Annotated in this window: 47 protein-coding genes and 1 pseudogene (1 of these 48 only partly in view); 23 read left to right on the plus strand and 25 right to left on the minus strand. The window is 71.1% G+C overall.

What is annotated here, in order from left to right; all coding sequences use genetic code 11:
* Positions 1-395 precede the first annotated feature (395 nt).
* The 8 genes from L1857_RS31560 to L1857_RS31595 all read right to left on the minus strand — a co-directional run bounded on the left by L1857_RS31560 (position 396) and on the right by L1857_RS31595 (position 9,261).
* Complete coding sequence (locus L1857_RS31560; RefSeq protein ID WP_094008611.1) at positions 396-1,436, minus strand: alpha/beta fold hydrolase; 1,041 nt, start codon at positions 1,434-1,436, stop codon at positions 396-398.
* Between the two features lie 53 nt (positions 1,437-1,489).
* Positions 1,490-2,323 (minus strand): SDR family oxidoreductase, encoded by an 834-nt coding sequence (locus L1857_RS31565; protein WP_116110724.1) that lies wholly within the window; start codon positions 2,321-2,323, stop codon positions 1,490-1,492.
* 33 nt (positions 2,324-2,356) lie between these two features.
* A complete protein-coding gene (locus L1857_RS31570) occupies positions 2,357-2,851 on the minus strand; it encodes a GNAT family N-acetyltransferase (RefSeq protein ID WP_116110742.1) in 495 nt (164 codons plus the stop codon).
* Between the two features lie 283 nt (positions 2,852-3,134).
* Entirely contained in the window at positions 3,135-3,956 is an 822-nt protein-coding gene (locus L1857_RS31575; RefSeq protein WP_240323195.1) for a hypothetical protein, read from the minus strand.
* Positions 3,953-4,444, minus strand: a complete 492-nt coding sequence (locus tag L1857_RS31580; protein ID WP_094008608.1) for a SigE family RNA polymerase sigma factor — start codon at positions 4,442-4,444, stop codon at positions 3,953-3,955. Before L1857_RS31580 ends, L1857_RS31575 begins: the two co-directional genes overlap by 4 nt.
* 85 nt (positions 4,445-4,529) lie before the next feature.
* Positions 4,530-5,684, minus strand: a complete 1,155-nt coding sequence (locus tag L1857_RS31585) for an acyl-CoA dehydrogenase family protein (RefSeq protein WP_116110726.1) — start codon at positions 5,682-5,684, stop codon at positions 4,530-4,532.
* Positions 5,681-7,642 carry an acetyl-CoA carboxylase biotin carboxylase subunit gene (locus L1857_RS31590; RefSeq protein WP_249467138.1) on the minus strand — a complete coding sequence of 654 codons (1,962 nt, stop codon included), beginning with the start codon at positions 7,640-7,642 and terminating at the stop codon, positions 5,681-5,683. Before L1857_RS31590 ends, L1857_RS31585 begins: the two co-directional genes overlap by 4 nt.
* A 5-nt stretch (positions 7,643-7,647) precedes the next feature.
* Positions 7,648-9,261: a carboxyl transferase domain-containing protein gene (locus L1857_RS31595; protein WP_116110728.1), complete on the minus strand. Its 1,614-nt coding sequence runs from the start codon at positions 9,259-9,261 to the stop codon at positions 7,648-7,650.
* Between the two features lie 155 nt (positions 9,262-9,416).
* On the opposite strand from L1857_RS31595, the gene L1857_RS31600 reads away from it, so the two are divergent.
* A complete protein-coding gene (locus tag L1857_RS31600) occupies positions 9,417-9,995 on the plus strand; it encodes a dihydrofolate reductase family protein (RefSeq protein ID WP_094008604.1) in 579 nt (192 codons plus the stop codon).
* Between the two features lie 37 nt (positions 9,996-10,032).
* Here L1857_RS31600 and L1857_RS31605 read toward each other — a convergent pair whose 3' ends face one another.
* Positions 10,033-10,812 (minus strand): SGNH/GDSL hydrolase family protein, encoded by a 780-nt coding sequence (locus L1857_RS31605; RefSeq protein ID WP_094008603.1) that lies wholly within the window; start codon positions 10,810-10,812, stop codon positions 10,033-10,035.
* Positions 10,813-10,965: 153 nt separating this feature from the next.
* Here L1857_RS31605 and L1857_RS31610 point away from each other — a divergent pair, with 153 nt between their 5' ends.
* Together L1857_RS31610 and L1857_RS31615 are read left to right on the plus strand one after the other, a co-directional pair.
* Positions 10,966-11,556 carry an SACE_7040 family transcriptional regulator gene (locus L1857_RS31610; RefSeq protein WP_094008602.1) on the plus strand — a complete coding sequence of 197 codons (591 nt, stop codon included), beginning with the start codon at positions 10,966-10,968 and terminating at the stop codon, positions 11,554-11,556.
* 116 nt (positions 11,557-11,672) lie between these two features.
* Positions 11,673-12,083 carry a hypothetical protein gene (locus tag L1857_RS31615; protein ID WP_369806848.1) on the plus strand — a complete coding sequence of 137 codons (411 nt, stop codon included), beginning with the start codon at positions 11,673-11,675 and terminating at the stop codon, positions 12,081-12,083.
* Between the two features lie 4 nt (positions 12,084-12,087).
* On the opposite strand, the gene L1857_RS31620 is transcribed toward L1857_RS31615, so the two are convergent.
* A complete protein-coding gene (locus L1857_RS31620; protein ID WP_094008600.1) occupies positions 12,088-12,510 on the minus strand; it encodes a pyridoxamine 5'-phosphate oxidase family protein in 423 nt (140 codons plus the stop codon).
* 82 nt (positions 12,511-12,592) lie between these two features.
* Between L1857_RS31620 and L1857_RS31625 the strand changes: the two genes are divergently transcribed.
* Positions 12,593-13,597 (plus strand): AraC family transcriptional regulator, encoded by a 1,005-nt coding sequence (locus tag L1857_RS31625; protein ID WP_094008599.1) that lies wholly within the window; start codon positions 12,593-12,595, stop codon positions 13,595-13,597.
* On the opposite strand, the gene metX is transcribed toward L1857_RS31625, so the two are convergent.
* Positions 13,518-14,639, minus strand: a complete 1,122-nt coding sequence (gene metX / locus L1857_RS31630; protein ID WP_429728450.1) for a homoserine O-acetyltransferase MetX — start codon at positions 14,637-14,639, stop codon at positions 13,518-13,520. The two genes, L1857_RS31625 and metX, sit on opposite strands and share 80 nt — an antisense overlap.
* 14 nt (positions 14,640-14,653) lie before the next feature.
* A complete protein-coding gene (locus L1857_RS31635; protein ID WP_094008597.1) occupies positions 14,654-15,958 on the minus strand; it encodes a bifunctional o-acetylhomoserine/o-acetylserine sulfhydrylase in 1,305 nt (434 codons plus the stop codon).
* A gap of 167 nt (positions 15,959-16,125) precedes the next feature.
* Between L1857_RS31635 and rdmE the strand changes: the two genes are divergently transcribed.
* From rdmE to L1857_RS31650, 3 genes are all read left to right on the plus strand, one after another.
* Positions 16,126-17,655, plus strand: a complete 1,530-nt coding sequence (gene rdmE, locus L1857_RS31640) for an aklavinone 12-hydroxylase RdmE (RefSeq protein WP_116110731.1) — start codon at positions 16,126-16,128, stop codon at positions 17,653-17,655.
* A gap of 99 nt (positions 17,656-17,754) precedes the next feature.
* On the plus strand, positions 17,755-19,272 hold the full coding sequence (locus L1857_RS31645) for a PucR family transcriptional regulator (RefSeq protein WP_094008595.1): 1,518 nt from the start codon (positions 17,755-17,757) through the stop codon (positions 19,270-19,272).
* A 9-nt stretch (positions 19,273-19,281) separates the two neighbouring features.
* Complete coding sequence (locus tag L1857_RS31650; RefSeq protein ID WP_116110733.1) at positions 19,282-20,007, plus strand: MOSC domain-containing protein; 726 nt, start codon at positions 19,282-19,284, stop codon at positions 20,005-20,007.
* A 222-nt stretch (positions 20,008-20,229) separates the two neighbouring features.
* Here the strand turns inward: L1857_RS31650 and L1857_RS31655 are convergent, their stop codons facing one another.
* The gene (locus L1857_RS31655) at positions 20,230-21,162 is read right to left on the minus strand and encodes a zinc-binding dehydrogenase (protein WP_249467144.1); all 933 of its coding nucleotides are present in this window, start codon (positions 21,160-21,162) and stop codon (positions 20,230-20,232) included.
* Positions 21,163-21,318: 156 nt separating this feature from the next.
* Here L1857_RS31655 and ald point away from each other — a divergent pair, with 156 nt between their 5' ends.
* The 4 genes from ald to L1857_RS31675 all read left to right on the plus strand — a co-directional run bounded on the left by ald (position 21,319) and on the right by L1857_RS31675 (position 28,409).
* Positions 21,319-22,434, plus strand: a complete 1,116-nt coding sequence (gene ald, locus L1857_RS31660) for an alanine dehydrogenase (RefSeq protein WP_094008592.1) — start codon at positions 21,319-21,321, stop codon at positions 22,432-22,434.
* A 274-nt stretch (positions 22,435-22,708) separates the two neighbouring features.
* On the plus strand, positions 22,709-23,764 hold the full coding sequence (locus L1857_RS31665; RefSeq protein ID WP_116110744.1) for an ABC transporter ATP-binding protein: 1,056 nt from the start codon (positions 22,709-22,711) through the stop codon (positions 23,762-23,764).
* Entirely contained in the window at positions 23,764-24,645 is an 882-nt protein-coding gene (locus L1857_RS31670) for an ABC-2 transporter permease (protein ID WP_094008591.1), read from the plus strand. The genes L1857_RS31665 and L1857_RS31670 overlap by 1 nt, the downstream gene beginning before the upstream one ends.
* Before the next feature lie 20 nt (positions 24,646-24,665).
* A complete protein-coding gene (locus tag L1857_RS31675; protein WP_162831682.1) occupies positions 24,666-28,409 on the plus strand; it encodes an ABC transporter ATP-binding protein in 3,744 nt (1,247 codons plus the stop codon).
* A 598-nt stretch (positions 28,410-29,007) separates the two neighbouring features.
* On the opposite strand, the gene L1857_RS31680 is transcribed toward L1857_RS31675, so the two are convergent.
* From L1857_RS31680 to L1857_RS31700, 5 genes are all read right to left on the minus strand, one after another.
* Entirely contained in the window at positions 29,008-30,387 is a 1,380-nt protein-coding gene (locus L1857_RS31680; RefSeq protein ID WP_116110735.1) for an FAD-binding oxidoreductase, read from the minus strand.
* 73 nt (positions 30,388-30,460) lie between these two features.
* A complete protein-coding gene (locus L1857_RS31685) occupies positions 30,461-30,937 on the minus strand; it encodes a hypothetical protein (protein ID WP_116110736.1) in 477 nt (158 codons plus the stop codon).
* 3 nt (positions 30,938-30,940) lie between these two features.
* Positions 30,941-35,398 (minus strand): DUF6531 domain-containing protein, encoded by a 4,458-nt coding sequence (locus tag L1857_RS31690; protein WP_249467148.1) that lies wholly within the window; start codon positions 35,396-35,398, stop codon positions 30,941-30,943.
* Positions 35,395-35,772, minus strand: coding sequence for a type VII secretion target (locus L1857_RS31695; protein ID WP_116115476.1), 378 nt, complete (start codon positions 35,770-35,772; stop codon positions 35,395-35,397). The genes L1857_RS31690 and L1857_RS31695 overlap by 4 nt, the downstream gene beginning before the upstream one ends.
* A gap of 8 nt (positions 35,773-35,780) precedes the next feature.
* Positions 35,781-36,311, minus strand: a complete 531-nt coding sequence (locus L1857_RS31700) for a YbaB/EbfC family nucleoid-associated protein (RefSeq protein WP_116115474.1) — start codon at positions 36,309-36,311, stop codon at positions 35,781-35,783.
* A gap of 250 nt (positions 36,312-36,561) precedes the next feature.
* Here L1857_RS31700 and L1857_RS31705 point away from each other — a divergent pair, with 250 nt between their 5' ends.
* The 4 genes from L1857_RS31705 (at position 36,562) to L1857_RS31720 (ending at position 41,655) form a co-directional block, all read left to right on the plus strand.
* Entirely contained in the window at positions 36,562-40,254 is a 3,693-nt protein-coding gene (locus L1857_RS31705) for a multifunctional oxoglutarate decarboxylase/oxoglutarate dehydrogenase thiamine pyrophosphate-binding subunit/dihydrolipoyllysine-residue succinyltransferase subunit (protein ID WP_116115472.1), read from the plus strand.
* 241 nt (positions 40,255-40,495) lie between these two features.
* On the plus strand, positions 40,496-40,777 hold the full coding sequence (locus L1857_RS31710) for a transposase (protein WP_249464266.1): 282 nt from the start codon (positions 40,496-40,498) through the stop codon (positions 40,775-40,777).
* A 65-nt stretch (positions 40,778-40,842) separates the two neighbouring features.
* Positions 40,843-41,052, plus strand: a complete 210-nt coding sequence (locus tag L1857_RS31715) for an IS3 family transposase (protein WP_249467151.1) — start codon at positions 40,843-40,845, stop codon at positions 41,050-41,052.
* A gap of 9 nt (positions 41,053-41,061) precedes the next feature.
* Complete coding sequence (locus tag L1857_RS31720) at positions 41,062-41,655, plus strand: IS3 family transposase (RefSeq protein WP_249467154.1); 594 nt, start codon at positions 41,062-41,064, stop codon at positions 41,653-41,655.
* Between the two features lie 496 nt (positions 41,656-42,151).
* Here L1857_RS31720 and L1857_RS31725 read toward each other — a convergent pair.
* Positions 42,152-43,336 (minus strand): annotated as a pseudogene (locus L1857_RS31725) (S8 family peptidase); the annotation flags it as partial.
* A 186-nt stretch (positions 43,337-43,522) separates the two neighbouring features.
* Between L1857_RS31725 and L1857_RS31730 the strand changes: the two are divergent.
* Positions 43,523-44,452 (plus strand): hypothetical protein, encoded by a 930-nt coding sequence (locus tag L1857_RS31730; protein WP_116113749.1) that lies wholly within the window; start codon positions 43,523-43,525, stop codon positions 44,450-44,452.
* Here the strand turns inward: L1857_RS31730 and L1857_RS31735 are convergent.
* Entirely contained in the window at positions 44,388-45,488 is a 1,101-nt protein-coding gene (locus L1857_RS31735) for an ABC transporter ATP-binding protein (RefSeq protein WP_116113752.1), read from the minus strand. The genes L1857_RS31730 and L1857_RS31735 overlap by 65 nt on opposite strands.
* 55 nt (positions 45,489-45,543) lie before the next feature.
* Positions 45,544-46,764 carry an NAD(P)-dependent malic enzyme gene (locus tag L1857_RS31740; RefSeq protein ID WP_240323383.1) on the minus strand — a complete coding sequence of 407 codons (1,221 nt, stop codon included), beginning with the start codon at positions 46,762-46,764 and terminating at the stop codon, positions 45,544-45,546.
* Positions 46,765-47,102: 338 nt separating this feature from the next.
* Here L1857_RS31740 and L1857_RS31745 point away from each other — a divergent pair, with 338 nt between their 5' ends.
* Positions 47,103-47,705: a dTDP-4-dehydrorhamnose 3,5-epimerase family protein gene (locus L1857_RS31745; protein WP_116113755.1), complete on the plus strand. Its 603-nt coding sequence runs from the start codon at positions 47,103-47,105 to the stop codon at positions 47,703-47,705.
* A gap of 158 nt (positions 47,706-47,863) precedes the next feature.
* On the opposite strand, the gene L1857_RS31750 is transcribed toward L1857_RS31745, so the two are convergent.
* Positions 47,864-49,462 carry a GMC oxidoreductase gene (locus L1857_RS31750; RefSeq protein ID WP_116113757.1) on the minus strand — a complete coding sequence of 533 codons (1,599 nt, stop codon included), beginning with the start codon at positions 49,460-49,462 and terminating at the stop codon, positions 47,864-47,866.
* A gap of 122 nt (positions 49,463-49,584) precedes the next feature.
* On the opposite strand from L1857_RS31750, the gene L1857_RS31755 reads away from it, so the two are divergent.
* Positions 49,585-50,229 (plus strand): hypothetical protein, encoded by a 645-nt coding sequence (locus L1857_RS31755; RefSeq protein WP_116113760.1) that lies wholly within the window; start codon positions 49,585-49,587, stop codon positions 50,227-50,229.
* Here the strand turns inward: L1857_RS31755 and L1857_RS31760 are convergent.
* Positions 50,223-50,690: a hotdog fold domain-containing protein gene (locus L1857_RS31760; RefSeq protein WP_094008961.1), complete on the minus strand. Its 468-nt coding sequence runs from the start codon at positions 50,688-50,690 to the stop codon at positions 50,223-50,225. The two genes, L1857_RS31755 and L1857_RS31760, sit on opposite strands and share 7 nt — an antisense overlap.
* Before the next feature lie 58 nt (positions 50,691-50,748).
* Between L1857_RS31760 and L1857_RS31765 the strand changes: the two genes are divergently transcribed.
* The 3 genes from L1857_RS31765 to L1857_RS31775 all read left to right on the plus strand — a co-directional run bounded on the left by L1857_RS31765 (position 50,749) and on the right by L1857_RS31775 (position 53,066).
* Positions 50,749-51,330, plus strand: a complete 582-nt coding sequence (locus L1857_RS31765; RefSeq protein WP_094008960.1) for an acid phosphatase — start codon at positions 50,749-50,751, stop codon at positions 51,328-51,330.
* 96 nt (positions 51,331-51,426) lie between these two features.
* Positions 51,427-52,533, plus strand: coding sequence for a cobalamin-independent methionine synthase II family protein (locus L1857_RS31770; RefSeq protein WP_116113762.1), 1,107 nt, complete (start codon positions 51,427-51,429; stop codon positions 52,531-52,533).
* Between the two features lie 50 nt (positions 52,534-52,583).
* The gene (locus L1857_RS31775) at positions 52,584-53,066 is read left to right on the plus strand and encodes a GNAT family N-acetyltransferase (RefSeq protein ID WP_094008958.1); all 483 of its coding nucleotides are present in this window, start codon (positions 52,584-52,586) and stop codon (positions 53,064-53,066) included.
* Here L1857_RS31775 and L1857_RS31780 read toward each other — a convergent pair.
* A complete protein-coding gene (locus tag L1857_RS31780; RefSeq protein WP_116113765.1) occupies positions 53,063-53,533 on the minus strand; it encodes a hypothetical protein in 471 nt (156 codons plus the stop codon). The genes L1857_RS31775 and L1857_RS31780 overlap by 4 nt on opposite strands.
* A 266-nt stretch (positions 53,534-53,799) precedes the next feature.
* On the opposite strand from L1857_RS31780, the gene L1857_RS31785 reads away from it, so the two are divergent.
* Both L1857_RS31785 and L1857_RS31790 read left to right on the plus strand, forming a co-directional pair.
* Positions 53,800-54,711 (plus strand): diacylglycerol/lipid kinase family protein, encoded by a 912-nt coding sequence (locus L1857_RS31785; RefSeq protein ID WP_116113767.1) that lies wholly within the window; start codon positions 53,800-53,802, stop codon positions 54,709-54,711.
* A gap of 264 nt (positions 54,712-54,975) precedes the next feature.
* Positions 54,976-55,227 (plus strand): WhiB family transcriptional regulator, encoded by a 252-nt coding sequence (locus L1857_RS31790; RefSeq protein WP_094008969.1) that lies wholly within the window; start codon positions 54,976-54,978, stop codon positions 55,225-55,227.
* A gap of 996 nt (positions 55,228-56,223) precedes the next feature.
* Here the strand turns inward: L1857_RS31790 and L1857_RS31795 are convergent.
* Positions 56,224-57,671: the 3' portion of a sensor histidine kinase gene (locus tag L1857_RS31795; protein WP_094008955.1), read on the minus strand. The gene runs 58 nt beyond the window's last position; 1,448 of the gene's 1,506 nt are visible here — the last part of the coding sequence; the start codon falls outside the window, past its right edge — the gene reads right to left on this strand; it ends in the stop codon at positions 56,224-56,226.

Consider the following 57,671-nt stretch of genomic DNA (forward strand, 5'->3'; position numbering starts at 1 on the left):
GGCAAAGCGCGCCCACAGAGGGCGACGGCAGGGCTGGCAAGCCGGCGGTTCCACGACAGCGCCAACGGGTAGGGAGCGCAGCCGCGCGGAGCGCGGCCGCGAGGCATGGCGGTCAACCGGCGAGTGGGCAGTTTCTCGCGAGGACGGCGCCCGCGCGGCCGGGGGCGCTGCTGCGGAGCACGGCCGTCAGAGGTGGCGGTCGGGCCGACGGGCGGGAGTTCCGGAGGAGCGATCGCACGGCGAGGAGCCACCGGAGTACGGCCCGCCTGGGCCGGCGAGGGGGCGGTTCCTCGCGAGGGCGGCGCCGACGTGGCCCTGCCGAGCGGAGCGCCTCGGTCAGGGGCAGCGTCGCGCCGCTGTCCGCACCACCACGTGAGCCACCTCTCGACGAAGTCCTAACCGGACAGTTGCGCGTCCAGGAAGTCGTCGATGTGGCGCCACGTCGTGGCCCGGGCGCGGCGGCCGGTCAGCACGCCGAGGTGCCCGCCCGGCGCCGTCTCGAACCGCACCTCCGGTGCGTTCTCCAGCAACGGCACCAGCCGCTCCACGGCGCGCCTCGGGGCGATCGTGTCGGCCTGCCCGGCGATCACCAGCGTCGGCACCTTCACCCCGGCCAGCGAGATGATCCGCCCGTTCAGGTCCAGCCCGCCCTCGACGAGGTCGTTGGCGCGGAAGAACCGGTGGTACATCTGCCCGAACGTGCGCCCGGGATAGGCGATCATGTTGTCCATGAAGTGGTCGACCGCCTCGATCTGGGCCAGGTAGTCCCGGTCGCCGAGGTTCTGCAGGATCGCCAGCGGCTTCGTCAGCTGCTTGTTGATGCCCGTCGCCCAGAACACCCGCTCGACCACATAGGACGGTGCGCCGCCGAGCATCCGGTACAGCGGGGTGAGCAGGTAGCCGCCGGTGAGGTCCACCAGCGGCCGGAACGGCGCGACCAGCGGGATGGCGGTGAAGTCGACCGGCGAAGCCACCGTGGTGATCGACCGCACCGGCAGGTCGGGCCGGTCCGCCGTGGTCAGCAGGGAGAACAGCCCGCCCAGGCACCACGCGACCAGGTGCACGCCGCGCCCGCCGGAGTCCTCGCTGACCTTGCGGATGGCACGCGGCAGCACCTCGTCGATCCAGTGCTCGATGCCCAGCCGCCGGTCGGAGAACGCGACCGTGCCGTAGTCCACGAGGTAGGTGCGGCGGCCCCGCTCGACGAGGTGCTCGGCGACGCTGCAGCCGCGCCGCAGGTCGAAGCACAGCGCCGGGGCGGCCAGCGGCGGCACGAGCAGCACCGGATCACCCTCCGGCGACGGCGTCATCCGGTACAGCGACCGGTTCGGGCCCTGGTCGACCAGCACGCGCGGCACCGGCCGCAGATCGGCGAGACCGCCGCGCAGGACGCCGAGCGCGTTGGCCGCCATCGCGGTCACTGCGGGTACCACCATCTACCTCGAAACTCCGTTCACGCCGCGGATCCTTCTCCCGGACCGACGGTACTTCACGGTCGCCGCACCCTCGCCTCGTACTCCGCCCGCGCGCCCGCGTGCGCCTGCGTGAAGACCTTGTCGGCGCCGATCGCGCGCATGAACCACTCCGCGACCGCGCGCGGCAGCAGCCGGCTCACCCGGCCGGTGACGTCCAGCGACTTCGGCACGAACACGTCGAACCGCGGCTTGTGCAGCGTCGTCACGATCGCCTTGGCGACGTCCTCCGGCCGCAGCGACGGGAAGAGCTTCGTCTCCGGCAACCCGTCGGCGAGGTGGGTGCGCACGACCGCGGGCATCACGCACGAAATGTCCACCCCGGACCCACGCAGCTCCTGCCGCACCGCCTCGGACAGCCCGACGACGGCGTGCTTGGTGGCGCAGTAGGTCGCCGCGCCCGGGAAGCCGGCCTTGCCCGCCATGGAGGCGACGTTGACGATGTGGCCGCGACCGCGCGGCCGCATGCGGCGGATCGCCTCGCGGGTGCCGTGGATGACCGCGTGCAGGTTGACGTCGAGCTGCTTCGCGGTCGCCACGTCGTCCTCGTCGGCCAGGGGCGACAGCAGCATGACGCCGGCATTGTTGATCAGCACGTCGATCGGCCCGAGACGGCGTTCGACCTCGTCCAGGAACTCGGTGAAGCCGCGGTGGTCGGTGACGTCCAGTGGCAGGGCGATCGTGTCGCCGCCCAGCTCACCGGCGGTCTTCTCGGCGAGGACCGGGTCGAGGTCGCCGATCGCGACCTTCGCGCCCAGCCGCACCAGGGCGGCGGCCGTGGTGGCGCCGATCCCCTGCGCGCCTCCGGTGATCACGATGACCTTGCCGTGCAACGTTGCCATGGCGGACATACTGCCCGGTAACTGACATTCGCACCAGAGGTGTCACACTCGCTGTTCGAAGATCTGCACCCACACGTCGTCGCGCACGCGCACCCGCTCCGTCGGGGTGAACCCCTGGCTCTCGTAGTAGCGGACGAGCTTGCCGTCACCGCCGGCCCAGCAGTCCACGCGCAGCAGGCCGATGCCGCGGGCACGGGCGTCCTGGCGGGCGAACTCCAGCAGCCGGGCGCCCACGCCGCGGTGCTCGCGGGAGGCCAGCAGCAGCGTCACGTACACCTCGGGCTCGTCGACCGGCGGCGTGTACGGCAGCGGGTGGTCGAGGATCAGGGCGCCGACCGGGGCACCGTCCGAAGTGGCCAGGAACGGGCGGCCCTCGCGCAACATGGTGCGGACCCGCTCGACCTTCGCCGGGTCCGCCGACCAGGGTTCGGTGCCCCACTGGTCAGCACTGCCCCGGGCGACGAGCCACGCGACGGCCGCGTCGAACAGCCCCAGGACGGCGGCCAGATCGTCCGGACCGGACTCGCGGATCTCCATCACGGCACCGTCCGGACGCACGGGCGGCTCGCTACGGCTGTTCAGTTCGACCACTTCCCACCTCGGTATAGTTATAACGGTCACGCGGCCAGCGCCAGGTGGTCGCCTTGGGTGCCGACCTCCCCCGCCCCCGATTCCGGATTGTGTTTCGGTCGCCGAGCAGGCGTGTCAAGGCGGGAAAGAGTACCTTGACACGCCTGGTCGGCGACCAAAGATCGGCTGTGGATCGGGGGCGGGGGAGGTCTGGGGCGTAGTCGGCCCGCTTCCGTGGCCGGGTTGCGGTTCAGCAGTGGTGGCTCGCCAGTTCCAGCCGCAGGCTGAAGATCTTCTGCGACGGGTCCGTGTTGAACAGGTACACCGCGTCCGGGTTGCCCGGCACCGGTGCCGTGATGAGGTAGTTGGCCGTCGTGGCGTTGGGGTACGCCGCCATCACCTCGGCGTCCGTCGAGCCGACTCCGACTCCCTCCGGGGTGGTCACCCCGGGCTTCGCCGAGATGCGGGCCACCCCGTAGGTGGGCGATATGTCGACCGGGGAGCCGCCGCCCTTCAGCCAGTACCGGTGGCACGGGCTGCCCGAGTAGCCCTCCGTCATGTCGAACTCGTCCGACGCCACCGCGTCCGCCTCGCTCATCCCCAGCGCCAGGCGGCCCCAGCCACTGGGGCCGATCGTCGGGTCGGTGGAGCCCGGGCGCTGCGCCGGGCCCGCCGGCACGCTCGAACTCCGGGGCGTGCTGCGAGAGGCGCTGTGCGAACCCGGCACGCTCGGCACGCTCGTCACCCCCGTCGACGACGATTGCGGCGGCGCGCTGGAACTGGTCGGCGGCAGCGGCGCGCCGGACTCCGGACCGGGCGTCGACGCGATGGTGGTCACCGGCAGGTTCGTCGCGGGCAGTGTGTCCGTCCGGCCCCCGCCGATGCCGGACAGCGTGATGCCCACCGCGATGAGCGCGACCATCGTCAGCGCGCCGCCGGTCGCCACCGCCGCGTTGCGCCGGTACCGCCGCCGCCGGGCGCCGGCCACCACCAGCAGCTCCGCGCCGGGCCGGACGGGCACGTCGAGGCGCTCGTCGGAGAACAGCCGGCTCAGTTCGTCCTCGAGGTTCACCACTCGTCACCCGCCCCCACCAGGGTCCCCAACTTTCCCCGCAGGCTGGCCAGCGCCTTGCTGGCCTGGCTCTTCACCGTCCCGGGGCTGATCCGCATCGCGGCCGCGATCTCGGCTTCGGACAACCCCTCGTAGTACCGGAGCACGACGACGGTCCGCTGCCGCGGCGGCAAGGCCGCGAGCGCCTGCCACAACGGCTCGTTCTCGAGCCGGTCGGGCGGGGTGCAGGGGGGCGGTTCCGGGATGTCGGCCACCAGGCTCTCCCGCCGCCTGCTGCGCCACCGGCTGACGTGCGTGTTCGCCATGGCGCGCTTCACGTAGGGCAGCGGGCTCTCCGCACCGCGCAACGTCCCCCAGCGGACGCCGATCTTCTCCAGGACGATCTGCACCAGGTCGGCGGCGTCGTGGGGGTTGCCGGTGAGCAGGTGCCCGTAGCGGAGCAGCCCGGGCAACGCCACCCGCACGAACTCCGCGAAATCCTCGTCCACCGCGCCCCCCTGAACCCCAGCCGTCCCGGCTCGTCCGGGGGGTACACGCGCGGGGGGCGCGGCAGGTTGCCTCAGTTCACCGGATTCAGCGAAGTCCCAGCTCACGGGCGATGAGCATGCGCTGCACCTCGCTGGTGCCCTCCCCCACCTCGAGGATCTTCGCGTCCCGGTAGAACCGGCCGACCGGGAACTCGTTCATGAACCCGTAGCCGCCGAAGATCTGCGTCGCGTCGCGGGCGTTGTCCATCGCCGCGTTCGAAGCGACCAGCTTCGCGATCGAGGCCTCCTTCTTGAACGGCTCGCCACGCAGCATCTTCGAGGCGGCCGCGTAGTAGGCCAGCCGGGCGGTGTGCGCGCGGACCTCCATGTCGGCGATCTTGAACTGGATCGCCTGGTACTCGCCGATGCGGTGGCCGAACGCCTCCCGCTCCCCGGCGTAACGCAGGCACTCGTCGACGCAGCCCTGCGCGAGCCCGACGCTCAGCGCGGCGATCGCCACCCGGCCCTCGTCCAGGATGGACAGGAACTGGGCGTACCCGCGGCCGCGCTCGCCGAGCAGGTTCTCGGCGGGCACCCGGCAGTCGGTGAAGGACAGCTCGTGGGTGTCCGAGGCGTTCCAGCCGACCTTCGAGTACTTCGGCGCCACCGTGAACCCGGGCATGCCGGACGGGACGATGATCGTCGAGATCTCCTTGCCACCACCCGGCTTTTCGCCGGTCACCGCGGTGACGGTGACGAGCCGGGTGATGTCGGTGCCGGAGTTGGTGATGAACGACTTGCTGCCGTTGATCACCCACTCGTCGCCGTCCAGCTTCGCGGTGGTGCGGGTCGCGCCGGCGTCGGAACCACCACCGGGCTCGGTCAGGCCGAACGCGCCCAGCGCCTCCCCCGAACACAGCGACGGCAGCCACTTCTCCTTCTGGTCCGCGGAGCCGAACCGGAACAGCGGCATCGCACCCAGCGACACGCCCGCCTCGAGCGTGATCGCCACCGACGAGTCCACCCGGGCCAGCTCCTCCAGCGCCAGGCACAGCGCGAAGTAGTCGCCGCCCATGCCGCCGTACTCCTCCGGGAACGGCAGCCCGAACAGGCCCATCCGCGCCATGCCCCGCACGATCTCGTACGGGAACTCCTCGCGCTCGTAGAAGCCGCCGATGACGGGCGCGACCTCCTTCTGCGCGAAGTCGTGCACGCTCTTGCGCAGCGCCTCGTACTCTTCACCGAGCCGGAAGTCGATCATTTCTGCTCCTTGACGACCGCGAGCGTCTCGTCGAGGGCCACCTGCTGGCCCACCTGGACGCGGAGTTCGGAGACCACGCCGTCCACGGGGGCGACCAGCGTGTGTTCCATCTTCATCGCCTCGACGACCAGCAGCGGCGCGCCCGCGCTCACCACGTCGCCCTGCGCGACCTTGACCACCAGCACCGTGCCGGGCATCGGGCTGACCACCGGGCCGGCCTCGCTCGCGTCGCCGTGCGTGGCGAGCAGGTTGGGCCGCTCACCGACGACCACACCGTGCCCGTCGCGGCCGAGCCACACGCGGTCCCGCGGCGCGTCGGCACGCAGGTACCGGCGGAACTCGCCGTCGTAGTGCACTTCGAGCCGGTTTCCGGTGCGCCGCGCGGAAACCGCGACCGGCACGCCGCCGTCCACAGTGACCCGTGCGGCGTCCGGTGCGCCCTCGATCGTGACGAGCGCTTCGGCGTCCCCGGCGCGCAGCCGGAACGTGACGCCGCCCGGGCCGCCCAGCCGCCAGCCGCTGGGCACCGACCAGGGGTCGGAGCTGTCCGCGGGCACCAGCCCGAGCAGCCGGTCCATCGCGGCGGCGACGAAGAACTCCTCCGGCACCACGGACTCGACCAGCTCGTCCAGCCGCCGCTCGACGAGACCGGTGTCCAGCCGCCCCGCCTGCACGTCGGGGTCGGCGAGCAGGGCCCGCAGGAACGTCACGTTGGTCGGCACCCCCAGCACGGACGTCCCGGCCAGCGCCCGGTCCAGCCGGTGCAGCGCCGACGCCCGGTCCGGGCCCCACGCGATCACCTTGGCGAGCATCGGGTCGTAGTTCGAGCCGACCACGGAGCCCTCGGTGAGCGAGGAGTCGACGCGGACACCCTGCCCACGCGGCTCGTCCAGCGCCAGCACCGTCCCGCCGGTCGGCACGAACCCGCGTGCCGGGTCCTCGGCGTAGACGCGGGCCTCGACGGCGTGCCCGTTCAGCCGGATGTCGTCCTGGGTCAGGGACAGCGGCTCGCCCGCGGCGACGCGCACCTGCCATTCGACCAGGTCGAGGCCGGTCACCATCTCCGTCACCGGGTGCTCGACCTGCAGGCGGGTGTTCATCTCCATGAAGAAGAACTCGTCCGGCTTGCGGGCGGAGACGATGAACTCGACGGTGCCCGCGCCCACGTAGCCGACCGAGCGGGCAGCTTCGACGGCGGCGGCGCCCATGCGGGCCCGGGTCTCCTCGTCGAGCAGCACCGACGGCGCCTCCTCGACGATCTTCTGGTGCCGCCGCTGCAGGCTGCACTCGCGCTCACCGAGGTGCAGGACCGTGCCGTGGGTGTCGGCCAGCACCTGGATCTCGATGTGCCGGGGCGTGGTGACGAACCGTTCCAGCAGCAGCCGGTCGTCCCCGAACGCGGCGCGGGCCTCGCGCTGGGCGGACTCGACCGCCGCTTCCAGCTCACCGGGCTCGGTGACCAGCCGCATGCCCTTGCCGCCACCGCCCGCGGACGGCTTGAGCAGCAACGGGTAGCCGACCTCGTCGGCGGCCTTCGCGAAGTCGTCCACATCGGACAGGCCGGGGACGACCGGGACGCCGGCGGCGGACACCGTGGCCTTGGCCCGGATCTTGTCGCCCATCGCGTCGATCGCGCCAGCCGGCGGTCCGATGAAGACCAGCCCGGCCTTCTCGCACGCGGCGGCGAACTCGGCGTTCTCCGACAGGAAGCCGTAACCCGGGTGGACGGCCTGCGCGCCGGAATCCACCGCGGCCCGGACGATGTCCGGAATGGACAGGTAGCTGCGGGCCGCCTCGGCCGGGCCGATGCGGATCGCGGTGTCGGCCTCGTGCACGTGCCGCGCGTCCGCGTCGGCGTCGCTGTAGACCGCGACCGAGCGGATGCCCAGGCGCCGCAGGGTGCTGATGACGCGAACCGCGATCTCGCCGCGGTTGGCGATGAGGACTGTGTCGAACATGCCCCTCACATCCGGAAGACGCCGTAGCTGACCGGTTCCAGCGGCGCGTTCGCCGCGACCGACAACGCGAGCCCGAGCACCATGCGGGTGTCCGCCGGGTCGATCACGCCGTCGTCCCACAGCCGCGCGGTCGAGTAGTAGGGGCTGCCCTGCTCCTCGTACTGGCGGCGGATGGGTTCCTTGAACGCCTCTTCCTCCTCGGCGGGCCACTCGCCGCCGCGGCCCTCGGTCGAGTCGCGGCGGACGGTCGCCAGCACCGACGCGGCCTGCTCGCCGCCCATCACGGAGATCCGCGCGTTCGGCCACATCCACAGGAAGCGGGGCGAGTACGCCCGCCCGCACATCGAGTAGTTGCCCGCCCCGAACGAGCCGCCGATGATCACGGTGAACTTGGGCACGCGGGCGCACGCCACGGCGGTGACCATCTTGGCGCCGTGCTTGGCGATGCCGCCCGCCTCGTAGTCGCGGCCGACCATGAAACCGCTGATGTTCTGCAGGAAGACCAGCGGGATCGAGCGCTTGTCGCACAGCTCGATGAAGTGCGCGCCCTTCATGGCCGACTCGGCGAACAGCACGCCGTTGTTGGCGATGATGCCGACCGGGTGGCCGTGGATGTGCGCGAAGCCGGTGACCAGGGTGGCGCCGTACTCCTTCTTGAACTCGGCGAAGCGGCTGCCGTCGACGACGCGCCCGATGACCTCACGCACGTCGTAGGGGGTGCGCGAGTCGGTGGGCACCACGCCGTAGAGCTGCAGCGGGTCGACCGCGGGGGCCTCGACCTGGCGGGTCTCCCACGGGCGCGGGCTGCGCGGGCCGAGCGTGGCCACGATGTTCCGGACGATCGACAGGGCGTGCGCGTCGTCGTTGGCGAGGTGGTCGGTGACGCCGGACTGGCGGGCGTGCACGTCGCCGCCGCCCAGTTCCTCGGCCGTGACGACCTCGCCGGTCGCGGCCTTCACCAGCGGCGGGCCGCCGAGGAAGATCGTGCCCTGGTTGCGGACGATGACGGCCTCGTCGCTCATCGCCGGGACGTACGCGCCACCGGCGGTGCAGGAACCGAGGACGGCCGCGATCTGCGGGATGCCGCGCGCGGACATGGTCGCCTGGTTGTAGAAGATGCGGCCGAAGTGCTCGCGGTCCGGGAACACGTCGTCCTGCTTGGGCAGGAAGGCGCCGCCGGAGTCGACCAGGTAGATGCACGGCAGGTTGTTGTGCAGGGCGACCTCCTGCGCGCGGAGGTGCTTCTTGACCGTCATCGGGTAGTACGTGCCGCCCTTGACGGTCGCGTCGTTGGCGACGATGACGCACTCGCGGCCGGAGACCCGCCCGATGCCGGTGATGATGCCGGCGGCGGGGGCCTCGTCGTCGTAGAGCCCGTTCGCGGCCAGCGGCGACAGCTCGAGGAACGGCGAGCCCGGGTCGAGGAGGGCGTCCACGCGGTCCCGCGGCAGGAGCTTGCCGCGTTCCACATGCCGGGCACGCGCCTTCTCGGGGCCACCCGTCCGAGCGGTCGCCAAGCGCTTGCGCAGATCCTCGACGAGCTCCGCGTGGGCGGTCGCGTTACGGGCGTACTGCTCACTTCGCGGGTCCGCCGAGGTGCCGAGCACCGGGAAGTCCATGACCCTCCTCATCCGACGCCGAACCTGGTTAGTAGTCGTTAACGTTCGGGTCGATGTTAACCACTACTAACGTGCGATGTCCAGGTTCGGGAACACGAGGGTGTCGAATCGTGGTGAGCTCGTCCGACGTGGCAGTGAGAGACGAGGAGGACACCATGACCGCGACCTACACATTCGACGTCTTCACCAGCCTCGACGGCTTCGGCGCGGCCGGTGGCGACTGGACCGGCTACTGGGGCAAACAGGGTCCCGAGCTGCTGGAACGCCGTCTCGCCCTGTACGAGGAGGAACCGCGGATCGTCTTCGGCGCGAACACGTACCGGGTGTTCACGCAGATGCTGGCCGAGAGCACCGAGGATTCCGACGTCCGCGACCCGTGGGTGACCCGGATGCGGAACCTGCCGGCGACCATCGTGTCGTCCACGCTGCGGGAACCGCTCGACTGGCCGGACGCGAGCGTGGTGAGCGGCGACGCCGTCGACGTCATCAGGCGGCTCAAGGAGGAGTCGGAGGTGCCGTTGCGCTCGCACGGCAGCCTCTCGCTGAACCGCGCGCTGATGGCCGCCGGCCTGGTCGACCGCGTCCACGTGACGCTCTTCCCGGTGATCACCGCGAAGACCGGGCTGGACCCGATCTTCGCGGGCGGGGCCGACTTCGACCTGGAGCTGCTCGAGAGCCGGACGCTCGACGGCCACATCCAGGAGCTGATCTACCGGCCCGCGCTGCACGCCTGAGCGCGCGGCAGGGGCGGCCGCGCCACCCCTGCCCAGCTCAGCCCAGCGCCGCCACCAGCGAGGGGTAGTAGCCCTGCGCCTGCCCGGTCGCCGTCGGGTGGTAGGACTCGTCGATCGGGTAGGTCAGGCTGTGCAGCCAGGCGGCTCCGGAGCAGATCTCGTGCCCGGTGAACGCCGGGCGCACGTCCGCGAAGGTGAAACCGGCCTCCGACGCCTCCTTCTGGATCACCGAATCCAGCGCGTCGGCCCCGCTGTTGATGTACCCGCGGGAAGTGTCGGACAGCCCGACCGAGCAGGACCCGCCGATCTGGTAGAAGTGCGGGTACCCGAGCACGACCACCGTCGCCTCGGGGGCGCGGGACCGGATCTCCCCGTAGGTCTTCTCCAGCAGCCCGGGCAGGGTGCCGTTGACGAACGCCTTCGCGTTGTCGATCGCCGTCTTGCAGCCGGAATCGCCGCCGAGGATGCAGTCCTGCATGACACCCGCGAAGCCGGCGTCGTTGCCGCCGACGCTGATCGTCACCAGGTCGGTCGACTCCGACAGCGCGCTGACCTGGTTGTTCAGCACGTCCGAGGTCTTCGCGCCGGAACAGGCCCGGAAGTCCAGCGACGCCGAGGTCTGCCCGGCGTACAGCGCGGGGTAGGCGTTCGAGCTGCGCTTGCAGCTGGACGAGTCCAGGTAGTTCCCGGCGCCCACCCCGGAGGAGTAGGAGTCGCCGAGCGCGACGTAGTCGAGAGTGGCCGCGCCGGCCACCCCTGAGGTCAGGCCGATCGCGGCGAGGGCCGCGACGACGGTGGTTGCAAGCGATCTCAGCACAGCGGGGACCACCTTCCGTGAGCAATCAACTCAATGAACGATTACCAGGTGCATTGCTCACAAGGGAGCCCCTTTTAGTAGGCATTTCGGCTACCAACAGGTGACGACGGGCGGACGTTAGCGCTCGCTAACCTGACTCGATAAGATGTTCACGTGTCGACGAGTCCCACGCCGCTGGTCACCGGCGAGAAGGCCACCCGCCGCGAGGAGATCCTGAGCGCGGCCGCGGAGCTGTTCGCCCGGCACGGTTTCCACGGCGTCGGCATCGACGACATCGGCGCGGCCGTCGGCATCTCCGGCCCCGCCCTGTACCGGCACTTCCGCAGCAAGGACGCGATGCTCGGGGAGATGCTGAACTCGATCAGCCACTACCTGCTGGACGGCGGCACCGCGCGCGTGGACGCGACCGCCGATCCGGAGCAGGCGCTGGCGGAGCTGGTCGAGTTCCACGTCGACTTCGCGCTCACGCACCCGTCGCTGATCACGGTCCAGGAACGCAACCTCGCCAACCTCACCGACGCCGACCGCAAACAGGTGCGGGCCCTGCAGCGTCGTTACGTAGAGATATGGGTGAAGGTCATTCGCGACGCCGTCCCCGGAGTGGGGGAACGCCAGGCGCGCTCGGCAGCACACGCCGTGTTCGGGTTGATCAACTCGACGCCGTACAACCGCCATCTGGACGACGACGAACTGGCCGTCCTGCTGCGGCGCCTCGCCCTCGGCGCGCTGCAGGCCGCGGCGTGATCACCACGTCACTCGTTTTTCCCACTACCGTTGAACGCCTTTCCCCGGCTTTGATAGATCCCGTGACCTCCGACCGGCAGCAGCTGATCTCGCGGGCGCAGCGCGCCCTCGTCGCGATGCAGCTCGGCCGCGACGACGACGCGCTCGACGAGGTGGCCCCGTCGAGCCGGGACGAGACGCGCGAGCTGATGCTGCTCCTGTTCGAGGAGTGCAGCACGATGGTGAGCACGCTCGGTGACGGCGGCAGCGCCCCGGTGAAGGTCCAGGTGTTCGACGAGTCCGGCGAAGAGGTCTCGATCGACCAGGCCGACCCGCCGGTGCGCACCGCGGTCCGCACGCTGCTGGCGGAGGTGCACGGCAACGCCGAAGCGGCCGCGGAACAGGTGGAGATCGCGCTGGCCAGCGCCAACCGCGCGGAGGTGGACAGCCTGACGCTGCAGGCGCTGCGCTGGACGGTGCGGCTGTCGGCGGAATGCCTGGACCGGGACCTCCCGGTCACCGAGTGGATCTCCGAGGCGCTGACCTGATCCGTCAGTAGTGGTAGCGGCGCACGGTCTCCGGGTGGATGACGAGGCGGACCATGTCCTCGGCCGTGATCCCGGCGAGGTCCGCGGCGCGGGCCGGGTCGCCGAGGTCCCAGTAGCGGGCGGCCAGGCGGGCGCTCAGCTCCCCCGCGCCGTCCGGTTCCACCGTGACCCGGCCGGCGACCGACACCCAGCGCTCGCGTTCACCGACCGGCGCGGCGACCACGATCGAGGCGCGCGGATCGCGGCGCAGCTGCCGCATCTTGGGTGAGTCCGGGGTGGTGAACAGCTGGATCGTGCCGTCCTCGGTGGCCTCGAACCACACGGGCCGCGGCTGCGGCGGGACCGGGCCCGCGGCCACGGTCAGGAACCCGTGCAGGGGACGGCGGAGGAACTCGAGGTCGTCGGGGGTCAGCGAAGCGTCGCTCATGATCTCGAGTGAACACCGCGGGACCGGACGAGCACATGGCTGAGAGGCCGGATCACCTGTGTGATCGTCTAACCTCGTCGGCGTGGACGTGTTCAGCGATCTGATCCGCGGGGTGCGCGCCCACGGCTCGCTGTTCGGCAGCACGACCCTGTCCCCGCCCTGGAACCTGCACTTCGTGGACGGCGCGCCGCTCACCCTGTGCACCGTGCTCACCGGGGAGGGCTGGATCGTGCCGGAACACCACCGGCCCGAGCGCCTGCGCGCCCGCGAGACGATCATCGTGCGCGGGCCCGGGACCTTCACCTTCGTCGACGAGCCGGGCACCCGGGCCGAACCGGTCGCGTGCGGCGAGTTCTGCGCGACGCCCGAGCAGGGCGGGACCCGGTACCGGCGCGGCTGGCACGACCACGGCGACGGCGCGACGACGCTGATCGTCGGCGCCTACCCGGTCCGCGGCGAGATCAGCCGCCGGTTGCTGGACGCGCTGCCCGTCGTGCTGCGCGTGGGCGATGCCGGGGACACCGCCGACCCCGTGCTGGACCACCTCGCCGCCGAGGTCGCCGTCGACGCGCCGGGCCAGCAGGCCGTGCTCGACCGGCTGCTGGACTGGCTGCTGGTCTGCACGCTGCGCGAGTGGTTCGACCGGCCCGGCGGCGAGCCCCCGGCGTGGTGGGCCGCCCAGCGCGATCCGGTGGTCGGCCGCGCGCTGCGCCTGCTGCACGCCCAGCCCGCGGCGCCGTGGACGGTCGCCGCGCTGGCGGAGCGCACCGGCGTGTCGCGGTCGACCCTGGCCAAGCGGTTCGCCGGCCTGGTGGGCGAACCGCCGCTGACCTACCTGACCCGCTGGCGCATGACACTCGCGGCGGACCGGCTGGTGGCGCGGGAGGCGGCGACCATCGGCGAGATCGCCCGCTCCGTCGGCTACGCCGACCCCTTCGGGTTCAGCGCGGCGTTCAAACGGGTCCGGGGCGTCAATCCGAGCGAGTTCCGGCGCAGCCGGACCGCAGTCAGTGCAGCAGCGCCTTCACCAGCGCCGCCACCTGGGCCGTCTCGATCAGGAACGAGTCGTGCCCGTACGGCGAGGTGATCTCGGCCGCTTCCCCCGCGCCCGGGATGCCCGCCGCCAGCTCGTGCGCCTGCCGCATCGGGTAGAGGCGGTCGGAATCGACGCCCGCGATCACGCTGCGCGCGGTCACCCGGGACAGCGCGGCGCCGATCCCACCGCGGTCGCGGCCCACGTCGTGCGTGTTCATCGACCGGGTGAGCAGCACGTAGGACGCGGCGTCGAAGCGGCGCACCAGCTTGTCCGCGTGGTGGTCCAGGTAGGACTCGACCGCGTACCGGCCGTCGCCCAGCGGGTCCTCGGCGCCCTGCGGCAGCCGGCCGAACCGCTGGTCCAGTTCGAGCGAGCTGCGGTAGGTCACGTGCGCGATCCGCCGCGCCACGCCCAGCCCGCGGTGCGGCCCCTCGCCCGGTGGCGCGTCGTGGTAGTCGCCGCCGCGCCAGCCCGGGTCCGCCGTGATCGCGTGCAGCTGCGGCGCGGCCCAGGCGATCTGCTCGGCCGAGGACGCGGCCGGCGCCGCCAGCACCAGCAGCGCCGCGACCCGCGCCGGGAACGTCGCCGCCCACTCCAGCGCCCGCATCCCGCCCATCGACCCGCCGAGCACCGCCGCCCACCGCTCCACGCCGAGCTGATCGGCCACCACGGCCTCGGCCCGGACCTGGTCGCGGATCGTGATCCGCGGGAACCGGCTGCCCCACGTCCGCCCGTCCGGATCGGGCGACGACGGTCCGGTCGAGCCCTGGCAGCCGCCGAGCACGTTGGGCACGACGACGAACAGCTCGTCGGTGTCCAGCGCGCGGCCCGGCCCGATCAGGCCGTCCCACCAGCCGGGCGTGGGGTGGCCCGGCTCCGCCGCACCGGCGGCGTGACTGTCCCCGGTGAGGGCGTGCGCGATCAGGACCGCGTTGGAGCCGTCGGAGTTCAGCCGTCCCCACGTCTCGTACGCGATCCGGTACTCCGGCAGCGTGCCGCCGGCGTCCAGCCGCAGCTGTCGACCGGCGGCCCACTGCCGCCGTCCCGGTGGATCCCCCTCCCGCCACGCACCGGTCGCCGGCGGGAGATCCACAGTGGACGGATCCGTCACAGGGCCGCCTTGGCCGCCCGGAACCCGGCCTCCAGGTCGGCCTTGAGGTCCTCCACGCCCTCCAGCCCGACGGCCAGCCGCACCAGGCCCGGCGTGACGCCGCTGGCGAGCTGCTCCTCGGGGGTGAGCTGGCTGTGGGTGGTGCTGGCGGGGTGGACGATGAGGCTGCGCACGTCACCGATGTTAACCAGCTGGCTGTGCAGCTCGGTGCCGTCGACGAACTTCCGGCCCGCCTCGACACCGCCGCGCAGCTCGAACGACAGCACCGCCCCGGCGCCCCGCGGCAGGTACTTCTGCGCCAGGCGGTAGTGCGGGCTGGACGGCAGGCTCGCGTAGTAGACGCGCTCGACCTCGTCGCGCTGCTCCAGCCACTCGGCCAGGGCCTTGGCGTTGCCGACGTGCCGCTCCACGCGCAGCGACAGCGTTTCGATGCCCTGCAGGATCAGGAAGCTGTTGAGCGGCGCGATGGCCGCGCCGGTGTCGCGCAGGAGCTGGACGCGGGCCTTCGCCGCGTACGCGCCGGGCCCGAGGGCCTCCCAGTACTTGAGGCCGTGGTAGCTGGGGTCCGGCTCGGTGAAGCCGGGGAAGCGCTCGGGGTGCGCGCCGAAGTCGAAGGTGCCGCCGTCGACGAGCACGCCGGCGACGGTGGTGCCGTGGCCGCCGAGGTACTTGGTCGCGGAGTGCACGACGACGTCGGCGCCGTGCTCGATCGGGCGCAGCAGGTACGGCGTCGGGATGGTGTTGTCGACGATCAGCGGCACGCCCACCTCGTGCGCCAGGTCCGCGATCGTCCGGATGTCCAGGACGTCGCTGCCCGGGTTGGCGAGCGTCTCGCCGAAGAAGGCCTTGGTGTTCGGGCGGACGGCGGCCCGCCACTGCTCCGGGTCGTCCTGCTGCTCGACGAACGAAACCTCGACGCCCAGCTTCGGCAGCGTGTAGCGGAAGAGGTTGTAGGTGCCGCCGTAGAGCTTCGCTCCGGACACGATGTGGTCGCCCGCGTTGGCGACGTTCAGGATCGCCGCCGTGGTGGCCGCGGAACCCGACGCGAACGCCAGCGCCGCCACGCCGCCCTCGAGCGCCGCGACGCGCTGCTCCAGCACGTCCTGGGTCGGGTTCATGATGCGCGTGTAGATGTTGCCGGGCTCGGCGAGGCTGAACAGGTCGGCGCCGTGCTGGCTGTCCCGGAAGACGTACGACGTGGTCTGGTAGATCGGGGTCGCTCGCGCGCCGGTGGCCGGATCGGGGCTCGCGCCGGCGTGGATCTGCTTGGTCTCGAAGGACCAGGCCTGCGACTCGGTCATCGTCGTTCTCCTTGGTGCGTGGGCTGATCAGGGGCGCCGCGATCGAAGCTAGCCAGACCCGGCCAGGGCGCCCAACGGGTTCCACGGTGTGGATTCCTCTCGTTTGACAAATCTCTTAGTTGCTGAGATACTTTTTCCACGGGGATATTCACAGTGAAGGAGGAACCATGGAACGAGTCGACGTCCTGGTCGTGGGGGCCGGGCTGGGTGGCCTGTCCGCGAGCATGTTCCTGGCGCTCGAAGGCGTGAACGTGCTGACGGTGGAGCGACACCCGGGCACGTCGCTGCACCCGCGGGCGTCCGGGCAGACGCCACGGACGATGGAGCTGTACCGGTTCGCCGGGATCGACCAGAAGGTGCTCGGCGTCAGCGAGCGGGCTTCGCGGGGGTTGCGGATCACGGTGGCGTCCAGCCTGAACGGAACGGTGTTCCACCGGATCGTCGATGATCTCGACGAGTTCGACCTGAGCGCGGCGACCGCGGCGCCGTGGGGCATGGCGGGACAGGACGTGGTCGAGCCGATCCTGCTGGAGCGGGCGCGCGAGGCGGGCGCGCAGGTGCGGTTCTCCACCGAGCTGGTGTCGTTCTCGCAGGACGACGACGGGGTGACCGCGGTGCTGCGCTCGCGGGACAGCGGCGAGGAGACCAGCGTGCGGGCGTCGTACCTGGTGGCCGCGGACGGCGGGCGGGGGCGGATCCGGGAGGCGCTCGGGATCGGGACTTCCGGCGTCGGCACGATCTCGCGGTCGATCGGGATCGTGTTCGACGCCGATCTGGGTGACCGGCTGCTGCCCGGGGTGACGGACCTGTTCTACCTGCAGGGGCCGGAGTTCACCGGGGCGCTGGTCAACACCGACATCCCGGGGCGGTACGTGTGCTCGGTGGACGTGCCGGAGGGCGTGGACGCTCTCCCGGAGGAGCGGCTGGTCCAGTTGATCCGGGCGGCGACCGATCTGCCGGATCTGGAGCCGAAGATCCAGTGGACGGGCATGTGGGAGATGGCGGCGCGGATCGCCGACCGGTTCGCCGCCGGACGCGTGTTCCTGGTGGGTGACGCCGCGAAGGTCACCCCGCCGACCGGCGGGATGGGCGGGAACACCGCCGTGGGCGACGGGCACGACATCGCGTGGAAGCTGGCAGCCGTGCTCCGCGGCGACGCCGGGCCCGGCCTGCTGGACAGCTACGAGGCCGAACGCAAGCCGATCGCGGAGATGGTGGTGAACACGTCACTGCACAACGCCAAGGAGCGGTTGGTGCCGGACCTCGATCTGACCGGACTGGCCGAGCCGGTCGACCAGGTCGCGCTGACGCTCGGTTTCCGCTACCGCTCCGGCGCCGTGCTGGCCGAGGACGACGACGTCGTGGAGAACCCGGTGGAGCCGTCCGGGCGACCCGGGTTCCGCGCCCCGCACGTGCCCGTCGGAACGGGGTCCACGTGGGACTTCCTCGGGCACAGCTGGGTCCTGTTCAGCCCTGGCGGCTGGCGCGACGCGGTCTCGCAGGTGCGGGCGGAGACCGGGATCGCCCTGGAGTACCAGGAAATCGACGACCCGCTGTTCCGCGGCCGGTTCGGCTTGGGCGACGGTGGCGCCACCCTGGTCCGCCCGGACGGGATCGTGGCGTGGCGGTGCCCCGACGGCGCCGCCGACCCGGCCGGCACCCTGTGGGACGTCCTGGCCCGGGTGCTGAGCCGGTAGGGGGTCGCGTGCGGCCACGGCTCGTCCCCCGCCGGGACCAGCCGTGGCCGCCGCGGCTTGGCGATGGCTCGGCCCACCACCGAGCCGTATCCTGCGGAGGTGGTGTCCGTCCGCAGCGTGGTCGACCGGGTGGGGCCGACGTTGCTGCACGCGGTCCAGCTACCCGACCCCTGCCCGGCCGTCGCGGACGTGGTCATCGCCGAGCCGGGAGCATCCGCCCAGCTCGCGGCGGGCGATCTGGTCCTCGGTGTCGCCACCGGCGATCCGGACGCGGCGGTCGAGCTGATCGACCACAGTGCCGCCGCCGGGGCCGCCGCGGTGCTGCTGAAACCTCCGGTCGCCCGCAAACCGCAGGTGCGGCGGGCGGCGAAGGCGGCGGGAATCGCGCTCATCGAGGTTCGCGCGGCCACCGCCTGGGCGCAGCTGGTGTGGCTGCTGCGCACCGTGCTGGACGCGGCGGCCGAGGAACCCGAGTCCCTCGAAGGCGATCCCGGCTCCGGTGACCTGTTCCGGCTCGCGGACGCCGTCGCCGCGGTCGTCGACGCCCCGGTGACCATCGAGGACACCAACTCACGCGTGCTCGCCTACTCGGCGCGCCAGGACATCACCGACCCGGCCCGCGTGTCCACCATCATGGGCCGCCGGATCCCCGACGACGTGCTCGCGAAGTTCCGCTCCCGCGGTGTCTTCCGCGAACTGTCCCGCGGTCGCCAGACGATTTTCGTTCCCGCGCAACGGGATGGCACGCTGCCCCGGCTCATCGTGCCGATCCGGATGGGCGGCGAACTGCTCGGCTCGATGTGGGCGGTCGTGCGTGGCCCGGTGTCCGACGAGCGCGCCGCCGCGTTCGCCGACACCGCACCGGTCGTCGCGCTCCACCTCCTGCGCCGCCGGGCCCACGCGGACGCCCAGCGGCGCGCGTCGGCCGAACTGCTGCGTGCCGTGCTGGAAGGAAAAGCCGGGCCGCGCGCCGCGATCGCCGAGCTGGAGCTGACCGACGAACCGCACCGCGTGGTCGTCGTCGACACCCCGGGCGACGACGAAGGCCTGCGGCTGGCGCTGATGGAGCGGATGTCGCTGGGCATCGGCCGCCGTCCAATCGCGACAGAGCTCGGCGGGCTGCTGTACACCGTCGTGCCCGACGGCGCGGACTGGCCGTCGCTGGCCGATGCGTCCCGCGGCGCACCACGCGTGGCGGCCGGGAGCGCGGTGAAGATCGGCGAGCTGCCGCGGTCGCGCGCCGAGGCGGAGGAGACGCTGAGCCTGCTGCGCGCCGGTGTGATCGAGGGACCGTCCGGCAGCTTCGACGGCCTGTGGACGGCGCTCGCGTTGCACCGCACGGCCACCGCGGCGTCGGCGGCCGGCGTCGCCGGGCTCGGACCGCTGGAGCAGCTGCGCGAGTACGACCGGATCAACCGCACGGACTACGTCGAGACGCTCTACGAGTGGCTGCGCCATCCCGGCGACCCGCGGTCGGCCGCCCAGGCGTTGCGGATCCACCCCAACACGTTCCGGTACCGGATGCGGCGCGTGCTCGAACTCGTCCCGCTGGACCTGGACGACCCGGATGTCCGGTTAGCATTGCTGGTCCAGCTGGTCGCCGTGCGCTGGTCGTAGGAGGGGTTCGTGTTCGAGGGATCGGTTGCCGTGCTGCACCGCTGGCCGGTGAAGTCGTTGCGGGGCGAGGAGGTTCGCGCCGCGCGCTTCGACGAGCGGGGCATGGCGGGCGACCGGGCGCACGCGCTGGTCGACGGGCGGGAGAAGCGCCGGGGGAAGGTGCTGACGGTGCGCCAGAACCCGGCGATGCTCACCTGGGGTGCGGAGTACGGCGCCGACGTGATCGACCCGCCGAAGCCGCCGGTGCTGCGCGCGCCGGAGGGCCGGTCGTGGTCCTGGGAGGAGCCGGGGCTGGCGGAGGCGCTCGCCGCGTCGTTCGGCATGACCGTGGACCTGCGCGCGGCCGACGGGCAGCAGGACCGCGGCCCCACGGTGCTGGTCACGTTCGAGGCGTCGCTGACGGCGCTCGCGGCGGAGCTCGGCCGGCCGGTCGAACTCCACCGCTTCCGCCCGAACATCCACCTCATCGCGGACGCCCCGGCCTTCGCCGAGGAGGACTGGGCCGCCGGCAGCACGCTCGACGTCGGCGGCGTGTCGCTGGAGGTGACCGGCGAGCACGCGGGCCCGTGCATCCGCTGCGCGGTGCCGAGCTGGGACCCGTCGGGGCAACGGCGGTGGCCGGAGCTGCAGACCCACCTGATCGACCGGCACGCGAACAAGTTCGGCGTGATCATGCGCGTGACCCGCGCCGGGGTGGTCACTGTGGGGGACACCGCCTGGGCCCGCCCCACCTGACGACTGCGGAACCCACGCCCCGGAACGCGGAACTCGCGCGCCCGAACGCAGGACTCGCGCCCCCAAACGCGGAACTCGCGCGCCGAAACGTGGGACTCGCGCCCTGGAAGACCCACGCCCCGCAACGCGGAACCCACGCCCCGTAACGCTGAACTCGCAGCCCGGAACGCAGAACTCACGCGCCCGAACGTGGGACTCGCGCGGCGGAGCGTGGGACTCGCGTCAGACCTCCAGCAGCGTCTTGCCGATCGTCGCGCGGGATTCGATCGCTCGGTGCGCGTCGGCGGCTCGGTGCAGCGGGAAGCGTTGTCCCACAAGCGGTTTCACCCGGCCCGCGGCGGCCTCCGCCAAGACCCACTCCGTCGCGGCCCGCAGGTCGGCCGGGCTGCCCAGCGGGCCGCGGTGCAGCACGACGCCCCGGGACGAAGCCTCCTCCTCGGACACCGCCGTCCACGCACCGCTCGCCAGGCCGTAGCTGAAGTGCCGCCCACCGCGACGCACCAACCCGAACGCGGCCGCCCCCAGAGCACCGCCGACGCCGTCGAACACCACGTCCACAGGGCCGACCTGCGTGGCCCACTCCGGCCGCGTGTAGTCGACCACCTGGTCCGCCCCCAGATCGCGCGCCACCGCCGTTTTGCGCGAGCCCCCGGCCGCCGCGATCACCGTCGCGCCCGCGTTGCGCGCCAGCTGCACCAGCAGGCTGCCCACCCCGCCCGCGGCGGCCTCCACCAGCACCCGCTCCCCGGCCGACACCCCCGCCGCGCGGATCAGCGCCGTCGCGGTGCGGCCGTCGGCCAGCAGCGCCACCGCGTCGTCCAGCGCCAGGCCGTCCGGCACGCGGAACGGCGCCGCCGCGTCCACCACGACCCGCTCGGCGTACCCGCCCGACCCGTTCAGGCTCGTCACCACCCGCGCCCCGACCAGCTCGGACGGCCCGGACAGCACCACCCCGCCGACGCCGTTTCCCGGGATCACCGGCAGCTCCGCGCGGAACGGCCCGGGCATCCCCGCCCGGAACTGCGTCTCGACGAACGTCGTGTTGGCGAACGTCACACCGATGAGCACCTGCCCGGGCCCGGGCACCGGATCCGGCGCCTCCCCCGCGACGAGCACCTCGGGCCCGCCGAACTCCTTCAACCACACCGCTCTCATGACGATCATCCTGCGATCTCCACCAAGGTGGAGGTCAACACCTTGTCCTGCGGGCACCATCCACGCGGCGGAGAATTGTCGGCGAGGCACGATGACACCGCTATCCGGGTGGTTCACCGTGGTCAGCACCACGTTCGCCAGATGCAGGAGGAAGCAGTGCGCATCGCCGTCCCCCGCGAGGTCAAGAAGCACGAATACCGCGTCGCCGTGACCCCGGCCGGGGTGCACGAGCTGACGTCCCGCGGCCACGAGGTCTTCATCGAAACCGGCGCCGGCACCGGATCCGCCATCAGCGACGACGAGTACGTCTCCGCCGGCGCGAAGATCCTGGCCACCGCCGAGGACGTCTGGGCCGAGGGCGAGATGGTCCTCAAGGTCAAGGAGCCGATCGCCGAGGAGTACCCCCGGCTGCGCCGCGACCAGGTGCTGTTCACCTACCTGCACCTCGCCGCGGACCGCCCGCTGACGCAGGCTCTGCTGGACGCGGGCACAACCGCGATCGCCTACGAGACCGTGCAGCAGCCGAGCGGCGCGCTGCCGCTGCTGGCCCCGATGTCCGAGGTCGCCGGACGGCTCGCGCCGCAGGTCGGCGCCCACTCGCTGATGAAGCCCAGCGGCGGGCGCGGCGTACTGCCCGGCGGCGTGCCCGGCGTGCACCCGGCCCGGGTGGTCGTCATCGGCGGCGGTGTCGCGGGCCTCAACGCCGCCCGCATCGCGCTGGGTCTGGGCTCCGACGTCGAGATCCTGGACACCAATGTGGACCGCCTGCGTCAGATCGACCACGACTTCGCCGGCCGCATCCGCACCGTCACCTCGAACGCCTTCGCCGTCGAGCAGGCCGTGCTGGAGGCCGACCTGGTGATCGGCGCGGTGCTGGTGCCCGGCGCGCGGGCGCCGAAGCTCGTCTCCACCGACCTGGTCGCGCGCATGCGGCCGGGCAGCGTGCTGGTGGACATCGCGATCGACCAGGGCGGCTGCTTCGCCGACTCGCACCCGACGACGCACGACGACCCGACCTACACGGTGCACGACTCGGTCTTCTACTGCGTGGCCAACATGCCCGGCGCGGTCCCGCGCACGAGCACCTACGCCCTGACCAACGTCACGCTCCCCTACGCCGTCCAGCTGGCCGACCACGGCTGGCAGGCCGCGCTGCGGGCCAACGGGCCGCTGTCGCTGGGCCTCAACGCGCACGCGGGCGCGCTGACGAACGCGCCGGTCGCGCAGGCCCACGACCTGCCGCACACGCCGCTGGCCGAGGCCCTCGCCTGACCCGGCGGGCGGTCCCGTCGCCAGGGACCGCCCGCCCCAGGACCCAACACGTGAATAAGTTTTCAGACCAACATGGGCCCCCGCGTAAGCGAAGTCCGGAGATACCACCTAAACTTGTTCGTGGCGGCCCGCTCCCAGTGACCCCCAGGCTGGTTGAGCGGGCCGCCCCTTAGTGCACACCCTCCCCGACACGCGGCACCCGGACGGGTTGGACCGGACCCCGGTAGGGCACTATGTGCCCGCGATCAAGTTCACCGGGCCGGGAGGGGCGCACATGCAACACGACGGCAGCGGCCGGATATTCGTGCAGAACCTGAGCAAACACTTCGGGCCGGTCGCCGCGGTGCAGAACCTGAGCTTCGAGGTCCGCCCCGGCTCGGTCACCGGCTTCCTCGGCCCCAACGGCGCGGGCAAGACGACCACGCTGCGCATGTTGCTGGGCCTGGTCACGCCGTCGGCGGGCGTCGCCACCATCAACGGCCGCCCCTACCAGCAGCTGGGCAACCCGGCGCAGGTCGTGGGCGCGGTCCTGGAGAACGAGGGCTTCCACCCCAAGCGCTCCGCGCGCAACCACCTGAAGGTGTACGCCGCCGCGATCGGCGCGCCGGACCAGCGCGTCGAGGAGGTGCTGGGCCTGGTCGGGCTCTCCGGCGCCGCGGACCGCCGCGCCGGCGGGTTCTCGCTGGGCATGCGGCAGCGGCTCGCCCTGGCGACCGCGCTGCTCGGCAACCCGCAGGTGCTCGTGCTGGACGAGCCGGCCAACGGCCTCGACCCGGAGGGCATCGTGTGGCTGCGCAACTTCCTGCGCGCCTACGCCCGGGAGGGCCGCACCGTGCTGGTGTCGAGCCACCTGCTGTCGGAGGTGGAGCAGACGATCGACCAGGTCGTCATCATCAGCCACGGCGTCACGCGCTACTACGGCCCGCTGGACCAGTTGCGCAGCAGCCAGCAGTCGCGGGTGCTCGTGCAGGCCGCGGACGCGAACGCGCTCGTGAAAGCGCTTCAAGAGGCCGGGTTCACGCAGGTGGAGCCGACGCCGGACGGGCGCGTGGCGGTGATCGGCGCGACCCGCCAGCAGATCGGTGACCTGGTCGCGAAGTCCGGGATCGCGGTCTACGGCATCGAGGAGGAGCGGGCGGACCTGGAGAAGCTGTTCTTCCAGCTGACCAGCCCCCAGTACCCAGGAGCCCAGTACCCGGGAGCGCAGTACGCGGGGATGCCGCCGCAGGGCGGCTGGGGCGGCCCGCCGCCGCCCGGATACCCACCGCAGCAGCAGTACCAGCAAGCACCGCCGCAACAGGGCCACGGCGGCTGGGGAGGACAGGGCTGATGGGCCGGTTGATCAAGGCGGAGTTCCGCAAGACGCTCAGCCTCAACACCTGGTGGATCCTGATCATCCCGCTGGTGCTGGTCGCGTTCTGGATGTCGTACGTCTGGGGCAAGATCACCAACGACTTCGCCGACTACATCGGCAGCGGCACCGCGCGGATCATCGCCGAGCAGGCCGGGCTGCCCGCCGACGCGTTGCCGGTCGGGCTGCTCAGCATCGCCCACGGCGTGAACATCGCGCAGCTGATCCCGGCGATCTTCGGCGTGTTCGCCCTGGCCGGTGAGTACAGCAGCAAGACGATCACGACGACGTTCCTGACGGCGCCGAACCGGGTGTCCGCGCTGACCGCGAAGATGATCACCTACATCCTGTGGGGCGCGCTGTACGGGCTGCTCAGCTTCGCGGTCGCGGCGCTGGCGACCGTCATCACCGTCGACGGCGACCGGCTGCCCAGCGGCGGCGAATGGCTCGCCGCGCTCGGCGGGACCGTGCTGGCCTACGCGCTGGTGACGCTGTTCGGCATCGGCTTCGGCGCGGTGCTGAACAAGGTCGTGCTGGCGGTCATCCTGCTGATCGGCTGGTTCCTGATCGTGGAGAACGTGCTGGTCATCGCGTTGTGGAACACCAGCGACATCTTCGGCGCGATCCTGCCGAACAGCACCGCGAACGGCATCGTCGGCGGCATCGCGGCCGAGGCGTTCGGGATCAGCTCGATCAACCTGCCTGGCGGTGTCGAGCACTGGGACAAGCTGGGCCTGCAGCTGGCCGCCGGCGCGCCGGGCGTCATCTCCTGGTGGGCTGCCGCGCTGGTGTTCCTCGCCTGGACCATGGTGTTCTTCATGGGCGGATGGGCCTCCAACCAGCGCCGCGACATCACGTAGGCGGGCACGCATAACCTGGCGTGGTGACTGCACGACCACCACGCACTGACGAGAACCCCGGGACCGGATGGATTCGCCGGCTGGCCGCGGCCTGCTGGCGGCATCCGGTCCTGGTCGTCTCGTCGATGGCCGCGGCTGTGTTCAGCGTCGGCCTGCAGGCCGCGAGCCCGTTGCTGGTGAAGGTCGCCGTCGACGACGCGGTGGCGTCGCAGACCGGGCGGCTGGGTCTGCTCGTCGGCGGGCTGATCGGGGTCCAGCTGCTCATGTTCGGCACCGCGTTCGTCCGGCGCTACCTGGGCGGGCGGCTCGCGCTGGACGTGCAGCACGACCTGCGCCAGCGGGTGTTCGACTCGGTGTCCCGCCTGGACGGTGGCAAGCAGGACTCGCTGCGCACCGGCCAGGTGGTGTCCCGCGCGATCACCGACCTGCAGCTGGTGGTGTCGCTGCTGTTCGTGGTGCCGCTGTCGGCGGGTTCGGTCGTGTTCGCGGTGTTCTCGGTGGCCGCGATGCTGTGGATGTCGCCCGGCCTGACGGTGATCGCGCTGATCGTGGTGCCCGCGGTGGCGATCGTCGCCGGCCTGGCCCGCAAACGCCTGTTCCCGGCCACCTGGTCGGCGCAGCAGCGGGCGGCGGACGTCGCGCAGCACGTCGAGGAGACCGTCACCGGTGTCCGCGTCGTGAAGGGCTTCGGGCAGGAGGCCCGGGAGGTCGCGCGGCTGGAGAAGACCGCGCGGCGGCTGTTCGCCGAGCGGCTGCGCGCGGCCCGGCTGGCGGCGGTGCCCACGGCGACGACGTCCGCGCTGCCCGCGGCCGGGCAGGTCGCCGTGCTGGCCTTCGGCGGCATCCTGGCGCTCAACGGGCAGGTCACCCTCGGCACGTTCCTCGCGTTCGCCAGCTACGTCTCCGGCCTGATCGGGCCGGCCCGGATGATGTCGGCGCTGGTGGTGCAGGCCCAGCTGACGCGGGCGGGCGCGGAACGCGTGTACGAGCTGGTGGACGCCCAGCCCGAGGTCACGGACCCGGTGGACCCGGAGCCGCTGCCGGAGGGGCCGCTGAGCATCGAGCTGGACGACGTGCGGTTCGGGTACACGCGCTCGGAACCGGTGCTGGACGGGCTGAGCCTGCGCGCGGAACCCGGCGAGACGCTGGCGCTGGTCGGCACCGCGGGCTCCGGCAAGTCGACGATCTCGCTGCTGCTGCCCCGGTTCTACGACGCGCATTCGGGCAGCGTCCGGCTCGGCGGTTGCGACGTGCGGGACGTGAAGCTGACGGATCTGCGTCAGGCGATCGGCGTGGTGTTCGAGGAGGCGTTCCTGTTCTCCACGTCGATCCGCGACAACATCGCCTACGGCCGCCCGGACGCCAGCGACGAGGAGGTGATCGCCGCGGCGAAGGCGGCCGAGGCGCACGACTTCATCTCCGAGCTGCCCGACGGCTACGCCACCCAGGTCGGTGAACGCGGGCTGACGCTGTCGGGTGGTCAGCGGCAGCGGCTGGGCCTGGCGCGGGCGCTGCTGACCGATCCGCGCGTGCTGATCCTGGACGACGCGACGTCCGCGGTGGACACGGTCACCGAGGCGGCCATCTACGAGACGCTGCGCTCGGTCACCGCGACCCGGACGACGCTGCTGATCGCGCACCGCAAGTCGACGCTGTCGCTGGCCGACCGGATCGCGGTGCTCGACGCGGGCCGTGTGGTCGACGTCGGCACCTACGACGAACTGGCGGCGCGCTGCGAGCTGTTCCGCGAGCTCATCGCCGGGCCCGGCGAGGGCGTGGAGAACGTGCACAAGCGGGACTGCGTGGCCAGCCCGGAGACCGGGACCACGCCCGCGCTGTGGCCGGAGACCGGCGAGCGGGACTCGGTCGACGAGATGGCCGAGTCGGCGCGGCAGCGGAACGCGCCGCCACCGATGCCCGGCGGCGGCATGGGCCCCGGCAGCGCGCTCAACGCGCCGCCTACGGCCGAGCTGCTGGAGGGCGTGCGCAAGCTGCCACCCGCGACGGACGAGCCGGCGCTGGCCCCGGACGCGGTCACCCAGCCGGATCCGCGGTTCCGCCTCGGCTCGGCGTTGCGTCCGGTGCGCGGGCTGCTGATCGCCGCGGTGCTGCTGGTCGGGCTGGACGCGGCGGCGTCGATCGCGTTGCCCACGCTGTACCAGCAGGGCGTCGACCACGGGGTGCGGCCGGGTCTGGCGTGGGTGGTGTGGTTGTGCGCCGGGATCGGCGCGGTGATCATCGCGGTGGACTGGCTCGTGATCGCGGCGCAGACGCGGCTCACCGCGCGGGCCGGTGAGACGGTGCTGTACTCGCTGCGCGTCCGCAGCTACGCGCACCTGCAGCGGCTCGGGCTCGACTACTACGAACGCGAGCTGTCCGGCAAGATCATGACGCGCATGACGACGGACGTGGACGCGTTGTCGACGTTCCTGCAGACCGGTGTCGCGCAGGCGGTGATCAGCGCGCTGACACTGGTCGGGATCACCGGGGCGTTGCTGATCACCGACGTGTCCCTGGCGCTGTACGCGTTGTCCGTGGTGCCGGTGCTGGTGATCGCGACGGTGATCTTCCGGCGGCTGTCCAGCGCGGCCTACACCGAGGCGCGCGAGAAGGTCAGCGTCGTGAACGCCGACATGCAGGAGAACGTGAGCGGTCTGCGGGTCGCGCAGGCGTACAGCCGGGAGGAGCGGTCGGCCGAGGACTTCGCGTCTCGCAGCGACGCGTACCGGCGGTCGCGGCTGCGGGCCCAGCGGTACGTGGCGACGTACTTCCCGTTCGTGACGCTGCTGTCCGGGGTGGCGGAGGCGGTCGTGCTGGTGGCGGGCGCGAGCCGGGTCGCGGACGGCACGCTGTCGGTCGGTGTGCTGCTGGCGTTCCTGCTGTACCTGAACCTGTTCTTCTCGCCGATCCAGCAGTTGTCGTCGGTGTTCGACAGCTACCAGCAGGCGAAGGTCGGCCTGCACCGGATCGGCGACCTGCTGCGGACGCCGACGTCGGTGCCGCCGCCCGCGGATCCGGTGCCGGTGCCCGAGCGGCTGCGCGGCGAGGTCGCGTTCGACGCGGTCGACTTCTCCTACACGGGCACGGAAACCCTGGCCCTGACGGATGTTTCGCTGAAGGTGTCGCCGGGCGAGACGGTCGCCCTGGTCGGCTCGACCGGCGCCGGGAAGTCTACAGTGGTCAAACTGGCGGCGCGCTTCTACGACGCGACGAGTGGCAAGGTGAGCATCGACGGGGTCGACGTCCGGGACTACGACCTGGCCGGCCTGCACCGGCGGATGGGCGTGGTGCCGCAGGAGGCGCACCTGTTCTCCGGCACGGTGGCCGACAACGTCCGGTACGGCGACCCGTCGGCGTCGGACGCGGAGGTCGAGGCCGCGGTGCGCGCGGTGGGCGCGGTCGACGCGATCGCCGCGCTGCCGCAGGGCTTCCACCAGCCGGTGGGCGAACGGGGCCGGTCGTTGTCGGCGGGGCAGCGGCAACTGGTCGCGCTGGCCCGCGCGGAACTGGTGGACCCGGACGTGCTGTTGTTGGACGAGGCAACGGCCGCCCTGGACCCGTCCACGGAGGCGGCGGTCCTGGCGGCAACGGAAACGGTCGCCAAGCGCCGAACGACTTTCGTGGTGGCCCACCGCCTGGCGACGGCGGCCAGATCGGACCGGATCGTGGTGCTGGACCACGGACGCATCGTGGAACAGGGCACGCACGAGGAGTTGTTGGCGGCCAACGGCCACTACGCCCGCCTATGGCAAACAGGCGCGTAGCGCCGCGCGTTGAACCCAAGGTAACTGGGTGGTCATCCCGTCGCCTGACACTGGACGATCACCTTGAGCCAGGGCCGCAACCCGGGCCGCCAACCGGCGGCCGACCATGCCAACCTTGCGGCCCTGGCTCAAGGTGATATGCACAAACCGGAAGGCGACGGGATGACCACCCAGCGGCCACCTGCCCGGGGTGAGCCGACAACGGTCCCCCGTCATCCCGGAGCCTGCCCGTCCGGCGAGGACATCTTTTGATCTTTGGTCTTGCTTTTGGGCAGGCGGAGAGCCCGCCCTACGGGCGGAAAGCGCCTCACGGCGCCGAACGGTCACCTTCCGACCACCCCCGCCCCCGATGCCTGATTGTGTTTCAGTCGCCGAGCAGGCGTGTCAAGGCGGGAAAGAGTACCTTGACACGCCTGCTCGGCGACCAAAGACAGGCTGTGGATCGGGGGCGGGGGAGGTCTGGTTGGGGTAGTCGGTGCTGTTGCGTTGCCGGCTTGCGGTTTGTTGGGCTGCCGCGCGGGCAGCTTTGGGCCGGGGCCAGTCGCGTTGCCGGCTTGCGGTTTGCAGGGCTGCCGCACGGGCAGCCACCGATCCCCTTCTAGACGAAAACCTTCCCCGGGTTCAGGATCCCCAGCGGGTCGAGCGCGCCCTTCACCGCCCGGTGCAGCTCCAGCACCTCGGGGCTCACCTCGCGCCGCAAGCCGCCGCGCTTCAGCAACCCGATTCCGTGCTCCCCCGTCACCGTGCCGCCCAGTTCGACCGCGTCCGCGATGATGTCCTCGAACGCCGCCTGTGCGCGTCGCCGTGCTGCGTCGTCGCCGATGGGGGTTATCAGTAGCGGGTGCAGGTTTCCGTCGCCGGCGTGGGCGATGTTCGCGATCAGCGTGTCGTGTTCGGTGGCTGCCTTCTCGATCCGTGCCAGCATCTCCGGCACCAGCGCTCGCGGCACGCAGACGTCCTCGGTGAGCACCGGGCCGAGCCGCTCCAGCGCGGGGTACGCCAGGCGCCGGGCGTCGAACAGGGCTTCGGCCTCCTGCTCATCCGTGGACAGCGCCGCCCAGCTCGCGCCGGCCTGCTCGAAGCACCGCAGGATCGTGCGGGCCTCCTCCTCGCCCGCGTGACCAGGGGTGTCGACGCGGCCCAGGAGCACCACGTTCGCCTCCGTGGACAGGCCCATGTTCTTCCACGCGTCGACCGCCTCCAGGCAGTGCCGGTCGACCAGCTCCAGCGCGGACGGGATCACCCCGGACGCGGACACCGCGCTGACCGCCTCACCCGCGGCGATCACCGAGTCGAAGTACCCGGCGATCGTGCGCTCGGGCTCGCGCCGCGGCCGCAGCCGCACGGTCACCTCGGTGATCACGCCGAGCGTGCCCTCGGAGCCGACCATCAGCCCGCACAGGTCGTACCCGGCGACGCCCTTCGCGGTGCGCCGGCCCAGGCGGACCACCTCGCCGCGCCCGGTGACGACCTCCAGCGCGAGCACGTAGTCCCGCGTCACGCCGTACTTCACGCAGCACAGCCCACCGGCGTTGGTGGCCACGTTCCCGCCGATCGTCGACCACGGCGCGCTCGCCGGGTCCGGCGGGTACCACAGCCCCTGCTCGGCGCAGATCGCCCGCAGGTCGTCGTTGATCACGCCCGGCTGCACGACCGCGAGCCGCTCGGCGGGGTCGATCTCCAGGACGGAATCCATCGCCTCGAACGAGATCACGATGCAGCCGTCGACGGCGTTCGCCCCGCCGGACAGGCCCGTCCCAGCCCCGCGGGGCACCACCGGGATCCCGTGCTCGCCCGCGAACCGCACGACGTCGCGCACCTCGCCGGTCCCGCGCGGCCGCACCACCGCGGCGGCTTGCCCGTACTCGGCCCACTCCGCGTGGTCCTGCAGGTAGGACTCGACCACGACCGGGTCGTCGACCACGTGCTCAGCAGGCACGACCCGCCGCAGAGCGGCCACCAATGTCGGGGAATCCATCACAACCTCCACCAGGGAGGCTACCGCTGTGACGACGGCCTCCGGACTCGTCGAGCCGCAGGTGAGACTCCCGCTACAGCAGGCGGCCGTCGCCGTCCCGGAGGTGCCCGGGAGCCACCAGGAACGCCTGGTACTCGTACTCCTCCTCGTAGAACACCACGAGACGGTCCTTGTCCGCGCCGATGGCCGTCCAGCCGTACCCCAGCACGGCGCCGATCTCGTCGGCCCACCGATCGTCGCGCGCGGCGCAGTAGAGCCACGGGAAGTCGTCGACGCCGGTGAGCACGTACACCCGGCCGTCCAGCCCGGCCCGGACGGCGAACTCCGACTGCCAGTCCCGGATCTCCCGGTCGTCCGCCGACTCCGGCAGCACCGAATCCGGTTCGGCGGTCGTCCGGCGGGTCTTGACGAACTCGTCCCGGAGCCACTGCGGGAAGTCCGACCACTGCGCGAACTCACCGGTGTCGAAAGCGGACAGACGGTCCTTCAGCTGCTCGGCCTTCTTCGCCTGCAGCAACCGCAGCCGCCGGTCCCGCGCGGACTCGGTCACGGCTCAGTCACCCGCCGGCCAGCTCGGAGCATGATCCCCATAGTAGTAGTGGTGCGGGCCGCCGACCCGGTCGTACTTCTCGCCGATCACCACCCCGTCGTGGCCCGCCTTCGGCTGGTAGGCGTGGAAGTGCGGGTGCGGCGCGCGCGGATCGTTGGTGTGCTCCGCGATCACCCGTGGCCCGTTCGGCGTCTCGTACTCGTAGTAGCGGCCGTGCGCGCCGGGCGCGGGGTCGTAGTGGTAGTTGCCCCTCCCCTGCAGGGCCGGGTTGTCGCCGACGGTCCACTGCCGGACGGGTGACGCGCTGTTGGGGATGCCGGCCCGGTCCCGCGCCGCGTTGAACGCTTCCCGCCGGTGGTCGAACCACCGGTTGTCGCCCTTGGGCAGTTCTTCCTTCTGGGCGTCGCAGTCGCGGCACGGCACGAGCCCCAGCGGGTCGAGCCACGTCATCGGGTTCGGCACGTACGCCTGCGGGTTCGGCCCCGCGACCAGGCCGAGCGGGTCCTGGCTCGCGTACCGCCCGAGTTCGGGCACGTAGTAGCGGTGGTAGTTGTAGTCCAGACCGCTCTCCGGGTCGTGGTACTGCCCGGGGAACCGCAGCGGCGTGTCCGCGACGCCGACCCCGGCGACCTGGCCCCAGACCGTCCGGCTCGCCCGCCAGGCCAGGTTGCCCGCGGGGTCGACCAGCTCCGTCGGGGTGCCGATCAGGTCGGTGACGATGCCGTAGAACTCGCGGTCGACCCAGGCCTGGTCGTGCCAGACCCGCTCGGTCTGGCTCACCGGCTGCAGCGTGTCCGGCAGCCAGTGCCACGACCTGGTCCGTCCCGCGGATTCGATCTGCTCCACCAGGACCGTGTCATCCCAGACGAAATCGGTCCGCTCGGCGACGGTGCGGCCGTCCGCGGCCAGGCGTTGCTTGCTGATGCGCCGCCCCAGCGCGTCGTAGGCGTACCGCCAGCGCGTCCCGTCGGGCGTGACGACACCGACCAGCCGGTCTTCGCCGTCCCAGCTGAAGTGCCAGTTGTCCGGTTTCGCGGACAACCGCTTCCGCTGCCGGAGCACCATGCGCCCCTGCCGGTCGTAGGCGTACCGGACGTTCCCCGCGGCGATCGTCAACGTGCCGCTGACCTGACGCGGCCCGCTCGCCTCGGGGTCGCCCGGGCTGTGCGCGGCCTGGAGGTTGCCGACGCGGTCGTAGTCGTAGTGCTCCGCCCAGCCCGCGCCGCGGACGCCGACGACCCGCCCGGCCGGGTCGAGGTCGAACTCGCGCAGCCCCCCGATCTGCTCCGCGACCGACACCAGCTGGTCGTCCGCGCGGTACCGGTAGGCGCGGTGCTGGATCCGCCGGACCGACGGAACCCCCGCCGACACCGCGGACAGCGTCTGCGTGAGCAGGCGGTTGCCCGCGTCCCACTCCTGCGCCAGGGAAACCCCGGTGTCGAGCAACCGTTCCACTTCCCGGCCCGCGGTGTCGTAGCGGAAGCTCAGGGTCCAGCCTGCGGCGCTCAGGACCGAGGGCCGGCCGCCCGCGTCGTAGCTCCACCGGCTCTCCGCGCCGGTCGGGGTGCGCTGGTACACCGGCCTGCCGAGCAGGTCGTAGCGGGACTCGACGGTGCGGCCGTTGATCGTTTCGGCCACCACCCGCCCGGCCGCGTCGCGCTGGAAGCGCACGTCGGCGTCGGCGTTAACGGCGCGCACCAGCCGCCCGGCCGCGTCGTAGGTGAACCGGGCCGGCGGCGCGTCCCCGGTCTGCCGCTCGACGAGGTTGCCCACGAGGTCGTGGCGGAACCGCGTGGTCTCGCCGGCGCCGTTCGTCCGCGACACCACCTGCCCCGCCGCGTCGTAGGTGTAGACCAGCGTCCGGCCGTTGAAGTCCGTCTCGCGGACGAGGTTGCCGACGGCGTCGTAGACGTACCGCCATTCCGAGCCCGCCGCGTTGCGCACGACGACCGGGCGCATCTTCTCGTCGTAGGTGTACTCCAGGCGGTTCCCGTCCGGGGTCGACACCACCGCGGGCAGGTCGAAATGGGTGCTGACGACGTGCGTCAGCTCGCCCGCGGCGCCCGCCTCGGCGGTCTGGTTGCCCTCGCCGTCGTACTGCCAGCGCTCGACCGTGCCGTCCGGACCGGTGCGCGACAGCAGCAGCCCTTCCACGCTCCAGGTGTAGGTGGTCGTGGCACCCGACGGGTCGGTCCGGGACCGGATCCGGCCGAACTGGTCACGCCCGAACAGGTTCACCGCGCCGTCCGGACCGGTCACGGCGATGGGCAGGCCCGCCTCGTTCGTGTCCACGCGGTACACGCCGCCCAGCGGGTCGACGATCGCCGCCAGGTGGTGGCGTTCGTCGTACCGGTACCGGGTCACCGCGCCCACCGGATCGGTGACCGCGACGAGGTTGCCGGCCTCGTCGTAGTCCCGCCGCGTCACGGCGCCCGTCAGCTCGACCGTGGCGACCAGCTGGTTGTCGCTGTCGTAGCTGAACAGCCGCTGGGTGCCGTCCGGGCGGGTCAGGGTGACCAGGTTGCCGGACTCGTCGTAGGTGTAGGACGTGGTGCGGCCGAGCGGGTCCGTCCGGGACAGCAGCCGGTCGTAGCGGTCCCATTCCGAGCGCGTGCTGCCGCCGAGCGCGTCGACCTCCTCGACGATCTGCCGCAGCTCGTTGAACCGGTAGGTCGTCTCGTGCCCGGCCGCGTCGGTCCAGACCGAGACGAGGGCGTCCTGGTCGATCCGCAGCGTCCCGGTGTGCGCCCCGCCGGAGCCCTCGGTCCGGACGCACCGGCCCAGGCCGTCGTAGTGGAAGCCGTACCACTCGCCGTTGCGGTCCACCCAACGGGTGAGGCGCCCCGCGCGGTCGTAGCTGAAGGTCAGCGGCCGGTTCGACGAGTTGGACACCTCGGTGAGACGGCCCTCGTCGTCGTAGGCGTACCGGAGCAGCGGCACGTCCGGCGCGCCGCCGGTGCCGCGGAGGGTCAGCGCCGTGATCCGGCCGCCTTCCGTGCTGATCGCGATCCGGTAGTTCCCGGAGTGCCGGAGCTCGCGGGGAGCGCCGTTCTCGTACTCGAAGTCCAGCCGTTGCCCGGTCCGGCCCTCGACCGAGCGCAGCGGCAGCAGACCGGCCGGCGCGCCCGCGACGGGCCCGAAGGTGTACCGCTCGCGGTTCTGCCGGTGGGTGACGACGTACTCGTCCCCGGTGCGGACCAGCGGCCAGCGGGCGCCTTCGACCGGGAACACGGGCTGACCGTCGCGCACCGGATGCGGGTAGACCAGGACGCGGCCGTCCTCGGTGACGAAGTAGATGCCGTCGTCCTCGACCTCGAGCCGCTGGTCGAAGGTCGAGGCCCAGGTCCGCCCGAACCAGCGGCCGAGCCGGTACGCCGAGGCGTGCCGCCGCCGCACGGTCAACGGCAGGACCGCCGGGAGGCCGACGTCGGTCTGCGGCAGGATCACCTCGCCGGTGAAGACGTTGATCGGGTCACCGTTCGTGCAGGTCGAGTCCTCGTCCTGGCCGGACCTGCGCGGGTCGTCGGCCGAGTCCCTGGCCGACGACGGACCGTCACCGCCGGCCCGGCTGCCGCCCGGGGTGCCGTCCGCGCCGTCGGGGCTGTTGGGAGCGTCCGGGCTGGTCGGGCCGTCCAGATCCGGCGTGTCGACCTTCCCACCACCGCCGGACGCAGCCGAAGGAGTGGTGCCATCACCGCCGCCGAGTTTGCGGCCGATCTTGCTCAGCTTCTGGATGATCTCATCCAGCTTGCCGATGACCCGGCTGATCCGCGGCGACACGTTCCCGACCGTCTTGACCAGCTTCCGGATGAAATCCGCAATCCGAGTCACCGCCGACGAAATCGCCGCCGTCGCCTGCGCCGCGATCAACGGCGTCGCAAACCCCAACGTGCACGCCGCCTCCAACGCCCACGTGATCAGCTTCCCCACCAGCTCGGCCACGATGTCGCGCACCATCTCGCGCACGAAACCCACCACCGTGCCCATGATCATCACACCGGTGGAGATCCCATCCGCCAACGCCGCCGCACCCGCCAGCGCCTCCGCCTGCACCGCCCCCGACCGGCGATAGGTATCCGCCCCCTGACCGGCCCACCCCGCCGTACCACCCTCGACCTCGTTCTTCAAATCCCCCGCGACCGCACCCACCTCGGCCGCCACATTCGCCCAGGTATCCGAAAACGACTGGATCACCGGCGGATCCCCCGCCAACCAGTCCAACGCCTCCTTCAACGGCCGCACGTGCTCGATCAACCACGCCACCCCGTACTGAGCCAGCGTCCCCAGCGGATCGATCACCATCGACAGAACCTCGAGACCAGTGCCCAACGCACCCAGCCCACCCTCGACCCACGACCCGTCCTTGATGCCGTTGGACAGGTCCTGCGCCGACTCCAGAATCCCGATACCGGTGACCGCCGTCGTCTGGGACTGCGCCTGCGCCACCAGCGGATTGCTCATGTCAGTGGTTCACCCAGCTGCTTGACCGTCTGCCGGGTGTCCTCGTCCTGGCCCTCGTACTTGGTGACCGCCGTGCGCACGTTGCCCGCCGTGCCGGTGACCGACTCCTTCGCCGTCTCCAGCGCCCGGATGCCCATCTGCTCGAACGGGTCGAGCATCATCGCGAACGGCTGGCAGATCACGCCGAACGCGCTGTTGTCCATGCTCACCTGGCGGGCCGCGTCGACAGCGGTCTGCAAGCGTTGTGCCAGCCCGTCGACCTTGCCGGCGTGCGTGCCGAGCTCGTCGGTGAGCACCTCGTAGCCGTTGGCGGCCCCGCGGGACGCCGAACCGCCCGCCCTCGCCGCGGCACCCCGCGCGAAGCTGCTGGTCATCGCTCCCCCTAGTCGCGTCGCAGGAAGGACTGGTCCCCGAAGTCGTCGTCACCGTCGTCGCGGCGGGGCCGCTGCGGCGGCGCCGGCCTGCGTGGCTGCCGCGGCGGCTCGTCGTCGGCCTCGGTCTCGATCCGCAGCTGGCGGCCCGGCGCGGGCGGCTCGGGGTCCTCCGCGGGTGGCTCCGGGAAGTTCTCCTCCGCGGTCCGCACGATGTGCTGCGCCGCGCTGTCCGACTCGCCCACGGTCCCGGCCACGATCTCCTGGATGACCTGCGGATACTTCGACTGGGCCTTCTGCATCGCCTTGAGCACGTTGGCCGCGATCTCGTCCGGGCTCATCGACCGGACCGCGTCGGTCATCCGCACCCCGGTGGGGATGCCGTTGTTACCGACGGTCACGCTGACCGCGCCGCCAGCCACCGATTCAGTGATCGAGATCTGTTCGACCTCGTGCTGCATCGCCTGGAAGCGCTGCGACCGCTCGACCGCGTTGCGCTCCCAGTCGCCGACCATGCGCTCGATGTCCGACAGATCCGCCACCTGACGACCCCTTTCCGCTCTTACTGGAGACGGTCCGGCGACCGTACCGGTTCCACACCGGCCCCGTACTCGATTCCGGCAGGTCCCTTACTCGTCCGGACGCACGCTGGACCGATCAAGTGAGGAATCCCAAACACCAGTCCCGGGACTTGGGCCACTTCGGTCACAACGGCGAACGCGAGGGGGTTAGCCTGGTAGGCGCATCAAGCGGACAACAAGATCGAGATATGGATAGAGGCGAGTCCCTGCCGTGTCCAGCAGCAGCCCTGCGTCACAGTTCGGCCCCAACGAATGGCTCGTCGAGGAGATGTACGACCAGTTCCTCGCCGACCCCTCTTCAGTAGACGCCGCATGGCACGAGTTCTTTTCGGACTTCAAGCCGACGCAGGCCACCGAGTCGAAGCCGGACGCCGCCCCCGCGCCCGTCCGTGAGCAGCCCGCCAAGCCGGGCAACGGCCAGGTCGACCAGGCTGCGACTGCCCCGGCCGCGCCCACCCAGCCGAAGCCCGCCGCGAAGCCGGCCGCCCAGCCCGCGAAGCCCGCCGCCGCCAAGCCGGCCGCCGCGGCGGCTGCGGCCTCCAAGCCGGCGGCGGCCGAGCCGGAGAGCAAGCAGCTGCGGGGCGCCGCCGCCGCGATCGCCAAGAACATGGACGCCTCGCTGGCCGTGCCGACCGCCACCAGCGTGCGCGCGGTCCCGGCCAAGCTGATGGCCGACAACCGCATCGTCATCAACAACCACCTCAAGCGCACCCGTGGCGGGAAGATCTCGTTCACGCATCTCATCGGCTACGCCATGGTGCGGGCGCTGCAGGACTTCCCGAACATGAACCGGCACTACGCGCTGGTCGACGGCAAGCCGCACGCCGTCACGCCGGAGCACGTCAACCTCGGCCTCGCCATCGACATGAAGGGCAAGGACGGCGGCCGCACGCTGGTCGTCGCCTCGATCAAGAACTGCGAGAACATGACGTTCCGCCAGTTCTGGCAGGCCTACGAGGACATCGTCAAGAAGGCCCGCAACAACAAGCTGACCGCGGACGACTTCGCCGGCACCACCATCTCGCTGACCAACCCGGGCGGCATCGGCACCAACCACTCGGTGCCGCGCCTGCAGGCCGGCCAGGGCGCGATCATCGGCGTCGGCGCCATGCAGTACCCCGCCCACTTCGAGGGCACCAGCGAGAAGACCCTGGTCGACCTGGGCATCAGCAAGATCATGACGCTGACCTCGACCTACGACCACCGCATCATCCAGGGCGCGGAGTCGGGCGAGTACCTCAAGCGCATCCACGAGCTGCTGCTCGGCGGGGACGGCTTCTACGACGACATCTTCACGTCGCTGCGGCTGCCCTACGAGCCGGTCCGCTGGGTCTCCGACATCCCCGAGGGCGAGATCGACAAGACCGCCCGGGTGCTGGAGCTGATCGACGCCTACCGGATGCGCGGCCACCTGATGGCCGACACCGACCCGCTGAACTACCGCCAGCGCCGCCACGAGGACCTGGACATCCTCTCGCACGGCCTGACGCTGTGGGACCTCGACCGCGAGTTCGCCGTGGGCGGGTTCGCCGGCCAGCAGAAGATGAAGCTGCGCGACGTCCTGGGCGTGCTGCGCGACTCCTACTGCCGGACCGTCGGCGTCGAGTACACCCACATCCTGGACCCGGAGGAGCGCCGCTGGATCCAGGACCGCGTGGAGGTCCCGCACGCCAAGCCGGACCCCAACGTCCAGAAGTACATCCTGTCGAAGCTGAACGCGGCCGAGGCGTTCGAGACGTTCCTGCAGACCAAGTACGTCGGCCAGAAGCGGTTCTCGCTGGAGGGCGGCGAGACGGTGATCCCGCTGCTGGACACCGTCCTGGACAAGGCCGCCGAGCACGAGCTGGACGAGGTCGTCATCGGCATGCCGCACCGCGGCCGCCTGAACGTGCTGGCCAACATCGTCGGCAAGCCGATCTCGCAGATCTTCCAGGAGTTCGAGGGCAACCTCGACCCGGGCCAGGCGCACGGCTCCGGTGACGTGAAGTACCACCTGGGCGCGGAGGGCAAGTACTTCCGCATGTTCGGCGACGGCGAGACCAGGGTGTCGCTGGCGTCCAACCCGTCCCACCTGGAGACGGTCGACCCGGTGCTCGAGGGCATCGTCCGCGCCAAGCAGGACATCCTCGACAAGGGCGACAGCGACACCGGCGGCTTCTCGGTGCTGCCCGTGCTGCTGCACGGTGACGCGGCCTTCGCCGGCCAGGGTGTCGTGGCGGAGACGCTGAACCTGGCGCTGCTGCGCGGCTACCGCACCGGCGGCACCGTGCACATCATCATCAACAACCAGGTCGGCTTCACCACCGCGCCGGAGCACGCCCGCTCCTCGCAGTACGCGACCGACGTGGCGAAGATGATCGGCGCCCCGATCTTCCACGTGAACGGGGACGACCCGGAGGCGGCGCACTGGGTGGGCAAGCTGGCCGTCGACTACCGCCAGGCGTTCAACAAGGACGTCGTCATCGACATGATCTGCTACCGCCGCCGCGGCCACAACGAGGGCGACGACCCGTCGATGACGCAGCCGGCGATGTACGACATCATCGACACCAAGCGCTCGGTGCGGAAGACCTACACCGAGTCGCTGATCGGCCGCGGGGACATCTCCGTCGAGGAGGCCGAGGCCGCGCTGCGGGACTTCTCGAGCCAGCTGGAGCACGTCTTCAACGAGGTCCGCGAGCTGGAGAAGCACCCGATCGCGCCGAGCCCCTCGGTCGAGGAGGAGCAGCAGGTGCCGGCGAAGGTGCCGACGGCGGTGCCGGCCGAGGTCATCGAGCGGATCGGCGACGCGTTCGTCAACGTGCCCGAGGGTTTCACCCCGCACCCGCGGGTCAAGCCGGTCATGGAGCGGCGGCACAAGATGTCCCGCGAGGGCGGTATCGACTGGGCCTTCGGCGAGCTGCTGGCGTTCGGTTCGCTGGCGATGGAGGGCCGCCTGGTGCGGCTGTCCGGTCAGGACTCCCGCCGCGGCACGTTCACCCAGCGCCACTCGGTGCTGATCGACCGCAAGACCGGCCGGGAGTACGCGCCGCTGCAGAACCTGGCCGACGAGCAGGGCCGGGTGATGATCTACGACTCGGCGCTGTCGGAGTACGCGGCCGTCGGTTTCGAGTACGGCTACTCGGTGGCCAACAGCGACGCGCTGGTGCTGTGGGAAGCGCAGTTCGGTGACTTCGTCAACGGCGCCCAGACGGTGATCGACGAGTACATCTCGTCCGGTGAGGCCAAGTGGGGCCAGCGGTCGGACGTCGTGCTGCTGCTGCCGCACGGCCACGAGGGCCAGGGCCCGGACCACACGTCGGGCCGCATCGAGCGGTTCCTGTCGCTGTGCGCCGAGGGCTCGATGACCGTCGCGGTGCCGTCCACCCCGGCGAACTACTTCCACCTGCTGCGCCGCCACGCGCTGGACGGCATCCAGCGCCCGCTGATCGTCTTCACCCCGAAGTCGATGCTGCGGAACAAGGCGGCGACGTCGGGCCTGGAGGACTTCACCGGCGACTCGAAGTTCATGTCGGTGATCGACGACGCGCAGGTCGAGCCCGGCAAGGTGCGAAAGGTGCTACTGACCTCGGGCAAGCTCTACTGGGAGCTGGTGGCCGAGCGAGCCAAGCGCGAGGCCGACGATGTCGCGATCGTGCGCATCGAGCAGTACTACCCGCTGCCGAAGAAGAAGCTGCTGGCGGCGCTGGAGCGCTACACCGGCGCCGAGGTCGTGTGGGTCCAGGAGGAGCCCGAGAACCAGGGCGCGTGGCCGTTCTTCGGCCTCCACCTGCCGCGCACGTTCCCGGACGTGCTCGGCAAGCTGGACGTGGTCTCGCGGCGGCCGATGGCTGCCCCGTCGGCCGGTTCGTCCAAGGTGCACGAGGTGGAGCAGAAGGCACTGATCGCAAAGGCGTTCAGCTGATCCAGCCAGGCAAGGCGCCCTCTCCGCGAAGCGGGGAGGGCGCCTTTTTCTTTTACCAACCACCAGAAAACGCAAGCCGGCAACGCAACAGAACCGACCAAGCCCCACACCTCCCCCGCCCCCGATCCCCAGCCCGCTTTTGGTCGCCGATCAGGCGTGTCAAGGTACTCTTTTGATGTGCTCCGAGGTCTCCGGACACGTCTTCCAAGTAGACTGGCGGAGGAGCCCGGAGGAGTGTTTCATGGCAAGGAGACCGAGAAAGTACTCGCCGGAATTGAAGGCTGAGGTCGTCAAAGCGGTACTCGAGGGCGGGCTGAGCTATACCGAAGCGGCGCGCGATTTTGATTTGGTCGCGCAGACGGTGCATAACTGGGTGACGGCCGAGAAAAAGAAGAGAGCTGAAGAGTCGCCGACCGCGACGCGGGGTCAGGTGGGCGAGCTGGAGCGGCGTATCCGCGAACTGGAGCAGGAGAACGCGTTCCTGAAAAAAGCGGCAGCCTTCTTCGCGAAAGAACAACGGTAGCCCAGCGCTACGCGTGTATTGCAGCGGAGAAGGCGCATTTCGATGTGGCCCTGATGTGTCGGCTGATGGGTGTGTCACGCTCGGGCTTCTACGACTGGGAGCGTCGCGCGGTCTCGGCGCAGGAACAGCGCCGGGGATTGTTGATCGAGCAGATTCGCGTGGTGTTCGCCGCTTCGAAGCGCACCTACGGCTATCGGCGCGTGCATGCCGAGCTGGTGCGCGGCGGCGTGCAGGTCGACGACGAGCTGGTGCGGCGGCTCATGCGCCAGGCGTGACTGTTTCCCGTGCAGGTCAAGCCGCGGCGCGGGCTGACCGTCGCCGACCGGGTTGCCGGCCCGATCCCTGACCTGGTCAGACGGAACTTCACCGCGTCGGCACCTGGGGAGAAACTGGTCGGCGATATCACGCAGCTCAACACCGGTGAAGGCGCACTCTTCCTGGCAACAGTGATCGACTGCTACTCGAAAAGCATCCTCGGATGGTCTGTGGATGAGCATTACGATGCGGAACTGGTGTGCACGGCGATGACGATGGCAGCGCACCGTATCCGACTGCCCGCTGGATCGATCTTCCACTCCGACCGCGGTAGCCAATATACCTCCTACAGTTTTGGGCGACTACTACGAGAAGAGAATGTTCGGCAATCAATGGGCCGCACCGGGATCTGTTTTGATAACGCTATGGCCGAGTCGTTCTTCGGGAAGTTGAAGACGGAGTGGATGCACCACCGGCATTTCGCGACCAAGAAGGAGGCTCGCCGCGAGATCATCCGCTTCATCGAAGGCTTCTACAACACACGCCGACTACATTCAGCGCTGGGATATCGACCACCGATCGAAGTGCTCGACGAATGGTTTACCAATCAGCAGGTTGCGTGATACGCTCCGCTTGAGCCGCGTCCGAGATTTTCGGAGCACATCACTTTCCCGCCTTGACACGCCTGCTCGGCGACCAAAACACACTCAAGGAGAGGGGGCGGGGGAGGTGGCACCCGAGGTGACCGTCCGGCGCCGTAGGCGCTCTCCGCCCGAGGGGCGTTGTCCGCCCGAAGGGCGGACTCTTCGCCTGCCCAACGTCACCTCTAAAGATCAAAAGATGTCCTCGCCGGACGGGCAGGCTCCGGGATGACGGGGAATGCAGTTCCCTCACCCCGGGCAGGTGGTCGCTGTGCGGTCATCCCGTCGCCTTCCGGTTTGTGCATATCACTTTGAGCCAGGCCCGCAAGGTTGGCGTATTCGGCCGCCGGTTGGCAGCGGAGGTTGCGGGCCTGGCTCAAAGTGATTGTTGCGGTGTCAGGCGACGGGATGACCACCCAGCTTCGTCGGGGTCAAAGATCAAGGGCACGGCGCTGGCGCGCCGCTTTTGCCCTTACGGGCCCGTGTAGAGCAGGACGTTCGGGCTGTTCGTGCCTGCGCTGGTCACCTTGCCCGTAGTTCCCGCTGTCACCAGTGCGTCGCGCACCTGCTGGGGGCTCGCCGAGGTGTGGGTGGCCAGGTAGAGCGCCGCGGCGCCCGCCACGTGCGGGGTTGCCATCGACGTGCCGCTGATCGTGTTCGTGGCGCTCGTGCTGCCGATCCAGGCCGACGTGATGCTGCTGCCGGGCGCGAAGATGTCCAGGCAGCTGCCGTAGTTCGAGTAGCTCGCCCGGGCGTCCGTGCTCGTCGTGGCGCCCACGGTGATCGCTGCCGCTACCCGCGACGGGGACGACGTGCAGGCGTTCGTGTTGCTGTTGCCCGCCGCGACGGCGTACGTCACGCCCGCCGCGATGGATGCCTTCACCGCGTTGTCCACCGCCGTCGACACCGGGCCGCCCAGGCTCATGTTCGCCACCGCGGGCTTCACCGCGTTCTGGGTGACCCACTCGATCCCGGCGATCACCTGGTCGTAGCTGCCCGAACCCTGGCAGTCGAGCACCCGCACCGCGGTCAGCTGCACCCCCTTCGCCACACCGTACGCCGAGCCACCGACAGTTCCGGCGACGTGCGTGCCGTGCCCGTTGCAGTCACTGGCGTTCGAGTCGTTGTCGACGAAGTCGTACCCGGACTTCGCGCGGCCACCGAAATCGCTGTGGGACAGGTTGATGCCGGTGTCGATGATGTAGGCGTGCACGTTCGACGCGGTCGTCGAGTAGTTGTACGCCCTGTTCAGCGGCAGGTTCCGCTGGTCTACGCGGTCCAGGCCCCACGACGGCGGGTTCGTCTGCGTGGCGGCGATCGTGACGCGCCGGTTCTGCTCCACGAACGCCACCGACGGATCGGCCGCCACCCGCTTGGCCTGCGACTCGCTCATCGTGGCCGAGTAGCCGTGCAGCGCGTGGGAGAACGTCTGCCGCACCGTGCCGCCGAGCTTGCCGGTCACCTGGCTGACCAGCGACGACACCGGTGACGAGGATTCCTTGAACACCACGATGTAGCTGTCGGGGATCGCGCCGGCCGCACCCGCGCCGACGATCGACCCCTCCTGGGCCGAAGCGGGAGCGGTGAACCCGACGGTCGCGACCGCCGCGGCCGCGAGCGCCACACCGAACGATCTGGCCTTGGCGAGCAGGGATTTGGACATGGATCCTCCTTGGCAGGGCCGGTGCGCCGGGCTGGGGATTCGCCCACCGCACCGCAAGGGGTGAGACTTTTTCACGGTAGGACCGCGTCACCGCCCCGCGGAAGGACTGGCACCCGGGTGGCTCCCGGCGAAAGTAGGACGGACCGGTGACCCGGCGTGGGAAACTGCTCCCCTGGGGGTGACGAGATGCGCAAGCTCCGGTGGTTGGTCCTGTTCCCGTTCGTGGTCTACCTCTACGGCCCGTTCTGGCTGGCCCGCAAGCTCTTCGGCCCCTACGAGCTGCTGAACCTGTTCAAGTTCTCCACCAAGGCCCTGCCGTCGGCGCTCCGGCCCGACGACGCGCTCGGCCAGGCCGTGGACGTGGCGCTGGAACGGGTCCTCACCACCCGGGCGCTCGTCGCCGCCGGTCTGCTCGCCCTGGTGCTGCGCTTCGCGGTGGACCCGCGCGGCGCGGTCCAGCACCTGGACGAGGCGTTCGACGACGCGCTGACCGACGGGTTCTTCGTGCTGATCATCGCGCCGATCGCGGTCGTGTTCCTGGTCCCCCTGCTCGTCGCGATCTCCCGTGAGCGCACCGAAACGGCGCGGGCCGGCCTCTGGCCGGTCGGGGTGGGCGTCTTCGGGTTCGCCCTGCTGTGCGCGTTCTTCGAGGTGCCGGTGCCGCCGGTGCGCGACGCGGTCCGCGCGGTGATCCGCTTCGTGACGTTCGACAGCTTCCCCATGCCGCTGATCGACCTGGAGGTCGAGCGGCTGCACCCGCTCGCCGGGGCGGCCCTCGTCTGGCTCCTGCTGTTCGTCGTCGGCGTCGCCTACCTCGCGCACCGCAACGGCCTGGCCCGCCGCGGGTTCCGGCAGCGGCGCCGTCTGGCCGTGCTCGCGCCACTGGTGTCGGTCGTCGTGGTGTGGACGACGCTCATCTGCAAGTTCGCCTGGGACTTCCCCGGTTTCGCCGGGCTGTCCGGGTGGCGCCTGGCGGTGATCGCCTACTCGACCCCGGTCGCGGCGACCCTCGTCGCCGCCTACGAGCTGCGGCAGCTCGCGCGCGCGGAGATCACCCTCCGGCAGCCGGTGTTGCGGGAGCCGCCTCGATCACATCCAGCACCTGCCGCGCGGTGACCGCGCCGACGGCCTTGCCCGTCTCGTCCACCACGACGCCCAGCCCGGCCGGCGACGACAGCGCCGCGTCCAGCGCGCCCCGCACCGGGGTGCCGCGCCGGTAGAGCGAACCACCGGCGACCAGGTCCGACTCGGCCAGCTGGCCGTCCACACTGGACCCGGGAGCCAGCCAGCCTCGCGGTTCGCCGGAGTCGTTCACCGCCAGCAGCCACTCCTCCGTCGGCCCGGAAACGTCGTCGCCCAGCGAAACCGTGGCAACCGAGCGCACTTCCACGCCCGCCGAGTCCACAAAAGACAGTCCACGGTAGCCGCGGTCACGCCCCACGAAGGACGCCACGAAGTCGTCCACCGGGTGCCGCAGCACGTCGGCCGGCGTGCCGTACTGCGCGAGCCGCCCGCCGACGCGCATCACGGCCACCTTGTCGCCCAGCCGCACGGCCTCGTCGATGTCGTGGGTGACGAACACGATCGTCTTGCCCAGCTGGGACTGCAGCCGCAACAGCTCGTCCTGCAGCCCCTCCCGCACGATCGGGTCCACAGCGGAGAACGGCTCGTCCATCAGCAGCACCGGCGCGTCCGCGGCCAGCGCCCGCGCGACCCCGACCCGCTGCCGCTGACCACCGGAGAGCTGCGCCGGGTAGCGCTTGCCCAGCTCGGCGGGCAGACCGACGATCTCCAGCAGCTCGGCCGCCCGGTCGCGGGCCTTCCGCTTGCCCCACCCGGACAGCACCGGCACGGTCGCGACGTTGTCCAGCACCGTCCGATGGGGAAACAGCCCGGCGTTCTGGATCACGTACCCGATGCCGCGCCGCAGCACCGGCGGATCCGACTCGCGGATGTCCTTGCCGTCGAGCAGGACCCGGCCCGAGGTCGGCTCGACCATGCGGTTGATCATCCGCAACGAGGTCGTCTTCCCGCAGCCCGACGGCCCGACGAACACCGTGATGGTGCCGTCCTCGACCGTCAGGCTCAGGTCGTCGACGGCGAGCGTGCCGTCCGGGTAGCGCTTGGTCACGCCGTCGAACTCGATCAACACGCCCTCCCAGCGAAAGCCTTCCCGGGACGCGCTTCCGCGCCCCGGGAAGTCCAGCTTAGCCGGTGACGCCGTCCTCGATCGCCGCCTTCGCCACGGCGGCGGCGACCTCGGGGGCGACGCGCGGGTCGAGCGGGCTGGGCACGATGCGGTCCGGACCCAGGTCGTCCTGCGCGACGGCGACGATCGCCTCGGCGGCGGCCAGCTTCATGTTCTCGGTGATCGCCCGCGCGCCGGCGTCCAGCGCGCCCCGGAACACGCCGGGGAAGGCGAGCACGTTGTTGATCTGGTTCGGGAAGTCGCTGCGCCCGGTCGCCACGATCGCCGCGTACTCGGCGGCCGCGCGCGGGTGGACCTCCGGGTCCGGGTTGGACAGAGCGAACACGATCGGGTCATCGGCCATGCCGGCCAGCAGCTCCGGCTCGATCGTCGACCCGGACAGCCCGAGGTAGACGTCCGCGCCGCGCAGCGCCTCGGCCAGGCCGCCGCGCAGCCCCGCCTTGTTGGTGGTCTGGGCCAGCTTCTCCTTGACCGGGTTCAGCCCGTCCCGGCCGGAGTGGATGATGCCGCGCGAGTCCAGCACCGTGACGTCCGCGACACCGGCCTCCTGCAGGATCTTCGCGCACGCCACCCCCGCGGCACCGGCGCCGGAGATGACCACCCGCTGCTGCGCGATGTCCCGGTCGAGCACCAGGTTCGCGCCACGCAGCGCGGCCAGCGTCACGATCGCCGTGCCGTGCTGGTCGTCGTGCATGACCGGGCAGTCCAGCGCCTCCTTGAGCTTGTCCTCCAGCTCGAAGCAGCGCGGCGCGGAGATGTCCTCGAGGTTGACCGCGCCGTAGGACGGGCGCAGCCGCACCAGCGTCTCGACGATCTCGTCGACGTCCTTGGTGTCCAGCACCAGCGGGATCGAGTCCAGCCCGCCGAAGGTCTTGAAGAGCACGGACTTGCCCTCCATGACCGGCAGCGACGCGCTCGCGCCGATGTCGCCCAGCCCGAGCACCGCGGTGCCGTCGCTGACGACGACCACCAGCCGGTGCGCCCACGTGTAGCGCTCGGCCAGCTCGGCGTTCTCGGCGATGGCGCGGCTGGCCTTGGCGACCCCCGGCGTGTACGCGATGGAGAGGTCGCGCGGCTGCGAGATGGGCCGCGTCGCCGCCACCGACAGCTTGCCGCCCTCGTGCCCGCGGAAGATCTCGTCGTCGGTCACCGGCGAATCGTCGGTACCCGTCGGCGGCACTGCCTCGGCCGCCGTGCTCTTGCTGACCTCGTCGTCCATCGATGTTCCTGTCCTCGTATCAGAGGTCTGAGCGTAGGTCATGGAAAAGAATCCCTCCCGGGACCGTGTGCGGGGACACTGCCCCATCCCCCAGTGGCGTGGTTGTCTCGCAGCTCGGTAGCCCGGGCGCGGTGGCGCCGGCAGCCGGCTCGGCGTCCGTCTCGGCCGTGCGGAGCCCTTGGTGAGGCGACGGCCGCGGACGCGGCGGTCCCCCCAGTGTTGCAGGCCGCCCACGGGTTGTGATGCCGAGGTGCGGTTGATGTCACAAAAAGGGGAGGTCACCGGGGTGATAGCAAGACGTCCGTCCGGCTTGGCTGGTGCCCGATAGGGTTTCGGGTATGGAGGTTCGCCAGCTCGCCGTCCCCGACGCCTACGAGTTCACGCCCAGGTCGTTCCCGGACCACCGCGGCCTGTTCGTCGCGCCGTTCCAGGAGGCGGCGCTCGTCGAGGCGATCGGGCACCCGCTGCACGTGGCGCAGACGAACCACAGCGTGTCCCGGCGGGGGACGATCCGGGGAGTGCATTTCGCCGACACCCCGCCCGGCCAGGCGAAGTACGTCTACTGCCCGCGCGGCGCGCTGCTCGACGTGGTGGTGGACCTGCGGGTCGGCTCGCCGGCGTTCGGCACCTGGGACGCGGTCCGGCTCGATTCGGTGGACTACCGCGCGGTCTACATCGCCGAGGGCCTCGGGCACGCGTTCGTCGCGCTCGAGGAGGACACGGTGATGGCGTACCTGTGCTCGACCGGGTACAACCCGTCCGGCGAGCGCGGGATCACGCCGCTGGACCCCGAGCTGGACCTCCCGTGGCCGTCCGGCTTCACCCCGATCCTGTCCGAAAAGGACGAAGCGGCCCCGGCACTCGCCGAGGCCGCCGCCGCCGGACTGCTACCGGCCTACGCCGACTGCGTCGCCCACTACGAGAAGCTCCGCGCGGGCTAGAAATCCTCCGCCAGCACGCGGGCGAGGTCGCGGTGGGCCGTCAACCGGCCCCCGCCCCCGGGGCTCAGCCGCACGGAGCGCATCAGCTGAGCGCGGCGGTTGCCTGACGGGCGGGGCCGCTCCTCGCACCGCCACACACGCCGCCCCCGACACGCACCCTAGAAATCCTCCGCCAGCACGCGGGCGATGTTGCGCTCGGCCAGGGCGGTGATCGTCACGAACGGGTTCACGCCCGTGCTGCCGGGGATCAGCGAGCCGTCGGTGACGTAGAGGTTGCGGTAGCCCTTCACGCGCCCGTACAGGTCCGTGGCCTTGCCCAGCACCAGCCCGCCCAGCGGGTGGTAGGTGAACCGGTTCTCGAACGCGCGGGTGTCGCCGAACAGGTCGTACCGGTAGATCGTCCCGTTCGCCGAGTTGATCTTGTCGAACAGGTTCTTCGCGGCGTCGATCGACGGCTGGCCCTGCGCGACGTCCCATTGCAGCACCGCCCGGTCGGCGCCGGGGTCGTAGGAGAACCACCCGCGCTCCGGGTTCTTCGTGATCGCCAGGTACAGGCTCGCCCAGGTCTCCAGCCCGGCCGGCACCGGCGCGATCTCGGCGAACACCGGGTGCACCGGGTCGTCCCAGGCGTCGATGCCCAGCGCCGGCATACCGGACTCGAGGGCGCCCACCGGGTCCCACACGTGGTTGGCCCGGCCCAGCATCACGTTGCCGTTGGTGCCCCAGCCCTGGCCGACGTCCTCGCCGAGGTCCGGCAGCTTGCCGGTGTCGCGCGCCCGCACCAGCAGCTCGGTCGACCCGAGGCTGCCCGCGCCGAGGAACAGGTACTTGGCGCCGAGCTGGCGCACGCCGAGCACGTTGCCCTCGGCGTCGATCCGCCGCACGGTCAGCGTGTAGGTGCCGTCCTGCTGCTGGGCGATGTCGCGGACCTCGGTCAGCGTCTGGATGGTCACGTTGCCGGTGCCCAGCGCGGCGGCCAGGTAGGTCTTGTCCAGCGAGCGCTTGCCGTGGTTGTTGCCGTAGATGACCTCCGAGGCCAGCGCCGAGCGCGGCACCTCGCCGGCCTCCTCGCGGCGCATGTAGTCGAAGTCGTAGACGCTGGGCACGAACGTCGTCTTCAGCCCGGTCTTGTGCGCGTGCTTGCGGGACACGCGCGCGAACTGGTAGCAGTCACAGGTCTCGAACCAGTCCGGGTCGATGTCGTTGACGCCCAGCATCGAGTTCGCGAGCGGGTAGTACCTGCCGTACATCTCGTCGGCGTCGACCTCGGGCAGGATCTCCTCGAAGTACCAGCGCTTCGGCGTCACGGCCATCGCGCCGTTGACCAGCGAGCCGCCGCCGACCCCGCGGCCGACGTAGACCGACATGTCGCCGAAGTGCACGCGGTCCAGCACGCCCGCGTACGGGTCGATGTTCCGGTTGGCCAGGTCGAGCCACAGGAACGAGGCCAGCGGCGCCTCCGTGCGGCCCTTGAACCACGACGACCGGCGGTCCGGGCTGAGCATGTCCGAAAAGATCTTGCCGTCCTCGCCCGGCGTGTTCCACAGCTGGCCCATCTCCAGCATGAGGGTCGGGATGCCGGCCGCACCCAGCCGGAGCGCCGTGACGGCGGCGCCGTAGCCGGTGCCGACGACGACGGCCGGCGAGTAGTCGGGGGCCGCCGAGGCGGAGGTCCGGGTCGAGATCGTGGTCAGCCCGAGCGTGGCGGCGGAGCTGAGCGCGGTCAGGCCGAGGAACCGGCGTCGAGACAGAGACATACGCGAACCATATTCGGATTAGCGGTAAACGGTGTTAAGTTCACCCTAGTGGACCAATGTCAGGGTGCGGTCCGGGATCTTCCGGATACTGTCCGAAGCCCTGGCCGGACAGGATTTCGATCATGAAGATCGCACTCGCCGCGGCCGCCGTCGCCGCCCTCGCCCTGACCGTCGCCGCCGCCATCCCGGCCCACGCCGCGGAGAACACCTTCGCCGACTGCCCGGCCCTGCCCGCCGGCGCCGACCCCGGCCAGTGGCGCTGCGAGGTGCTCGACTCGACCGCGACGATGTCCTTCGGCGACGTCCGGGACCTCCCGCTGGGCCCGATGCGCCTCACCTTCGCGGAGGGGCAGCTCAACGGCCGGTACGCGCAGGTGTTCGGCGCGCTGAGATCCGAACCGGTCGCCGTGCCCGGGCTCCCGCACGCCACCGTGCGGTTCGGCTACGGCGGCCACTCCGACTTCCTGTCCAACGACCAGCGCAAGGGCGAGATCGATCTCGTCGCCGAGTTCGACGCGCCCTACCTGCCCCGCGACTGCGCGACCGGCGTCATCCACTCCGTGCTGCAGGCCGACGGGCCCACGGAGGTCGTCTCCACCGATCCGCTGACGCTGCGGTTCGCCACCCACGACGACACCCTGGCCGTGCCCGGGACGCGGAACTGCGGCCCGCTGGGCCGGGTCGTGGACCACCGGCTGGGCCTGCCCGCCGCGTCCGGGACGAACTCCTACACGCAGACGACCACGGTCCGCCTGCGCGACTACTGACGCTTCGGCGTCACCCAGATCGTGATGGTGGCGGTGACGACGGGCTTCCCGCTCCGGTCGGAGATCACGACCGGCACGGGCAGCTCGACGCCCTCGTCGCCGAACTCCGGGATCTCCGGCAGCTCGGCGACCGCCCGCAGGCTCGTCTCCGCCTTGGCGACGTACCGCACGGTCATGCCCTTGGGCAGCCACCGGTGCGTCGCGGGCAGGGTCGACTCGGCGAGCATGCCCATCGCGATCTCCGCGAGGTTGCATGCCGCGATCGCGTGAAAGGTGCCGATGTGGTTGTGAACACCCCACCACTTCGGCGCGCGCACCGCGCAGTAGCCCGGACGCAGCTCCGTCACGGTCGGCAGCACCGAGCCGAAATAGGGCACACGCAGGCAGATCGCGGTCGAGAACAGTCGTTTGCCGCCGGGCAGCGCGCTCAGGCGCTGCCACAGCGAGTAGGTCGAAGCCACCGGCACCTCCAATGTTACTGACCGGTAGCAAAGCAGACCGGTGGCTATATTCGCAAACGTGGACCACGAGCTCTTCCTCTTCCGCCACGGGCAGACCGAGTGGTCGGTGAACGGCAGGCACACCGGCCGCACCGACATCCCGCTCACCCCGGCCGGGGAGAACCAGGCGCGCGCCGCCGGACTGACCCTGCAGACGCTGCGCAAGGGCCCCGCCCTGGTGCTGACCAGCCCGCGGCAGCGCGCGGTGCGCACGGCCGAGCTGGCCGGGCTGCGGATCGACGAGCGGACCGAGGACCTGGCCGAGTGGGACTACGGCGACTACGAGGGCGTCACCACGCCGGAGATCCGCAAGACCGTGCCCGGCTGGACGGTGTGGACGCACGAGATGCCCGGCGGGGAGACCGTCGAGCAGGTGACCGCCCGCGCCGACGCCCTGCTGGAGCGGGTGCGCGTGGCGCTGGCCGACACCGAGGTGATCCTGGTGGGCCACGGCCACTTCAGCCGGGTGCTGATCGCGCGCTGGATCGGGCTGCCCGCCACCGCCGGCGTCCACTTCGGACTGGACCCGGCCGGGGTCACCGTGCTGGGTGACGAGCGCGGCGAGCCGAAGATCGAGCACCTGAACATCCCGCCGTCCTGACCGTAGCGATCCCGTACCGCCCGCGCGGCCAGCTCGCTTGAAACGAGGTCAACGAGGACAGTCCGGCGTCATCCGCTTCGCTTAACGTTCCTCGCCATGAACTCCTTCGCGCGGGCCACCCACGTCGGCAGCCTCCTCCGGCCGCCGCGTCTGCTGAAGGCGCGGGCCGACCACGCGGCGGGCCGGCTCGACGACGCCGGGCTGCGGCGCGTCGAGCAGGAATCGATCCTGGTGGCGCTGTCGGTGCAGCAGGACAGCGGCATCGGCGTGCACACCGACGGCGAGTACCTGCGCACGGATTTCATGAGCCGGCTCACCGAGCACGTGGACGGTTTCGCCGCGCAGGCGCCGTCGCTGGAATGGCAGTCCGGCGACCACGCCGAGGAGGACAGCAGCATCCTCCGGCTGATCGGGGGCAAGCTGGCCTACCGCGAACGGTTCACCGACCGCGAAGCCGCGTTCCTCGCCGCGCACGCGCCCGGCCCGTTCAAGATCTCCATCCCGGAGGTCACGAACTTCGTGGTCGCCAACTGGGACCCGCGGGTCAGCGGCCCCCACTACCCGAGCCGGGCCGACATCGTCGACGACCTGGCGGCCGTCCTGCTGCAGGAAGCCGCGGCGCTCGCCGAGGACGGCGTCCGGCACGTCCAGATCGACGCGCCGTGCTTCATCGCCTTCGCCAACCCGCGCATCCTCGCGCTCCTGGAGTCGGAGGGCATCGACGCGCGTGCCCTGTTGCGACGCTGCATCGAAGCCGACGCGGCGGTCGTCCGGCTGCTGCGCGACCGCGGCGTCACGGTCGGCATGCACATCTGCCGCGGCAACTACCGCGGCCAGTGGTTCAACGAAGGCTTCTACGACGACATCGCGGCGGACGTGTTCGGCGGCATCCCGGTGGACCACTGGCTGCTGGAGTACGACACCGAACGGGCGGGCACCTTCGAGCCGCTGCGCCACGTGCCCGGCGGCGTGCGGGTCGTGCTGGGCCTGATCACGACGAAGACCGGCGAGCTGGAGGACCCCGACGACCTCGCGCGGCGCGTGGACGAGGCGGCGCGGATCGTGCCGCTGGCGGACCTGGCCGTCAGCCCGCAGTGCGGCTTCGCCTCCGAGGTGCGGGGGAATCCGCTGACCTGGGACGATCAGCGCCGGAAGCTGGACCTGACGGTTTCGGTGGCGCAGCGGGTCTGGGGCGCGGACTGAGTCTGGCAGGATCGGGTGCGGCTCACCCCGCTGGATCCCTGGGAGTTCCCATGCCTGACAGCCGCATCCGCCGCATCCGCGAGTCCGATGTGGACGAGGTCGCGCAGCTGGTGCACGACCTGGCCGCCTACGAGAAGGCGCCGCAGGACTGCCACCTGACGGCCGACCGGCTGCGGGTGGCGCTGTTCGGCGACACCCCGGCGGTGTTCGGGCACGTCGCCGAGCAGGACGGTGAGCTCGTCGGGTTCGCGCTGTGGTTCCTGAACTTCTCCACCTGGCGCGGTGTGCACGGCATCTACCTGGAGGACCTGTTCGTCAAGGCCGAGCTGCGCGGGTCCGGGCTGGGCAAGGCGCTGCTGGCGACGCTCGCGAAGGAGTGCGTGGACCGCGGCTTCGCGCGTCTGGAGTGGTCGGTGCTGGACTGGAACCCGGCGACGGGCTTCTACAAGTCGCTCGGCGCGATCCCGATGGACGAGTGGACGGTCTACCGGCTGACCGACACCGCGCTGGACAAGCTCGCGAAGCTCGCCTAGTCGTCCTCGCCGCGCTCGCGGCGGCGGCCGGCCATGCCGCCGCGCTCGGCGGCCTCCTCCTCGGTTTCGTCCTCGTGCTGCCCGAGCGCCCACGCCCGCGCGGGCTGGCGGAACAGCAGCACGATGATCGCGACGCCGAGGGCGATGATCGGCACCCCGAACTCCGGCCGCCCGGACGGGCCAGCCATGTACCAGCCGACGCCGGCGGTGATGAGCGCCATGACCAGTCCGGGCGAGCGGGCCCAGGTGTGGCCGAACAGCAGCCCGATCGCGCAGCCGATCACGGCGAGGGCGAACAGCACGTAGAAGGCGCCCTCGGCGAGCACGCTGGTCAGCGGCATGCTGTCGCCGGGCGAGGCGAACAGCAGGACGCCGAAGACCAGCAGGCCGATCCCCGGCAGGACGGTCAGCGCGCCGGCCGCCCTGACCTCGCGCGGAGCGGGTGAAATCTTGTCGGCGAGCGCCATCGCGAAGGGCCTTCCACCAGCGGATACGCGGCACGGGTGACCGTGCGTGAACACCCTCGATACTAAGCCACCCGGTCGGCCGTTTTCGAACCGCGGCCATCGGGGTCAAGATCTGGGTGTCGTCGATGAGCCGGCGGACGCCCGGGGTGCACTTGTCACGACGAACGGACCGTGCCGAACGACGGGAGGTCAACCGGCAGTCGTTTCGCAGTGATGAGGTTCGCGCTGGACGCTTGGGATGCGCCTGTTTGGCCTACCCTGCGACCATGCGCGCGATTCTGGTGGTCAACCCGCAGGCCACGTCCACCACGGCCGGCGGGCGGGACGTGCTCGCGCACGCACTGGCCAGCCAGGTGAAGCTGGAGGTCGTGGAGACCGACTACCGCGGTCACGCGCTCGCGGTGGCCCGGGACGCGTCCCGGGACGGGGTCGACCTGGTGGTCGCCCACGGCGGCGACGGCACCGTCAACGAGGTGGTCAACGGCCTGCTCGCCGACGGGCCGGCAGCCGAGCTGCCCGCGCTGGGCGTCGTCCCCGGCGGCTCGGCCAACGTGTTCGCGCGCGCTCTCGGCATCTCGCGGGACCCCGTGGAGGCCACGCACCAGCTGCTGTCGGCCATCGAGTCGGGCCGCAGCCGGCGCGTCGGGCTGGGGCTTGCGGACGGGCGGTGGTTCACCTTCAACGCCGGCCTGGGCTGGGACGCCGACGTGGTCGCCACGGTCGCCGACCGGCGCGGGAAGCAGACGAACGCGCTGCTGTACATGCGGGCCGCGGTGGCCTGCTACTTCCGGCCGCGCTCGCCCCGGCTGCCGCTCACCGTGCACGTGCCCGGCGAGGAGCCGGCCGAGGTGCGGATGGCGTTCGTGTCGAACACCGATCCGTGGAGCTACCTGGGTGAGCGGCCCGTCCACCTCAACACCGGCAGCTCGTTCGACCGGGATCTCGGGTTGTTCGCGTTGCGCAAGCTGTCGTTGCCGATCGTGGCCCGGCACGTGCGCCAGGCGCTGCGGTCGGAGGCGAAGCATCGCGGCAAGGCGCTCGTGAAGCACGATGACCTGGCGAAACTCAGCGTGACGGCCGAGGAGCCGGTAAACTTCCAGGTGGATGGCGACCTGATCGGCCGTCGGACCCGGGTGGACTTCACGAGCGTGCCCGGCGTGCTGACCGTGCTGGCGTGAGTGATCGGCCCGGCGATCTGCAACTTGCCGTTCGTCGACGCACACGGTCCATTCACCGCATCGTCCTTCCGCCGCGGAGGCCGTTTCGGAGAGAAACCGCAGGTCAGCGGGGTCGCCTGACCAGGTGAGCTGACTCACCGATGTCACGAAAACACTTGTCGAAAGCGGTGCTTCGTGAAAGCATTCACAAGCACCCCAAGAAACGATCCGCCATGACGACCTGTGGCGCAGCACGCTCTGCGCCCCGAGAAGGAGCTCACAGAAATGGACTGGCGCCACGACGCTGCCTGCCGCGACGAGGACCCCGAGCTGTTCTTCCCTGTCGGGAACAGCGGTCCCGCCGTGCTGCAGATCGCCGAGGCGAAAGCCGTATGCCACCGCTGCACCGTGGCGTCCGAGTGCCTGGCCTGGGCTTTGGCCAGCGGCCAGGACGCCGGTGTCTGGGGCGGGATGAGCGAAGACGAGCGCCGCGCCCTTAAGCGCCGTCGTGCTCACATCGGCATGCGCACCGCCTGACCTCTCCACGCGCTGCGGCGTCGCTTAACGCGTCTCTTACGAGAGTACGCGGGACCTGACGCAGGGGTTTGCACGCCCCCACTTAACGTTCTTAGGCCCGGCACCCACCTCCCGCGGGTGCCGGGCCTTTGAACGTGCTGAGCAGGGTTTTCGTTGCTTCGGGGGCGGTGGAGCTTGCCACCCGGCGACCCGGAAACGGCCTCCACCGCCGGCCCACTGATAGCCGCCGCCATTGGCCCGCTCGGACGGCTACCGCTGGCCCTCTCGCGCGGGTGCGACTGGCCCCCTCATGCAGGCACCACTGGCCCTCTCGCGCCACCACCAATGACCCCCTCACGCAGGCACGACCGGCCCTCTCGCGCCGCCACCACTGGCCCCCTCACGCAGGCACGACCGGCCCTCTCGCGCCGCCACCACTGGCCCCCTCACGCAGGCACGACCGGCCCTCTCGCGCGACCACCACTGGCCCCCTCACGCAGGCACGACCGGCCCTCTCGCGCGACCACCACTGGCCCCCTCACGCAGGCACGACCGGCCCTCTCGCGCGACCACCACTGGCCCCCTCACGCAGGCACGACCTGGCCCTCTCGCGCCACCACCAATGACCCCCTCACGCAGGCACGACCGGCCCTCTCGCGCCGCCACCACTGGCCCCCTCACGCAGGCACGACCGGCCCTCTCGCGCCGCCACCACTGGCCCCCTCACGCAGGCACGACCGGCCCTCTCGCGCCGCCACCACTGGCCCCCTCACGCAGGCACGACCGGCCCTCTCGCGCCGCCACCACTGGCCCCCTCACGCAGGCACGACCGGCCCTCTCGCACGGCACGACCTGTCCACTCGCGCGGCCAAGCTCACGACAGGCCCACTCGCCGCCTCACGAACGGTCCACTCGCACGGCCGCCCCCAGCCCGCCACCCGCCAGGCCACCAAACGGACCACCCGCAAGGCCCAACGACCTGCCCGCACAACCGCGGCGAACCAACCGCCGAAACCCCTACGGCCGCCGCCCCAGGGGGAGCCTCAACGCCGCCTCCGTGCCGCGCGTCGCGCCGTCCCGCAGCTTTCTCAGCGACAGCGAACCCCGCAGCTCGGACTCCACCAGGGTGCGCACGATCTGCAGCCCCAGCCCGTCCGCCCGCTCCAGCGAGAAACCCGACGGCAACCCGCGCCCGTTGTCCCGGATCAGCACATCCAGCCACCGCGCCGAGCGGCTCACCACGATCTCCACCTTGCCCGGCCGCCCATCCGGAAACGCGTGCTCCACCGCGTTCTGCACCAGCTCCGCCAGCACCATCACCAGCGGCGTGGCAATCTCCGCCACCACGATCCCGAACGACCCGGACCGGCTGATGCTCACCCGCGACTCGGCCGTCGCGACCTCGCCCACCATCGGCAGCACGTTGTCCAGCAGCTTGTCCAGGTCGACCCGCTCGTCGACCGACACCGACAGCGCCTCGTGCACCATCGCGATCGACGCGACCCTGCGCACCGACTCCGTCAGCGCCTGCCGCGCCTCCGCGTTCGACGTCCGCCGCGACTGCAGCCGCAACAACGCCGCCACCGTCTGCAAGTTGTTCTTCACCCGGTGGTGGATCTCGCGGATCGTCGCGTCCTTCGACAGCAGCGCCCGGTCCCGCCGCTTGACCTCGGTCACGTCCCGGCACAACACCAGCGCCCCCGCCGGCTGCCCGTGCGGCCGCAGCGGCAACGCCCGGAACAACACGACCGCCCCCCGCCGCGACTCCGCCTCCGTGCGGCTGCCCGGCTTCCCGTCCAGCGCGTCCAGGATCCGGTGCGCCACCTCCGTCGCGTCGAACGGGTCCCGGATCAGCGACCGCGTCAACGGCGCCAGCCGCGTCCCCACCAGGTCCGACTCGTGCCCCATCCGGTGGTAGGCCGACAAGCCGTTGGGGCTCGCGAACACCACGTTCCCCGCCGCGTCCAGCCGGATCAGCCCATCCCCCACCCGCGGGCTCGTGTGCACGTCGGTCTGGCTGTCGACGTGCGGGAACGTGCCGTCGACGATCATCTGGCACAGGTCCCCCGCGCTGCCGAGGTAGGCGACTTCGAGCGGGCTCGGCACGCGCGGCGCGGCCAGGTTCGTCTCCCGCGACAGCACGGCGATCACGTTCGACCCGAACGTGACGGGAATCGCCTCGCGACGCATCGGCAGGTCCCGGTACCAGTGCGGGTCCTCCTCGCGGCAGATCCGCACCTCCCGGATCGCGCGCGCGAGCTGCGGGTGGTCCTCGACCGTGAACCGCGTCCCGACCACGTCCTCGGGGTGCGCGGTGGGCGCCGTCGTGGGACGGGCCTGCGCGACGCACACGAAGTCGCCGCCCTGCTCGTTGTGCTCCGGCGACACGGGTACCCAGAGCAGGAAGTCGGCGAAGGACAGGTCGGCGAGCAGCTGCCACTCGGCCACCACGGCCTGCAGGTGGT

The organism is Amycolatopsis thermalba (assembly GCF_023376025.1).
Classification (GTDB): domain Bacteria; phylum Actinomycetota; class Actinomycetes; order Mycobacteriales; family Pseudonocardiaceae; genus Amycolatopsis_E; species Amycolatopsis_E thermalba.

Excerpts from the sequence above, each read along its gene's own strand:
- L1857_RS31655 (WP_249467144.1), bottom strand. The coding sequence starts at position 21,162 with ATGAGAGCGGTGTGGTTGAAGGAGTTCGGCGGGCCCGAGGTGCTCGTC.
- L1857_RS31560 (WP_094008611.1), bottom strand. The coding sequence starts at position 1,436 with ATGGTGGTACCCGCAGTGACCGCGATGGCGGCCAACGCGCTCGGCGTC.
- L1857_RS31670 (WP_094008591.1), top strand. The coding sequence starts at position 23,764 with ATGGGCCGGTTGATCAAGGCGGAGTTCCGCAAGACGCTCAGCCTCAAC.
- L1857_RS31790 (WP_094008969.1), top strand. The coding sequence starts at position 54,976 with ATGGACTGGCGCCACGACGCTGCCTGCCGCGACGAGGACCCCGAGCTG.
- L1857_RS31715 (WP_249467151.1), top strand. The coding sequence starts at position 40,843 with ATGGGTGTGTCACGCTCGGGCTTCTACGACTGGGAGCGTCGCGCGGTC.
- L1857_RS31755 (WP_116113760.1), top strand. The coding sequence starts at position 49,585 with ATGAAGATCGCACTCGCCGCGGCCGCCGTCGCCGCCCTCGCCCTGACC.
- L1857_RS31710 (WP_249464266.1), top strand. The coding sequence starts at position 40,496 with ATGGCAAGGAGACCGAGAAAGTACTCGCCGGAATTGAAGGCTGAGGTC.
- L1857_RS31780 (WP_116113765.1), bottom strand. The coding sequence starts at position 53,533 with ATGGCGCTCGCCGACAAGATTTCACCCGCTCCGCGCGAGGTCAGGGCG.
- L1857_RS31595 (WP_116110728.1), bottom strand. The coding sequence starts at position 9,261 with ATGGACTTCCCGGTGCTCGGCACCTCGGCGGACCCGCGAAGTGAGCAG.
- L1857_RS31600 (WP_094008604.1), top strand. The coding sequence starts at position 9,417 with ATGACCGCGACCTACACATTCGACGTCTTCACCAGCCTCGACGGCTTC.
- L1857_RS31730 (WP_116113749.1), top strand. The coding sequence starts at position 43,523 with ATGCGCAAGCTCCGGTGGTTGGTCCTGTTCCCGTTCGTGGTCTACCTC.
- L1857_RS31785 (WP_116113767.1), top strand. The coding sequence starts at position 53,800 with ATGCGCGCGATTCTGGTGGTCAACCCGCAGGCCACGTCCACCACGGCC.
- L1857_RS31565 (WP_116110724.1), bottom strand. The coding sequence starts at position 2,323 with ATGTCCGCCATGGCAACGTTGCACGGCAAGGTCATCGTGATCACCGGA.
- L1857_RS31570 (WP_116110742.1), bottom strand. The coding sequence starts at position 2,851 with ATGGAGATCCGCGAGTCCGGTCCGGACGATCTGGCCGCCGTCCTGGGG.
- L1857_RS31680 (WP_116110735.1), bottom strand. The coding sequence starts at position 30,387 with ATGGATTCCCCGACATTGGTGGCCGCTCTGCGGCGGGTCGTGCCTGCT.
- L1857_RS31750 (WP_116113757.1), bottom strand. The coding sequence starts at position 49,462 with ATGTCTCTGTCTCGACGCCGGTTCCTCGGCCTGACCGCGCTCAGCTCC.
- L1857_RS31590 (WP_249467138.1), bottom strand. The coding sequence starts at position 7,642 with ATGTTCGACACAGTCCTCATCGCCAACCGCGGCGAGATCGCGGTTCGC.
- L1857_RS31775 (WP_094008958.1), top strand. The coding sequence starts at position 52,584 with ATGCCTGACAGCCGCATCCGCCGCATCCGCGAGTCCGATGTGGACGAG.
- L1857_RS31585 (WP_116110726.1), bottom strand. The coding sequence starts at position 5,684 with ATGATCGACTTCCGGCTCGGTGAAGAGTACGAGGCGCTGCGCAAGAGC.
- L1857_RS31745 (WP_116113755.1), top strand. The coding sequence starts at position 47,103 with ATGGAGGTTCGCCAGCTCGCCGTCCCCGACGCCTACGAGTTCACGCCC.
- L1857_RS31770 (WP_116113762.1), top strand. The coding sequence starts at position 51,427 with ATGAACTCCTTCGCGCGGGCCACCCACGTCGGCAGCCTCCTCCGGCCG.
- rdmE (WP_116110731.1), top strand. The coding sequence starts at position 16,126 with ATGGAACGAGTCGACGTCCTGGTCGTGGGGGCCGGGCTGGGTGGCCTG.
- L1857_RS31620 (WP_094008600.1), bottom strand. The coding sequence starts at position 12,510 with ATGAGCGACGCTTCGCTGACCCCCGACGACCTCGAGTTCCTCCGCCGT.
- L1857_RS31635 (WP_094008597.1), bottom strand. The coding sequence starts at position 15,958 with ATGACCGAGTCGCAGGCCTGGTCCTTCGAGACCAAGCAGATCCACGCC.
- L1857_RS31615 (WP_369806848.1), top strand. The coding sequence starts at position 11,673 with ATGCAGCTCGGCCGCGACGACGACGCGCTCGACGAGGTGGCCCCGTCG.
- L1857_RS31690 (WP_249467148.1), bottom strand. The coding sequence starts at position 35,398 with ATGAGCAATCCGCTGGTGGCGCAGGCGCAGTCCCAGACGACGGCGGTC.
- L1857_RS31665 (WP_116110744.1), top strand. The coding sequence starts at position 22,709 with ATGCAACACGACGGCAGCGGCCGGATATTCGTGCAGAACCTGAGCAAA.
- L1857_RS31740 (WP_240323383.1), bottom strand. The coding sequence starts at position 46,764 with ATGGACGACGAGGTCAGCAAGAGCACGGCGGCCGAGGCAGTGCCGCCG.
- L1857_RS31695 (WP_116115476.1), bottom strand. The coding sequence starts at position 35,772 with ATGACCAGCAGCTTCGCGCGGGGTGCCGCGGCGAGGGCGGGCGGTTCG.